Genomic DNA, 57,671 nt, shown 5'->3' on the forward strand with positions numbered 1-57,671 from the left:
GGCGACCGCATCACCCTGCGCCAGCTCGCCGGCATGCGCAGCGGGCTCTACAACTACAGCGAGGACCCGGACTTCGACAAGGACTTCGAGGCCGCTACTCCCGTACAAGATCTGTAGGCATGGTGGAACGCCCGTTCGTCGTCAGGCGGACGGGCTTCCGCGTTTCCTCCCCCTCAGGACCGTCACCCCCGAGGCCGCCTTGAAGGCACAGGACGTCATGCCCCTGCCCGTACACGCCTACCGACGCTGCCCCGGAAAGGGTCCGAAGAGGGATCACATGCCTTACCGGCAACTCAGCATTCGCAAAAGGTGCGAGAACATTCTCGGCCATCTGGATCTGACCCACCCGTTCTCCCTCGACGCGCTGTGCGAGCGGATAGCCGAGCGGCGCGGCCGCCCCATCCGCCTCCACCCCCTCCCCAAGGAAGCCGCCGAATCCGGGGTCTGCGGCCTGTGGGTGGGCACGGCCAGCGTCGACTACGTCTTCTACGAGGCGCAGACCACCCCGCTCCACCGGGAGCACATCGTCCTCCACGAGCTCGGCCACATCCTCTTCGGCCACCACTCCCTGGAGGGCGAGGACACCGGCACCGGCGCCCCCACCGTGCTCGGGCGCACCAACTACACCACCCGGCAGGAGCAGGAGGCGGAGATGCTCGCCAGCATGATCCGCATCCGCACCGCCCACGCCGCCCCCCGCACCCCCGCCCACGGCCGCGGCACCCTCGCCCGGCTGGAGTCCGCCATGGGCTACGAGCGGGGCTCCGATGGCAGCTGACCTCACCGCCTTCGGCGACTGGCTCGCCGTCCCCGCCGTCGTCTGCCTCTGGGCCGCCGTCCTGCTGCGCGCCCCGGGCGCCCTGCGCTCCCCGCAGCAGCGCGGCCTGTGGCTGGCCGTGGCCACCGCCGCCGCCGCGATGACCCTGAACCTCCCGGACCTGGTCGCCTACGCGATGGACCGCGGCGCCGGCTACGCCCACACCATCGGCCTCGTCCGCAACCTCATCGGCGTGTTCTCGGCCGGCGCCGTGCTCTACTTCGTCGCCGCCGCCACCCGCGGCCGCCGCCTCCGGATCGCCTCCTGCGCCGCCACGGTGCTCTGGCTCGCCGCCCTCACCGGCCTCGACACCGCCGCCCCCGGGCACGGCACGCACACCATGCCCCCGGCCGGCGAGCCCGTGCCCTCCCTCGCGTACTGGCTGGTGCTGATCTCCGCGCACGTCGTCGCCAACACCGTCTGCGTGGCCCTGTGCTGGCGCTACAGCCGCCGCACCGCCAGCCGCGGCCTCGCCGCCGGGCTGCGGCTCTTCGGCCTCGGCACCGCCCTCGCCGGGCTGTTCTGGCTGGCGTACCTGCTCAAGGCCCTCTTCGGCAGCACCTGGGCGATGCCCGCGCTGCCGCTGCTGATGAACCTGCACGGCCTGCTGCGCGCCGCCGCGATCCTCGTGCCCACCCTGTTCACCCTGCGCCGCACCCTCGACGACAGCGCCACCGCCTGGCGGCTCTGGCCGCTCTGGCGCGACCTGGTCGAAGCCGTGCCGCACGTCGCGCTCAACAAGCCGCGCTCCGGCCGGGTGGTGGAGCTGCTGTGGCCGCCCGTCCCGCGCAACCTGCTGGTCTACCGCAAGGTGATCGAGACGCGCGACGCGATCCTGATCCTGGGGGAGTACGTCCGCCCGGGCGCCCTGGAGCAGGCCCGCGGGCATGCGGCCGGACGCGGCATCCCCGAGCAGCGGCGCACCGCGGCCGCGCTGGCCCGCGTACTGAGGGAGGCCCGGCGGGCGAAGCTGGACGGGCTGCCCGGTCAGCCCGGCGGGGCCGCCGGCCTGGAACTGCCCGCCGTCATCCAGGGCTCGCGGGAGGGCGGGGACCTGGCGGACGAGGCCGGCTTCCTCGTCGACGTCGCCGAGGCGTACACCGCGCAGGCCGCACCCGAGGACGTGAGGACACCGTGAGCACCACCGTACTGATCACCGGGGCCAGCGCCGGACTGGGCGCCGCCTTCGCCCGCGCCTTCGCCGTCCGGGGCTGCCGCCTGGTGCTCGTCGCCCGCGACAAGGACCGGCTGGAGGCCGTCGCCGACGCCCTGGCACGCGAGTACGGGACGCCGTCCGAGGTGCTGCCCGCCGACCTGCTCGACCCGGCGGACCGCGCGGCCGTCGCGCAGCGGCTGGCGGACCGGGACCGGCCCGTGGACGTCCTGGTCAACAACGCGGGCTTCGGCCTGCCCGCGCCCTTCCCGCACAGCCCCGTCGAGGACGAGGAGCGCATGCTCGACCTGCTGGTCAAGGTGCCGCTCGTGCTCACCCACGCGCTGCTGCCCGGCCTGCGCGAGCGCCGCCACGGGGCCGTGCTCAACGTCTCCTCCGTGGCCGGACTGCTGCCCACCGGCACCTACGGGGCCGCCAAGGCGTGGATCACCGCGTTCAGCGAGTCCCTGCGGGTGGACATGCGGCCGTACGGGGTCCGCGTGCTGGCGGTGGTGCCCGGCTTCACCCGCACCGAGTTCCAGGAGCGGGCCGGGATGGACGTCAGCGCGCTGCGCGACGCGGTCTGGCTGGAGCCGGAGGCCGTGGTCGAGCGGGCCCTCAAGGACCTGGCCCTGCGCCGTCCCGTCAGCATCACCGGCCGCCGCTACCGCGCCTACGCCTTCGCCGTCCGCCACCTCCCGCGCGGCTTCGTCGCGGAGCGGCTGGCCCGCCGCCGCCGGGCCCCGGCCGCATCCGGTACGTGAGCCCGCGCGGGCCCACGTACCGCTGGGGCCTGATCCGCCGGACAGGCCCTACAGCTCGGTGACCCGGCCGCCCGCGACCTCCAGCCGGCGGGTCACGTGCACCGCGTCCAGCATCCGGCGGTCGTGCGTGACCAGCAGGAGGGTGCCCTCGTACGCCTCCAGCGCGGACTCCAGCTGCTCGATCGCCGGCAGGTCCAGGTGGTTGGTCGGCTCGTCCAGCACCAGCAGGTTCACCCCGCGGCCCTGGAGCAGCGCCAGCGCGGCACGCGTGCGCTCACCGGGGGAGAGGGTGGCCGCCGGGCGCATCACATGGGCCGCCTTGAGGCCGAACTTGGCCAGCAGCGTGCGCACCTCGGCCGGCTCGGTGTCGGGGACGGCCGCGCAGAACGCCTCCAGCAGCGGTTCGTCGCCCAGGAACAGCCCGCGGGCCTGGTCGACCTCGCCGACCAGCACACCGGAGCCGAGGGTGGCGGAGCCGGAGTCCGGGGCCAGCCGGCCGAGCAGGACGGCGAGCAGGGTGGACTTCCCGGCGCCGTTGGCCCCGGTGATCGCCACCCGGTCCGCCCAGTCGATCTGCAGGCTCGCCGGGCCGAAGGCGAAGTCCCCGCGCTTCACGGCCGCCTCGCGCAGGGTGGCCACCACGGAACCGGAGCGCGGGGCCGCCGCGATCTCCATCCGCAGCTCCCACTCCTTGCGGGGCTCCTCCACGACCTCCAGCCGCTCGATGGCGCGCTGCGTCTGGCGGGCCTTGGCGGCCTGCTTCTCGCTGGACTCGCCGCGCAGCGACTTGCCGATCTTGTCGTTGTCGGTGGCCTTGCGGCGGGCGTTGCGCACGCCCTTGTCCATCCAGTTGCGCTGCATCTGCGCCCGGCCTTCGAGGGCGGCCTTCTTGTCGGCGTACTCCTCGAACTCCTCGCGGGCGTGGCTGCGGGCCCGGGCGCGCTCCTCCAGGTAGGAGTCGTAGCCGCCGCCGTAGAGGTTGATCTGCTGCTGGGCCAGGTCCAGTTCGAGGACCTTGGTGACCGTCCGGGTCAGGAACTCGCGGTCGTGGCTGATCACGACCGTGCCCGCGCGCAGCCCCTTGACGAAGCGCTCCAGCCGCTCCAGACCGTCGAGGTCCAGGTCGTTGGTGGGCTCGTCCAGCAGGAAGACGTCGTAGCGGGAGAGCAGCAGCGAGGCCAGGCCCGCGCGGGCCGCCTGGCCGCCGGAGAGCGCCGTCATGGGCAGGTCGAGGCCGACCGCGAGACCGAGGTCGTCGGCCACCTCCTGGGCCCGCTCCTCCAGATCGGCGCCGCCGAGGTCCAGCCACCGGTCGAGGGCGGTGGCGTACGCGTCGTCCGCCCCCGGGGTGCCGTCCACCAGGCCCTGCGTGGCCGCGTCCAGCTCCGCCTGGGCGGTGGCCACGCCCGTACGCCGGGCCAGGAACTCCCGGACCGACTCCTCGGGCCGGCGCTCCGGCTCCTGCGGGAGGTGGCCGACGGCGGCGGTGGGCGGGGAGAGCCGCAGCTCCCCGGTCTCGGGGGTGTCCAGACCGGCGAGCAGACGCAGCAGGGTGGACTTCCCGGCGCCGTTCACGCCGACGAGACCGATGACGTCGCCGGGCGCGACGACGAGGTCGAGACCGGCGAACAGCGTGCGCTCGCCGTGCGCGGCGGTGAGCTTCTTGGCGACGAGGGTGGCAGTCATGATGGGCCGATCCTATCGGCGCCGGGCGGCTGCCCAGATGGCCGGATAGGTGGGAAGCCCGTCATTGCGGCCACCGCGCCGGCGCGCGCACGATGGAGCCATGCCCTCAGCGCCGCGCGGCCTCCTCGTCCTCCTCTACGACGGGGTGCAGAGCCTGGACGTGACAGGGCCGGTGGAGGTGTTCGCCGCGCTCACCCACTTCCCGGGCCGGTCCGGGTACACGATCCGTACGGTGTCCCCCGGCGGGCGGCCCGTGCGCAGCGGCAGCGGCCTGGCCCTGCTGCCCGACGGGGACCTGGCGGAGGCCCGGCCGGGCCCGGGGACCACGGTGCTGGTGCCCGGCGGCCGGCACACGACGGACTTCGAGCCCCGGCTCGTCGACTGGCTCCGGACCCACGGGGGTGGCGCGGAGCGGCTGGTGTCCGTCTGCACGGGCGGGCTGCTGCTGGCGGAGGCGGGCCTGCTGGACGGGCGGCGGGCGACCACGCACTGGAACGCCTGCGAGCGGATGGCGCGGGACTACCCGGCGGTCGCGGTCGACCCGGACCCGATCTACGTACGGGACGGATCCGTGCACACCTCGGCCGGGGTCACCGCGGGGATCGACCTCGCGCTGGCCCTGGTGGAGGAGGACCACGGGCGGGACGTCGCGCTGACCATCGCCCGCCATCTGGTGGTGTTCCTGCGCAGGCCCGGCAACCAGGCGCAGTTCAGCGCGCAGCTGGCGGCCCAGACGGCCCGGCGGGACCCGCTGCGGGACGTCCAGCAGTGGATCACCGAGCATCCGGGGGAGGAGCTGGGCGTGGAGCGGCTGGCCGCCCGCGCCCGGCTCTCGCCCCGGCATTTCGCGCGGGCCTTCCGGGCGGAGACCGGGGTCACGCCCGGCCGGTACGTCGAACGGGTGCGGGTGGAACACGCCCGGCGGCTGCTGGAGGAGGGCGGGGAAGGGATCGCCCAGATCGCCCGTGCCTGCGGTTACGGCACCCCGGAGGCCCTGCGCCGGGCCTTCGTCCGGACCCTCGGCCAGCCGCCCGCCGAGTACCGGCGCAGATTCGGCGGGCCGGGCGGCTGAGGGACGCCCCCCGCCGTCCGCCCGCGGTATGTCCCGTGTCCCGACCGACGACCGACGACCGACGCTCCGGAGGAGCCATGCAGATCGCCATCCTGCTCTACGACCGCTTCACCGCCCTCGACGCCATCGGCCCCTTCGACACCCTGGGCCGGCTGTCCGGCGCCGAGGTCGTCTTCGTCTCCGAGCGGCCGGGCCCCGTACGCACCGACGGCGGCGCCCTCGCGCTCGTCGCCGACAAGGGACTCGACGAGGTCACCCGGCCCGACATCGTGCTGGTGCCCGGCGGGCCGCACCCCGAGCGGGAGATGGCCAACCCCGCCGTCCTGGACTGGCTGCGCGCCGTCGACGCGGGCTCCGCCTGGACCACCTCGGTGTGCACCGGCTCGCTGCTGCTGGCCGCCGCCGGGCTGCTCGACGGCCGGCGGGCCACCAGTCACTGGATGTACCTGGACCGGCTGGCGGAGTTCGGGGCCGCGCCCACCGGCGAGCGGGTGGTGTACGACGGGAAGTACGTCACCGCCGCCGGGGTGTCCTCCGGCATCGACATGGGGCTCGGCCTGCTCGGCCGGATCGCCGGGGACGACTTCGCCCAGGCCGTCCAGCTGATGACCGAGTACGACCCGCAGCCGCCCTACGACGCCGGATCGCCGGAGAAGGCCCCGGCCCCGCTCGTGGCGATGCTGCGCGGGCACCACCTGCCCGGCGAAGGGGTCACGGGGTCCAGGTGAACCGGGGCGCCCGGCGCTCCAGGAAGGCGGCGACCCCCTCGGCGGTGTCCGCGCTCCCGGCCGCCTGCTCCTCCCAGTGGGCGTCCCGGTCGGTGCGGCCGTCGGCGAACTCCTTCGCCGCCGCCTGCGTCAGCTGGGAGCGGGAGGCGAGGATCCGGGTGAACTCGGCGACGCGCCCGTCCAGCGCGCCCGCGGGCAGCAGCTCGTTCAGGAACCCGGCGCGCAGGGCCTGCGGGGCATCGATCAGCTCCGCGGAGTAGAGGAGGTACTTGGCCCAGGACGGGCCGACCAGGGCCGCGAGCCGCCGGGTGGCGGAGGCCGGGTAGACCACGCCCAGCCGGGCCGGGGTCACCCCGAAGGAGGCACCCTCCTCGGCGAAGCGCAGATCGCAGGCGGCGGCCAGCTGGCTGCCGCCGCCCACGCAGAAGCCGCGGACGGCGGCCAGGGTGGGCTTGGGGAAGGCGGCCAGGGCCTCCTCGGCCGCCACGGCGAGGGCCCGCGGGTCGTCCTTGCCGGTCAGGGTGGAGATGTCGGCGCCCGCGCAGAAGGTCGGGCCGTCCCCGGTGAGTACGAGCACCCGTACGGCCGGGTCGTGGGCCAGCTCCGCCAGCAGCTCCGGGAGCGCCCGCCACATCGCCGCGGTCATGGCGTTGCGCTTGGCGGGGTGGGAGACGACGACGGTGGCGACCCCGTCGGCGACCGTGTGGCGGAGGGTGGCCTCCGGGGCTGCGTCCATGCGCCGGATGCTATCCCGGGGGCCCGAACCTATGATCAAGGGAGTCCGTGGGGGGTGCGAGGAGGTGGCATGTCCATGGGCACGGCTCCGGAGCCGCAGCGGGAGAAGAAGAAGCTCCACCGCAGTTTCGGGCTGCTGGCCGGGCTCGGGGTGCTGCTCGTGCTGGCCGGTCTGGTCGGCCTCGTCTACACCGGCCTGGCCACGCTCACCTCGATGTTCCTCTTCGGCTGGCTGCTGCTGATCGGCGGTGTGGTGGGCCTGCTCCAGGCCGTGCAGTCCCGGAGGAGCAACTACTTCTGGCTGGCCGTCATCGTCGCCGCGATCAATATCGCGGCGGGCTTCGTGATCCTGCGCCGCCCCGAGGCCAGCGCCGAGGCCCTGACCATGTTCGCCGCGCTGCTCTTCCTCACCGGCGGGCTGTTCCGGCTGGTGGGAGCCCTCGTCGTACGCGGGGCCCACTTCGGGCTGGCACTGGTCCAGGGCGCCTTCGGGGTGCTGCTGGGACTGCTGATCCTGTCCAACTGGCCCGGCAACAGCCTCTACGTGATCGGCGCCTTCTTCTCCCTCGCCCTGCTCTTCGACGGGCTGAGCCTGATCGTGACGGGCATGGGCGCGCGCCGCATCCTGGGCCTGGTCAGGGAAGACGGTGTGACGGGGGAGGCCGGTGAGGCGGGCGGGGCCGGTGAGACGGCCGGGAAGCGGCCGCGAGGAAATCAGGAACGGACCAACAACTGACTCCGTCATACGCCAACGGTCAGAAAGCGTCCGATTGACGCCGACTTCTGGTCAGCGGTCCGGGCCGGATGGCCCCGTTCCCCACTCTGGACGCGTGGAGACGATCGAGCGTGAAGACGGGGGCCGGAAGATGGACAGCAGCGGGAGCGTCCCGCAGGCCAGGGAAGGGGAGCCGCAGGCTCCGGCCGACCCCCTCGCGTACGAGGGGGTGTGGCGGTTCACCGCGCCCGCGGTTGAAGAATCCGTTCCGCAGGCCCGCCGGGCGGTCCGCGACCTGCTCGGGCGCCAGGGGGTGCCCGCCCCGCAGGACCTGGTGTACTCCCTGCTGCTGATCGTCTCCGAGCTGGTGACGAACTCGGTGCGGCACGCGGCCCTGCTCTCGCCCGAGGTGGCCGTGGAGGTGGCCGTCGGCCGCTCCTGGGTCCGGGTGGCTGTCGAGGACAACCACCCCTACCGGCCCAAGGCCCTGGAGGCCGACTTCGGCCAGACCGGCGGCCGGGGCCTGCTCCTCGTCCGGGAGATCACCCTGGAGTCCGGCGGGGTCTGCGACGTCGAGCACACCTCGACCGGCGGGAAGGTCATCTGGGCCGCCCTGCCGCTGCCCCGGCCGCCGGCCGCCGGCTGAGCGGCGGACGGCCGAGCGGTGGAGGGCCGGACGGCGGGGGACCGGCCGGGGGCTACCAGCCCGCCGCGTCGCCGGTCAGCTCGCGGATCGCGGGCCGGGCCGCGTCCAGTACGGTCATGAACCAGGCGGAGAACGGAAGCTCGGCGTGCCGCTTCGCCAGCTCCTCGGCGGTGACGAAGGCGGTGTCCTCCACCTCCTCCGGGTCCGGCCGCAGGGCGGCCTGCGCCAGTCCCACGAACAGGTGATTGAACTCCTGCTCCACCAGCCCCGAAGCCGGGTCCGGGTGGTTGTAGCGCACCGTCCCCGCCTCCGCGAGCAGCGAGGGCGACAGGCCCAGCTCCTCGTGGGTCCGCCGGGCGGCGGCCGCGAACGGGGACTCGCCCGGGTAGGGGTGGCCGCAGCAGGTGTTCGACCAGACGCCCGGGGAGTGGTACTTCCCGAGGGCCCGCTGCTGGAGCAGCAGACGCCCCTGCTCGTCGAAGAGGAATACGGAGAACGCCCGGTGCAACTGGCCGGGCGCCTGATGAGCGGAGAGCTTCTCCGCGGTGCCGATGGTGTTGCCGGACTCGTCGACCAGTTCGAGCATGATCGGTTCTTGAGTACCGGTGCCGTTGGACGCAGTGTGCGCGGCGGTGGCTGGTGTGGTCGGCATACCCATCCTTCGCTTCGGACTTCGGCCCTCAGTCTGCCGTACAAAAGAGGCTTGTCCGCACTTCGGCCATCCGCGCATGTCCGCCCCCCGCCACGTGCTAGCGGCGGGGGGCGGACCGTCGCGGAGCGCCGCGCACACCGCGTGGGCGTCAGACCCCGAAGGGCGCCGGATACGCGATCGTGCCTGCCGGGACCGGCACGGAATCGTCCAGGACCAGCGCCATCATGGCCTCGTCCGGCACCTCGAAGGGCGCCCGGATCCCGAAGGACGAGGCCGGAACGAAGCCGAAGCGCGGGTAGTAGGCCGGATGGCCCAGCACCAGGACCAGCGGCTCCCCGCGCTCCTTCGCCGCCGCCAGCACGGCCCGTACGACCGCGCTGCCCGCGCCCGAGCGCTGGTGTGCCGGGAGGGTGGCCACCGGGGCCAGTGCGAGCGCCGGGGCGCCGTCCACCGTGCACCTGGTCAGCAGGGCGTGCGCGGCCACCGACCCGTCCGGCGCCTGCGCCACGTACGAGAGCCCCGGCAGCCAGGCCGGGTCCGCGCGCAGGGCGTCCACGAGATCGGCCTCCGAGGGGGTCTCGAAGGCCGCCAGGTTGACCGCCCGTACGGCGGCGGCGTCGGCCGCCGTCTCCGGACGGGTCGGCCAGGCGTCGGTGGGGTGGGCGGCGGAGTCGCCGTCGGTGGTGTGGATGTGTTCGGTCAACGTGAACCCTTGTGACGGGGGCTCCGGCCGATCGGCTCCCCGGCGGCAGCCGGGAGGCAGGTGGATCAGGCTCGGCCGGACACCCGGGAGGAACGGGGGATGAACCGGAGCTCGCAGCGCACGGCCGCGACCACTGCGACGGTCATCGACCCACCTCTTTCCACTCGACGCCTCCGGGGGCGTCGCCACCGTAACATCCGGGCCGTTTGTGGTACCGCGCCGTGATCATCGATGATGATCACGACCCGGCCCGCAGCCCCGGATATCGGGCTTGTCAGGGCGTGAACGGGCGGTGAATGCCTGCTTCCCTTCATCCGATAGCCTCTGCCGACGTGCCGCCCCCACCAGGGCGTCCGTACGGAACCCGTTACAAGGAGTGAGTTCGTCTGCCGACCGTCATCCTCACCGGCCTGCCGGTCCCCGGATCACCGCTCGCTGACGAGCTGCGCTCCCTCGGCTTCGAGGTCCGCCCCGCCGCCGGCCCCCGGGACGCCGCCGCCGCACTGGCCGGCGTACCCGCCGACCAGCGGGTCGCCGTCGTGGACAGCGCCTTCGTCGGGCACGTGCACGCCCTGCGCCTGGCGCTGACCGACCCGCGCTTCGACGCCTGCGCCGTCACCGGCGCCCTCTCCGTCCAGCCGGGCGCCCGCGAGGCCCTGGACAAGGCCGTCGCCACCGAGACCGCCCACGGGCCCGGTGCCTACGCCGACCGGCTGGCCACCGCCGTCGAGGCCACCGGGACCACCGTCCAGCGGCCCGAGCTGGGCAGCCTCGTCGCCACCGTGCCCGCGGGCGCGGACGAGCGGGCCGCGGCCTCCGCCGCCGTCGCCGCCGTCGACGAGGAAGCGGTCCGGCTGCGCTCCGCCGTGAAGTCCCGCGACGGGTTCTTCACCACCTTCTGCATCAGCCCGTACTCGCGCTACCTCGCCCGCTGGTGCGCCCGCCGCGGCCTGACCCCCAACCAGGTCACCACCGCCTCGCTGATCACCGCGCTGATCGCGGCCGGCTGCGCCGCCACCGGCGAGCGCTGGGGCTATGTGGCCGCGGGCGTGCTCCTCATCCTCTCCTTCGTCCTGGACTGCACCGACGGGCAGCTCGCCCGCTACTCGCTCCAGTACTCGACGATGGGCGCCTGGCTCGACGCCACCTTCGACCGGGCCAAGGAGTACTCCTTCTACGCGGGCCTCGCGCTCGGCGCCGCCCGCAACGGGGACGACGTCTGGGGCCTGGCCCTCGGCGCCATGATCCTCATGACCTGCCGGCACGTCGTGGACTTCTCCTTCAACGAGGCCAACCACGACGCCACCGCCAACACCAGCCCCACCGCGGCCCTCTCCGACCGCCTGGACAGCGTCGGCTGGACGGTCTGGGTCCGGCGGATGATCATCCTGCCGATCGGTGAGCGCTGGGCGATGATCGCGGTCCTGACCGCCCTCACCACCCCCCGGATCGTCTTCTGGGCCCTGATCGCCGGCTGCGCCTTCGGCGCGCTCTACACCACCGCGGGCCGGGTGCTGCGCTCCCTGACCCGCCGGGCCCGCCGCACCGACCGCGCCGCGCAGGCGCTGGCCGACCTCGCGGACTCCGGCCCGCTCGCCGAGCTCCAGGCCCGGCTGCTGCGGGGCCGGGCCGGCACCTTCGGCTCCGTGTACGTGGCCGCCCTCGGCAGCGCGCTGCTGATCGCCGCCGCCCTGTACCTGCCCTTCGGGGACCCGCGGCTGGCCGCCGTCGCCGTGATCTACGCCATGGCCGCGGGCCTGGCCGTCGCCGCCCCGCTCAAGGGCGCCCTCGACTGGCTGATCCCGCCGCTGTTCCGGGCCGCCGAGTACGTCACCGTCCTGGTGCTCGCCGCCAAGGCGGACGTGCCCGGGGCCCTCCCGGCGGCATTCGGCCTGATCGCGGCGGTCGCCTACCATCACTACGACACGGTGTACCGCATCCGCGGCGGCACCGGCGCGCCCCCGCACTGGCTGGTGCGGGCGATCGGCGGCCACGAGGGCCGGGTCCTGCTGACCGCGGTCCTGGCCGCCGTCCTCGTGGACCGCGCATCGGACTTCCCCGCCGCGCTCACGGTCCTGGCCGTGTTCGTGGCACTGGTGGTGCTCGTGGAGAGCATCCGCTTCTGGGTCTCCTCCGGGGCACCCGCCGTACATGACGAAGGAGAACCAGCATGATCGGCCTTGTCCTCGCTGCCGGTGCGGGACGCCGCCTGCGCCCCTACACCGACACCCTGCCCAAGGCCCTCGTGCCCGTCGGCCCCGAGGGCGACGAGGAGAGCCTGACCGTCCTCGACCTCACCCTCGGCAACTTCGCCGCCGTCGGTCTCACCGAGGTCGCGATCGTCGTGGGCTACCGCAAGGAGGCCGTCTACGCGCGCCAGGCCGCGCTGGAGGCCACGTACGGGCTGAAGATCACGCTGATCGACAACGACAAGGCCGAGGAGTGGAACAACGCCTACTCCCTGTGGTGCGCGCGTGAGGTCCTCAAGCGCGGTGTGATCCTCGCCAACGGCGACACCGTCCACCCCGTGTCCGTCGAGGAGACCCTGCTCGCCGCCCGCGGCGACGGCCAGAAGATCATCCTCGCCCTGGACACGGTCAAGGCCCTGGCCGACGAGGAGATGAAGGTCGTCGTCGGTGACACCGGCGTCCAGAAGATCACCAAGCTGATGGACCCGGCCGACGCCACCGGCGAGTACATCGGCGTCACGCTGATCGAGGCCGAGGCCGGCGAGGCCCTGGCGGAGGCGCTGAAGACCACCTTCGAGCGCGACCCGGACCTGTACTACGAGGACGGCTACCAGCAGCTCGTCAACGACGGCTTCGTGATCGACGTGGCCCCCATCGGTGACGTCAAGTGGGTCGAGATCGACAACCACGACGACCTCGCCAAGGGCCGGACGATCGCATGCCAGTACTGACGAGGCTCATCCCCTCGCCCGTCGTCGTCGACATCGCCAGCGGCGCGATGGACGATCTGGCGGGCCTCCTGGCCGACCAGCGGATCTCCGCCTCGGGCAAGCTCGCCATCGCGATCAGCGGGGGCTCCGGCGTGGCGCTGCGCGCCAAGCTGGAGCCCGTCCTGCCGCACGCCGACTGGTACGCCGTCGTCGACGGCACCATCGACTCCGCGGTCAAGCTGGCGGACGACATAAAGGGCCGCCGCTACGACGCCGTCGTCGGCCTGGGCGGCGGCAAGATCATCGACGTGGCCAAGTACGCCGCGGCGCGGGTCGGGCTGCCCATGGTCGCGGTCGCCACCAACCTCTCGCACGACGGCATCTGCTCGCCGGTGTCCATCCTGGACAACGACAACGGCCGCGGCTCCTACGGTGTCCCCACGCCGATCGCCATGGTGATCGACCTGGAGGTCATCAAGGAGGCCCCGGTGCGGTTCATCCGGGCCGGCATCGGCGACGCGATCTCCAACATCTCCGCCATCGCCGACTGGGAGCTCTCGCACCGCGTCACCGGCGAGCCCGTCGACGGCCTGGCCGCCGCCATGGCCCGTACGGCCGGCGAGTCCGTGCTGCGCCACCCCGGCGGCTGCGGCGACGACGAATTCCTCACCGTGCTCTCCGAGGCCCTGGTCCTCTCCGGCATCGCCATGTCGATCAGCGGGGACTCCCGCCCCTCGTCCGGCGCCTGCCACGAGATCAGCCACGCCTTCGACCTGCTCTACCCGGGGCGCTCCGCGCTCCACGGCGAGCAGGTCGGCATCGGCGCCGCCTTCGCGATGCACCTGCGCGGGGCCGCGGACGCCGCCGGCCACTTCGTCGAGGTGCTGCGCCGCCACAGCCTGCCGGTCGCGCCCGAGGAGATCGGGTTCAGCATCGACGAGTTCGTCGCGGCCGTGGAGTACGCCCCCCAGACCCGCCCGGGACGCTTCACCGTCCTGGAGCACCTCAACCTGTCCGCAGCCGAGATCAGGGACGCTTACGCCGACTATGCCAAGACCATCCGTATCTGAGCTCCGGCCCGTCGTGCACCCGGCGGGCGTGAAGGACCGGGTCAGTGGCGAGCACTGGGGCGGACGCCTCTACATGCGCGAGATCTCCCTGCGCATCACCCGCGTCCTGGTCACCACGAAGGTCACGCCGAACCAGCTGACCTACCTGATGACCCTCGCCGGCGTCCTCGCCCTCCCGGCGCTGCTGATCCCGGGGATCTGGGGCGCCGTGCTCGGTGTGGTCGCGGTCCAGATGTACCTGCTGCTCGACTGCGTCGACGGCGAGGTCGCCCGCTGGAAGAAGCAGTACTCGCTCTCCGGTGTCTACCTGGACCGGGTCGGCGCCTACCTGTGCGACGCCGCCGTCCTGACGGGCTTCGGCCTGCGCGCCGCCGACCTGTGGGGCACCGGCCGGGTCGACTGGCTGTGGGCCTTCCTCGGCACGCTCGCCGCGCTCGGCGCGATCCTGATCAAGGCGGAGACGGACCTGGTCGGCGTCGCCCGCCACCAGGCCGGCAAGCCGGTGGTGAAGGACGCGGCCGCCGAGCCGCGCGCCAAGGGCATGGCCCTGGCCCGCCGGGCCGCCGCCGCCCTCAAGTTCCACCGGCTGATCCTCGGTATCGAGGCGTCGCTGCTGATCCTGTTCCTGGCCGTCCTGGACCAGCTGCGCGGGGACCTGTACTGGTCCCGGGTGGGCGTGGCGGTGCTCGCGGCCATCGCGATGCTCCAGACGGTGCTGCACCTGGTGTCCATCCTCGCGTCGAGCAGGCTCAAGTGAGCTCCCCGATGCGGCTGGGCGCCGTGATCATCACCATGGGCAACCGGCCCGACGAGCTCAAGGCGCTGCTGGACTCGGTGGCCCGCCAGGAGGGCGACCCGGTGGAGGTCGTCGTCGTGGGACAGGGCGTGCGGGTGGCCTCCGTGGCCGAGCTGCCGCCGGGCGTCCGCAGCGTGGACCTGCCCGAGAACCTGGGCATCCCCGGCGGCCGCAACGTCGGCATCGAGGCGTTCGGCCCCGGCGGCCGCGACGTGGACGTGCTGCTCTTCCTCGACGACGACGGCCTGCTGGAGCGGACCGACACCGCCGAGCTGTGCCGGCAGGCGTTCGCCGAGGACCCCGCGCTCGGGATCATCAGCTTCCGCATCGCGGATCCGGAGACCGGGCAGACCCAGCGCCGGCACGTACCCCGGTTGCGGGCCTCCGACCCGATGCGCTCCTCGCGCGTGACCACCTTCCTCGGCGGTGCCAACGCCGTCCGCACCACGGTGTTCGAGCAGGCCGGGGTCCTGCCGGGGGAGTTCTTCTACGCGCACGAGGAGACCGATCTGGCCTGGCGCGCGCTCGACGCGGGGTGGCTGATCGACTACCGGGCGGACATGGTCCTGCTGCATCCGACCACCGCCCCCTCCCGGCACGCGGTGTATCACCGTATGGTGGCCCGTAACCGGGTGTGGCTCGCCCGGCGCAACCTGCCCGCCCCTCTGGTCCCGGTCTACCTGGGCGTCTGGCTCCTGCTGACGCTCCTGCGCAAGCCCTCGGGACCCGCGCTCAAGGCATGGTTCGGCGGATTCCGGGAGGGATGGACCACCCCCTGCGGACCCCGCCGCCCGATGAGATGGCGTACGGTCTGGCGGTTGACCCGGCTGGGCCGACCACCTGTCATCTGACCAGCCCGCGTCTGGGAACATGGCGCGATCACGATCACGGGCTCCGTGCCACCGGCCTGATGCCCACCCGGCCGCATCTTGAGGACGAAAGTTTCAACTTGTGAGTGACACAACCCACAACGGCGCCCTCGCCACGAGCAGGCCGCCGTCCGCAGACGCGGGGCTGAGCCCTGCGGAGCTGGCCAGGAAGTACGGCCTCTCCGTCAGCGGCGCCCGGCCCGGTCTGGGCGAGTACGTGCGGCAGCTCTGGGGCCGGCGCCACTTCATCCTGGCGTTCTCCCGGGCCAAGCTGGTCGCCCAGTACAGCCAGGCGAAGCTGGGCCAGGTCTGGCAGGTGGCGACCCCCCTGCTGAACGCCCTCGTCTACTGGCTGATCTTCGGCCTGATCCTCCAGGCCGGCCGGGAGATGCCCAAGGACGTCTACATCCCCTTCCTGGTGGTGGGCATCTTCGTCTTCACCTTCACGCAGAGCTCGGTGATGGCGGGCGTCCGGGCGATCTCGGGCAACCTCGGCCTGGTGCGCGCGCTGCACTTCCCGCGCGCCTCCCTGCCGGTGTCCTTCTCGCTCCAGCAGCTCCAGCAGCTGCTGTACTCGATGATCGTCGTCTTCGTGATCGCCCTCTGCTTCGGCAACTACCCGCGGCTGTCCTGGCTGCTGGTGATCCCGACGCTGGCGCTCCAGTTCGTCTTCAACACCGGCCTCGCGATGATCTTCGCGCGGATGGGTTCCAAGACCCCCGACCTGGCGCAGCTGATGCCGTTCGTGATGCGTACGTGGATGTACGCCTCCGGCGTCATGTTCCCGATCGGGATCTACCTCAAGGACCACCCGCAGTGGATCAGCGACGTACTGCTGTGGAACCCGGTGGCGATCTACATGGACCTCATCCGGTTCGCGCTGATCGACGACTACGCCGCCAGCAACCTGCCCCCGCACGTGTGGCTCTTCGCGGTGGGCTGGGCCGTGCTGATCGGCCTCGGCGGCTTCGTGTACTTCTGGAAGTCTGAGGAGCGTTACGGCCGTGGCTGAGCACACCCAGGACCGCATCCCCACCGTGATCGCGGACGGCGTCCACATCGTCTACCGCGTCAACACCGGCAGCAGCGGCAAGGGCGCGGCCACCGCCGCGCTCAGCAAGATAGTCCGCCGGAAGAAGGGCGACGCCCCCGGCGTCCGCCGGGTCCACGCCGTGCGCGGGGTCTCCTTCACCGCCTACCGCGGCGAGGCCATCGGCCTCATCGGCTCCAACGGCTCCGGCAAGTCCACCCTGCTGCGTGCCATCGCCGGGCTGCTGCCCTGCGAGGAGGGCAAGGTCTACACCGACGGCCAGCCCTCGCTGCTGGGCGTGAACGCCGCGCTGATGAACGACCTCACGGGCGAGCGCAACATCGTCCTCGGCGGTCTCGCCATGGGCATGTCCCGGGAGCAGATCAAGCAGCGTTACCAGAGCATCGTCGACTTCTCGGGCATCAACGAGAAGGGCGATTTCGTCTCGCTGCCGATGCGCACCTACTCCTCCGGCATGGCGGCGCGACTGCGCTTCTCCATCGCGGCGGCCAAGGACCACGACGTCCTGATGATCGACGAGGCCCTGGCCACCGGTGACCGTTCCTTCCAGGTGCGTTCGGAGAACCGCATCAAGGAACTCCGCGAGAAGGCCGGTACGGTCTTCCTCGTCAGCCACAACAACAAGTCCATCCGCGACACCTGCGACCGGGTGCTGTGGCTGGAAAAGGGCGAGCTCCTGATGGACGGGCCCACGGAGGAAGTCGTCTCGGCCTACGAGAAAGCCACCAACGGCTGACCGCCGGTCCGCCTCCCTCGAAGGCCCCTGCCGCTCGGCGCGGCGGGGGCCTTGAGCGTGCACCCGCATTACTCGCGCGCGTGTTCTCGGATTGCGCGGCGACATTATGCGCCGGGGCGAATACCCGCGCGGTCCCCGCGACGTTGTACAGCGTAAGCTGAAGTGGGCCTGAATCACGGCAAGAGGGGACGATTCACCGCAGGTGAACAGCCCCGGAACACCCCCGGTAAACCCCCGGCGGCGTGTCCGAAATAGGATGCATTGGGTCGGCAGTGTAGAACGGGAGATGTGACGGCAATGGCTACGGGAATTCTCCGGCCCCCAGGAACTTCGGCCGTCCCCGCCGCGGGCGGCGGGCGGTGACCCCGGGGACCGGCATCCGGCCACCGTCCGACACGGTCCACGTGAGCGCCACCCTCGACAAGGCGGCGGCGGAGAACTTCCCCGTCGCCCCCGCCTTCCTGCCCCGCGCCTGGCGCGAGGGCCTGACGGCCGTCTACGGCTACGCCCGCCTCGTCGACGACATCGGCGACGGCGACCTCGCCCCCGGCGGGCGCGACGCCGTCCTCCTCGGCCTCGACCCGGCCGCCGTCGACGACCGGCTCGCCATGCTCGACGCCCTCGAAGCGGACCTCCTGCGCGTCTTCGGCTCCGCCGACGGCCCCCCGCGCCACCCCCTGCTGCTGGCGCTGCGGCCCGTCGTCCGCGCCCACGCGCTGACCCCCGAGCCCTTCCTCGGTCTGATCGAGGCCAACCGCCGGGACCAGCTCGTCACCCGCTACGCGACCTACGCGGACCTCGTCTCGTACTGCGAGCTGTCCGCGAACCCGGTCGGCCGCCTCGTACTGTCCCTCACCGGGACCAGCACCCCCGAGCGCGTCCGCCGCTCCGACGCCGTCTGCACCGCGCTGCAGATCGTCGAGCACATGCAGGACGTCGCCGAGGACCTCGGGCGCGACCGGATCTACCTGCCGGCCGAGGACATGCGGCGCTTCCACGTGTCCGAGGCCGATCTCGCGGCCCCGAGCGCGGGCGCGTCCGTACGCGCCCTCACCGCCTTCGAGGCCCAGCGCGCCCGCGAGCTGCTGGAGGAGGGCACCCCGCTCGTGGGCAGTGTGCACGGCAGGCTCCGGCTGCTGCTCGCGGGCTTCGTGGGAGGCGGGCGCGCCGCCCTGCGCGCCGTCACCGCCGCCGGCTTCGACGTCCTCCCCGGCCCGCCCAAGCCCACCAAGAGCGGCCTGCTCCGCGAGGTGGCCGCCGTCCTGCGCACAGCGCCGAGAAAGGGGTGAGCCCGAACGTGGAGGGGCCCACACACGCGTCCGCACCGGTCCAGGCGGCGTACAGCTACTGCGAGGCCGTCACCGGCACGCAGGCACGCAATTTCGCGTACGGGATCAGGCTGCTGCCCACCGACAAGCGCCAGGCGATGTCGGCGCTCTACGCCTTCTCCCGGCGGGTCGACGACATCGGCGACGGCACCCTGCCCGCCGAGGCCAAGTTCGTCCGGCTGGAGGAGACACGCGCCCTGCTCGGGCGGATCCGGGCGGGCGAGATCGAGGAGGACGACACCGACCCGGTGGCCGTCGCCCTCGCGCACGCCGCCCGGCGCTTCCCGATCCCGCTCGGCGGTCTCGACGAGCTCATCGACGGCGTCCTGATGGACGTCCGCGGCGAGACCTACGAGACCTGGGACGACCTGCGGACCTACTGCCGCTGCGTGGCCGGGGCCATCGGCCGGCTCTCCCTCGGGGTCTTCGGCACGCCGAACGCCACCGGTCCCGTCGCCGCCGACGCCGCGCGCGCACCCGAGTACGCCGACACCCTCGGCCTCGCCCTGCAACTCACCAACATCCTCCGCGACGTCCGCGAGGACGCCGCCAACGGCCGCACCTACCTGCCCGCCGAGGACCTGGCCAAATTCGGCTGCGGGGACGGCTTCCACGCCGACCGGGCCCCCGCCGGGGCGGACTTCGCCGGGCTCGTGCACCACGAAGTACGCCGCGCCCGCGCCCTGTTCGCCGAGGGCTACCGGCTGCTGCCGCTGCTCGACCGGCGCAGCGGCGCCTGCGTCGCCGCCATGGCCGGCATCTACCGGCGCCTGCTCGACCGCATCGAGCGGGAGCCGGAGGCCGTCCTGCGCGGCCGGGTGTCCCTGCCGCCCCACGAGAAGGCGTACGTCGCCGTGCGCGGGCTCTCTGGGCTCGACGCGCGGACCGTCACCCGCCAGGCCGTCCGGAGGCGCGTGTGACGGCCCCGGCGAAGGACGCCCGGCGCGGCGCAACCCCCGCGGCGGCGGCCGCGTCTCCCACGGCGGGCCGCGCCGCGGCGCACGGCACGGGGGAGGGCGTATGACCGGCACCGACCGGCACGCCGTCGTCGTCGGCGGCGGCCTCGCCGGGGTCACCGCCGCCCTCGAACTGGCGGACGCCGGGCTGCGCGTCACCCTCCTCGAAGGCCGCCCCCGGCTCGGCGGGCTCGCCTTCTCCTTCAAGCGCGGCGACCTCGTCGTCGACAACGGCCAGCACGTCTACCTCCGTTGCTGCACCGCCTACCGCTGGTTCCTCGACCGGGTCGGCGGCGCCGCCCTCGCCCCGCTCCAGGACCGGCTGGACGTACCCGTCCTCGACGTGGCCCACCCCGGCGGCCCCCGCCTCGGCCGGCTGCGCCGCGGCCCGCTGCCCGTGCCGCTGCACCTGGCCGGCGCCCTCGCCCGCTACCCGCACCTCTCCCTCGCCGAGCGCGCCGGCGTCGGCCGCGCCGCGCTCGCCCTGCGCCGGCTCGACCCCGAGGACCCGGCGCTGGACGGCCTGGACTTCGCCACCTGGCTGCGCCGCTACGGGCAGTCGGCCCGCACCGTCGAAGCGCTCTGGGACCTCGTCGGCATCGCCACGCTCAACGCCACCGCCGAGCAGTCCTCCCTCGGGCTCGCCGCCAAGGTGTTCAAGACCGGGCTGCTCTCCGAGAAGGGCGCCGCCGACATCGGCTGGGCCCGCGTACCGCTCGGTGAACTCCACGACACCCTCGCCCGCGCGCGGCTCGACGCCGCCGGGGTCCGCACCGCCCTGCGCACCCGCGTCACCGCCCTGACCCGCACCCCCGAGGGGAGCTGGCGCGTCGACACCGAGGAGGACACCCTCGAAGCGGGCACCGTCGTCCTCGCCGTCCCGCAGCGCGAGGCCCACGCACTGCTGCCGGACGGCGCCCTCGCCGACCCCGGCAAGCTCCTCGACATCGGCACCGCCCCCATCCTCAACGTCCACGTGGTCTACGACCGCAAGGTGCTCCGGCAGCCCTTCTTCGCCGCCCTCGGCTCGCCCGTGCAGTGGGTCTTCGACCGCACCGACTCCTCCGGCCTCCCCGACGGCGGCCAGTACCTCGCCCTGTCCCAGTCCGTCGCCCAGGACGACATCGACGAGCCCGTCTCCGCCCTGCGCGCCAAGTACCTCCCCGAGCTCGAAAAGCTGCTGCCCGCCGCGCGCGGCGCCAAGGTACGGGACTTCTTCGTCACCCGGGAGCGCACCGCGACCTTCGCCCCCACCCCCGGCGTCGGCCGGCTGCGCCCCGGGGCGCGCACCGACACGCCGGGGCTCTACCTCGCCGGTGCGTGGACTGCCACCGGTTGGCCCGCGACCATGGAGGGCGCCGTCCGGAGCGGACTGAACGCGGCCCACGCCGCGCTCGCCGTGCTCGGCCGCCACCGCGAACACCCGCTCCAGGAGGCGGTATGACGCCCAGCACCATCGGCACCACTAGCACAGCACGTACAGGAACAAGAGGAGAGCCAGTGAACCCGGGTAATCCGGCTGTCGAGAACACGGATGCCAGTGTGGCCGCAGCCGGCAGGGGCGTGGAGAAGGCGGACACGGTCGCCCTCCTGGAGCGCGGCCGTACGCTGTCCACCCCGGCGCTGCGCGCCGCCGTGGACCGGCTCGCGGCGCCCATGGACACCGTGGCCGCCTACCACTTCGGCTGGATCGACGCCCAGGGCAACGCCGCCGACGGCGACGGCGGCAAGGCCGTGCGCCCCGCCCTCGCGCTGCTCTCCGCCGAGGCCGCGGGCGCCCGCCCCGAGGTCGGCATCCCCGGCGCCGTCGCCGTCGAGCTCGTGCACAACTTCTCGCTGCTCCACGACGACCTGATGGACGGCGACGAGCAGCGCCGCCACCGCGACACCGTCTGGAAGGTGCACGGCCCGGCCCTCGCCATCCTCGTCGGCGACGCCCTCTTCGCCCTCGCCAACGAGGTGCTGCTGGAACTGGGCACCGTCGAGGCCGGCCGCGCCACCCGCCGCCTGACCACCGCCAGCCGCAAGCTCATCGACGGCCAGGCGCAGGACATCTCCTACGAGCACCGCGAGCGCGTCAGCGTCGAGGAGTGCCTGGAGATGGAGGGCAACAAGACCGGCGCCCTCCTCGCCTGCGCGGTCTCCATCGGCGCCGTGCTCGGCGGCGCGGACGACCGTACCGCCGACAAGCTGGAGGAGTACGGCTACCACCTCGGCCTCGCCTTCCAGGCCGTCGACGACCTCCTCGGCATCTGGGGCGACCCGGAGTCCACCGGCAAGCAGACCTGGAGCGACCTGCGCCAGCGCAAGAAGTCCCTGCCCGTGGTCGCCGCCCTCGCCGCCGGCGGACCGGCCTCCGAGAAGCTGGCCGAACTGCTCGCCGCCGACGCCAAGAGCAGCGACTTCGAGAACTTCTCCGAGGAGGAGTTCGCCGCCCGCGCCGCCCTCATCGAGGAGGCCGGCGGCCGCGCGTGGACCGCCGACGAGGCGCGCCGCCAGCACGCCGTCGCCATCCGCGCCCTCGACGACGTGGACATGCCCCAGCAGGTGCGGGAGCAGCTCGTCGCCCTCGCCGACTTCGTCGTCGTCCGCAAGAGGTGACCGCCACCCGTCAGCGGATATGACTCGCCAGTCGCCGGCCGGCGCCGCCACCTGAGAGAGGGTGGCGCGCACCGGCCGACGGCAGACCCCAGCACAGCAGAGGACACTGTTCTAAGGGGAAGCCATGACTGCGACGACCGACGGCAGCGCCGAAAGCGCTGGCGCAGGCAGCGAATCGACCCAGGGCGCACCGCCGCCCGACACCCGGCGGCCCGACCGGCCGGGACCCGGCGCACCCCGCGCCGGACAGACCGCCACCGTGGTGCTCCCGGAGCCGCCGCAGGACACACCGCCCGGCGTGTACGAGGCCACCGTCCGCGCGACCCGGCACCTCCTGGACCGCCAGGACCCCGAGGGCTGGTGGAAGGGCGACCTGGAGACCAACGTCACCATGGACGCCGAGGACCTGCTGCTGCGGCAGTTCCTCGGCATCCGCGACGAGGCCACCACCTACGCCGCAGCCCTCTTCATCCGCGGCGAGCAGCGCGAGGACGGCACCTGGGCCACCTTCCACGGCGGCCCCTCCGAACTCTCCGCCACCATCGAGGCGTACGTCGCCCTGCGCCTGGCCGGCGACCCGCCCGACGCCCCGCACATGAGCCGCGCCTCCGCCTGGATCCGGGCCCACGGCGGACTCGCCGCCGCCCGGGTCTTCACCCGGATCTGGCTCGCCCTCTTCGGCTGGTGGAGCTGGGACCAGCTGCCCGAACTCCCGCCCGAGCTGGTGTTCCTGCCGCCCTGGGTGCCGCTGAACATCTACGACTTCGGCTGCTGGGCCCGGCAGACCATCGTCCCGCTCACCGTGGTCTCCGGGCTGCGCCCCGTCCGCCCGGCCCCCTTCGCCCTGGACGAGCTGCACGCCGACGCGCGCGAGCCCTACCCGGCCCGCCGCATGGCCCCGCTGACCACCTGGGACGGGGCCTTCCAGCGCATGGACCGGGCCCTGCACCTCTACCGGCGGTTCGCCCCGCGCCGGCTGCGCGAGGTGGCCATGGACACCGCCGCCCGCTGGATCATCGAGCGGCAGGAGAAGGACGGCTGCTGGGGCGGGATCCAGCCACCCGCCGTCTACTCCGTGATCGCCCTGCACCTGCTCGGCTACGACCTCGGGCACCCGGTGATGCGCGCCGGACTGGACTCCCTGGACCGCTTCGCCGTCTGGCGCGAGGACGGCGCCCGGATGATCGAGGCGTGCCAGTCCCCGGTGTGGGACACCTGCCTGGCCGCGATCGCCCTCGCCGACGCGGGCGTCCGGCCCGACCATCCGGCGCTGGTCAAGGCCGCCGACTGGATGCTCGGCGAGGAGATCGTCCGCACCGGCGACTGGGCGGTGCGCCGGCCCGGACTGGCCCCTGGGGGCTGGGCGTTCGAGTTCCACAACGACACCTACCCGGACATCGACGACACCGCCGAGGTGGTCCTCGCGCTGCGCCGGATCCAGCACCCCGACCCGGCCCGGGTGGAGGGGGCCATCGCCCGCGGGGTGTCCTGGAACCTGGGCATGCAGTCCAAGGACGGGGCGTGGGGCGCCTTCGACGCCGACAACACCAGCCCCTACCCCAACCGGCTGCCCTTCTGCGACTTCGGCGAGGTCATCGACCCGCCCTCGGCCGACGTCACCGCCCACGTGGTGGAGATGCTGGCCTACGAGGGCCGGGCCGGCGACCCCCGCACCCGGCGCGGCATCGCCTGGCTGCTCGACGCGCAGGAGCCCGACGGCAGCTGGTTCGGCCGCTGGGGCACCAACTACGTCTACGGCACCGGGTCGGTGGTCCCCGCCCTCACCGCGGCCGGCCTCGCCACCGGGCATCCCGCCGTGCGGCGCGCCGTGCGCTGGCTGGAATCCGTACAGAACGAGGACGGCGGGTGGGGGGAGGACCAGCGCTCCTACAAGGACCGGGCGTGGGCCGGGAAGGGCGCCTCCACCGCCTCGCAGACCGCGTGGGCCCTGATGGCGCTGCTCGCGGCGGGCGAGCGGGAGGCGGAGGCCGTCGACCGGGGCATCGCCTACCTCGTCCGGACCCAGCGGGAGGACGGCTCCTGGGACGAGCCCTACTTCACCGGCACCGGCTTCCCCTGGGACTTCTCCATCAACTACCACCTGTACCGCCAGGTGTTCCCGCTGACCGCGCTCGGCCGCTACCTCTACGGGGAACCGGCCGCGCTGACCGGCTCCCACCCGGTCGCCGCCGGGGGGCTGTGATGTCCGCCCCCGGCGGGCCCGGCCCCGCCGGTCCGCTGCTCATCGCCTGCGCCCTGCGCATCGAGCAGGCGGCGCTGCGCAGCGGGGCGCGCGGGCCCGGCCGCGGGGCGCACACGCTGGTGCGCACCGGGATGGGGCCGCGCGCCGCCGAACGGGCCCTCGGCCGTGCCCTGGAGCGCCCGGGAGGGCGGCGGGCGGCCGTGCTCGCCACCGGCTTCTGCGCCGGGCTGCTGCCCGGCATGCACCCCGGCGACCTGGTCGTCGCCGAGGAGACCCGCGACCCGCGGGGCTCCGTCGCCTGCACCGGGACCGCTCTGCTCGCCGAGGCCCTGGCCCGCGCCGTCCCCGGCCGGACCGTGCACACCGGTGCGCTGACCGGCTCCGACCATGTCGTACGGGGGCAGGAGCGGGCCGCGCTGCGCGCCACCGGAGCCGTCGCCGTCGACATGGAATCCGCGGCCACGCTGTGGACGGCCGTACGGGGCGGCGGCCGTCCCGTTGCGGCCGTCCGGGTGATCGTGGACGCCCCGGACCATGAGCTCGTCCGCATCGGCACGGTCCGCGGGGGAATATCGGCCTTCCGTGTCCTGCGTGCCGTACTGCCCGCTTTTTATGAATGGCACCGTTCTTCGCTGCTCCCCAGGAGGTGAGCCAGATGGCCATGCCGCTGCGCCAGACCGTCAGGGTCGGGACCTATCTGCTCGAACAGAAGCTCCGCAAGCGGGAGAAGTTCCCGCTGATCGTCGAGCTGGAGCCGCTCTACGCCTGCAACCTGGCCTGCGAGGGCTGCGGGAAGATCCAGCACCCCGCCGGGGTGCTCAAGCAGCGCATGCCGGTGGCCCAGGCGGTCGGCGCGGTGCTGGAGTCCGGTGCCCCCATGGTGTCCATCGCGGGCGGCGAGCCCCTGATGCACCCGCAGATCCACGAGATCGTCCGGCAGTTGGTCGCCCGCCGGAAATACGTCTTCCTGTGCACCAACGCCATGCTGCTGCGCAAGAAGATCGAGAAGTTCACCCCCTCCCCGTATTTCGCCTTCGCCGTGCACATCGACGGACTGCGCGAACGCCACGACGAGTCCGTGGCCAAGGAAGGCGTCTTCGACGAGGCGGTCGCCGCCATCAAGGAGGCGAAGAAGCGCGGATTCCGGGTCACCACGAACTCCACCTTCTTCAACACCGACACCCCGCAGACCATCGTCGAGGTGCTGAACTACCTCAATGACGACCTCCAGGTCGACGAAATGATGATCTCGCCCGCCTACGCCTACGAAAAGGCCCCCGACCAGGAACACTTCCTGGGCGTCGAGCAGACCAGGGAACTCTTCCGCAAGGCATTCGCGGGCGGCAACCGGCGGCGCTGGCGGCTCAACCACTCCCCGCTCTTCCTGGACTTCCTGGAAGGAAAGGCCGATTTCCCCTGCACGGCCTGGGCCATTCCGAATTACTCCCTCTTCGGCTGGCAGCGCCCCTGCTACCTGATGAGCGACGGCTACGTCCCGACCTACCGCGAACTCGTCGAGGACACCGACTGGAGCAAATACGGCCGCGGAAAGGACCCCCGCTGCGCGAACTGCATGGCGCACTGCGGATACGAGCCCACCGCCGTCCTCGCCACCATGGGCTCCCTCAAGGAATCCCTGCGCGCCGCCCGTGAGACGGTCGGCGGCAAACGGGACCAGCGGTGACCGGCTTCGACCTCCGCGCCCTGCTCGACGAGCGCGGAGCCGAGCGGTACGAGCTGCACGCGCGCCACCTCAACCCGCAGCTGCCCCGGATGCTGCGCACCATCGGCTTCGACAAGGTCTACGAGCGGGCCGAGGGCGCCCACTTCTGGGACGCCGAGGGCAACGACCACCTCGACATGCTCGCCGGCTTCGGGGTGATGGGCCTGGGCCGCCACCACCCGGTGGTCCGCCAGGCGCTGCACGACGTCCTCGACGCCGGGCTGGCCGACCTCACCCGCTTCGACTGCCCGCCGCTGCCGGGGCTGCTCGCCGAGCGCCTGCTCTCGTACAGCCCCCACCTGGACCGGGTCTTCTTCGGCAACAGCGGCACCGAGGCGGTGGAGACCGCGCTCAAATTCGCCCGGTACGCCACCGGGCGGCCCCGGATCCTCTACTGCGACCACGCCTTCCACGGGCTCACCACCGGCTCCCTCTCGGTCAACGGCGAGAGCGGCTTCCGGGACGGCTTCGCGCCCCTGCTCCCCGACACCCGGATCGCCCTGGGCGATCTGGAGGCCCTGGAGCGGGAGCTGCGGCGCGGGGACGTGGCCGCCTTCGTCGTCGAGCCGATCCAGGGCAAGGGGGTGCTCGCCGCCCCGCCCGGCTTCCTGCGCGCGGCGCAGGAGCTGCTGCACCGGCACAAGGCCCTGCTGATCGCGGACGAGGTGCAGACCGGACTGGGACGGACCGGGGACTTCTACGCGTACCAGCATGAGCCGGGCGTGGAGCCGGACCTGGTCTGCGTGGCCAAGGCGCTCTCGGGCGGCTATGTGCCCGTCGGCGCGACCCTGGGCAAGGACTGGATCTTCAAGAAGGTCTACTCGTCCATGGACCGGGTCCTCGTGCACTCCGCGAGCTTCGGGTCCAACGCGCAGGCGATGGCGGCGGGGCTGGCGGTGCTGTCCGTCATGGACCAGGAGGGGCTGGTGGCCCGCGCCCGGACCACGGGCGACCTGCTGCGCGGGCGGCTGGCGGCGCTCGTGGACGAGTACGAGCTGCTGCACGAGGTGCGCGGCCGCGGGCTGATGATCGGCATCGAGTTCGGCCGGCCGTCCTCGCTGGGGCTGCGCGGCCGGTGGACCATGCTGCAGGCCGCCCGCAAGGGGCTGTTCGCGCAGATGGTGGTGGTGCCGCTGCTCCAGCGGCACCGGATCCTCACCCAGGTCTCCGGGGACCACCTGGAGGTGATCAAGCTGATCCCGCCGCTGGTCCTGGACGAGGCGGACGTGGACCGGTTCGTGGGCGCCTTCCGCGAGGTCATGGACGAGGCGCACGGCGGGTCGGGGCTGATGTGGGAGTTCGGCAGGACCCTGGTGAAGCAGGCCGTCGCGGCGCGCTGACGGCCTGCTCGCAGGGTCTTGGGGCGGGCGGCGGGGCCGTCAGTCGAGGAGGCGGTCCCGCAGCCGGTCCAGGGTTCCGGGGGTGAGCCCGAGGCCGTCCGCCAGGTACCGGTCCACCCCGCCCCAGAGCTCGTCGATGGTGTCGAAGGCGGCGAGCAGGTACGCGGCGCGGGCGTCGAAGAGCGGCGCGAGCAGTTCCATCACCTCGGCGGAGCGGGACTCGGCCGAGGCGGAGCTGCGGTGCACCCGGTAGCGGCGGTGCGGGGCGTTCGACTCCAGGTAGTCCGCGACGATCGCCTCGCGCTCGACCCGCAGGGCGAGGAGGACGACGGCGACGGACAGCCCGGCCCGGTCCTTGCCCGCCGCGCAGTGCAGGAGCGCGGGCACGCTGTCCTCGGCGAGGGCGTGCACCACCCGGCTGTGCTCGGCGGTGCGGTCGCGGACGATCCCCCGGTAGGACTCCGCCATCCGGGCCGCGGCCCGGCCCTCGCCGAGCAGCTCGCGCAGCTGGCCGAGGTCGCCGTCGCGGACGAGCCGCCAGAACTCGCGGCCGTCGGCGGGGTCGGAGAGCGGGATGTTGAGGTTGCGCACCCCGGGCAGGGCGATGTCCGGGCCTTCCAGCGCGTGGTCGGCGTCGTTGCGGAAGTCGAAGACGGTGTGCAGGCCGAGCGAGGACAGGAACTCCGCATCGGTTTCGGTGGCATGCGCCAGATGTCCGCTTCGGAAGAGTCGTCCCGGCGTGACCCTTCGGCCATCAGAAGTCGGCAATCCGCCTACATCGCGGAAATTGCGCACTCCGGTCAGTTCCGGTTCCTGTATCTGCTGGGTCACGGGAACTCCTCCGCATCGCCGTGGGGCGTCTGTCCGAATTGCGGTCTTTGGTGTCAACTTGCCATGTCCGGAGGCGAGATCGGGCCCGTCCCCGTGAGCCAGATCATACGGTGACGGTGCGTGCCTGATCGCCAAGGCCGAATGGCCCGGTCGGGGCGGCTGTTGACGGTACGGAATGGACGCAGGGTGACCGTGATTCCGACGGCCGTTCATTCCTGGTATTCCGTCAGCGAATTCGCGGCTTGTTCCCCGCCGCCGAAAGGGATTACCTTCGCGATCGATCCGGGCGGACCGCCGAATCCTGCCACCACCCGGAAACCGCAACCGAACCATTCGCGCGGCAGGAGCGGGGGAACCAGGTAGGCCGCCGTCCCGGAGATCCATTTCTCCGGTGCCGGCTCGGGGTGAAGCCGTCCATGTCCTCGTACAGGAACGGCCGGACATCTCCAGTCCGAACCCGACAGCTCACCTCGCAGGCGCCGGAGAGGAATCCGCCATGCCTGCAAAGGGCAAGCACCGCCGTCCCAAGTCCCTTTCGATCTCCCGCGGATTCGCGTTCGCCGGTACCGGCGGTGCGGCCCTCGCGCTGCCCCTGACGGTGACCGCGGGCGCCCACGCGGCGGTCGCCCCGGCGGTCGCTCCGGCCGTCGCCCCCGCCGCGGCCCCCGCCGCTCCGGTCAGCGCCGCTCCCGTCGCCGCCGCTCCCGTCCAGGCCGCCGCGCCGTCCTCCTACACCGTCGTGTCCGGCGACTGCCTCTCCGCGATCGCCGCCGAGCGCGGTCTGGCCGGCGGCTGGCAGCGGCTCTACGCCGACAACCGCGAGGCCGTCGGCTCCGACCCCTCCCTGATCCACCCGGGCCTGCGGCTGAACCTCGGCGGCCGGGCCGCTGCGGCTCCGGCCGAGGAGGCCCCGGCCCCGGCGCAGCGCAGCGCCCAGCGGAGCGCGCCGCAGGCGGCCCCGAAGGCGGCCCCGAAGGCCGCGCCGAAGAGCGCTCCCCAGGCCGCTCCGAAGGCCGCCGCCCCGAAGCGGGCCGCCGAGCAGGCCCCCGCCGCTCCGGCCGCCCCCGCCGCCGGTGGCTTCGTCGCCCCGGTCAGCGGTGGCGTCTCCACCGCCTACAAGACCGCGGGCGCCATGTGGTCCTCCGGCTACCACACCGGCGTGGACTTCATCGCGAGCTCCGGCACCACCGTCAAGGCCGTCGGCGCCGGCACCGTCGTCTCCGCCGGCTGGAGCGGTTCGTACGGCAACGAGGTCGTCATCCGGCACGCGGACGGCAAGTACTCCCAGTACGCCCACCTGTCCCAGCTGTCCGTCTCCTCCGGGCAGAGCGTCACCGCCGGCCAGAGCATCGGCCTCTCCGGCTCCACCGGCAACTCGACCGGCCCCCACCTGCACTTCGAGATCCGTACGAGCCCGTCCTACGGCTCCGACATGGACCCGATCGCCTACCTCCGCTCGAAGGGCGCCAGCCTCTGACGGCAGCCGCCGCCGGAGCACCGACACGCGTGGGGCCGGGACCCGAGGGGGGTCCCGGCCCCACGTGTACTTATTCCTTATACCTCGCGTGGTATAGATCACGGCCCGTCAACCCCTCATTACGTTGGCGTAGGTTGCTCACGGGAGTGAAGGATGGGTTCTCGTGGCAGCGACGACGACGAAACTCAAGACCATCGGCTCGTACGCGGCGATCGGGGACAGCTTCACCGAAGGCGTGGGGGACCCGGGACCCGGGGATTCCTTTCTCGGCTGGGCGGACCGGCTCGCCGTACTCCTGGCCGACCAGCGCGAGGAGCACGACTTCCGCTACGCGAATCTGGCCGTACGGGGCAAACTCCTCGACCAGATCGTGGCCGACCAGCTCCCGAGGGCCAAGGCCCTCGCCCCGGACCTGGTCACCTTCTGCGCGGGCGGCAACGACATCATCCGCCCCGGCAGCGACCCGGACCACGTGGCGGAGCGCTTCGAGGCGGCCGTGGCCGATCTCACCGGAGCCGTCGGCCACGTGATGATCACCACCGGTTTCGACACCCGGTACGTGCCCGTCCTCAAGCACCTCCGCGGCAAGGTCGCGACGTACAGCGCGCACGTGCGCGCCATCGCCGACCGCTACGACTGCCCGGTGCTCGACCTCTGGTCGCTGAGGTCCGTACAGGACCGGCGCGCCTGGGACACCGACCGGCTGCACCTCTCGCCCGAGGGACACACCAGGGTCGCTCTGCGCGCCGCGCAGGTGCTCGGGCTCGACGTGCCGGCCGACCCGGACCAGCCGTGGCCGCCGGAGCGGCCGCGCGGCTCGGTGGACGTGACCCGGGACAACATCCAGTGGGCCCGCGAGCACCTGGTGCCGTGGATCGGGCGGCGGCTGCGCGGGGAGTCCTCCGGTGACCACATCGCGGCGAAGCGGCCGGACCTGCTGCCGCTGTAGCGGACGGGTACGCGGGGTGACGGGGGAGGTGTACGGGGGCTGCGGGGGCCGGGGTGGAATCCTTCGGGGCCGGTGTGCGTTGGCATGGTCGTAGCGCTGTGTACAGCACCGACACCATCCTCCCTGGAGGCGCCTTGACCGGCTCCCGTCCCCTGCGTCCGCGGCTGCGCGCCCTGCGGCCCGAAGCCTTCGGCGCGGACCCCGCAGGCGCCCGGCTGGAGCGCATCCGCCGCTCGCCGAACTTCGCCGACGGCGTCTTCCAGAACCCGGTCGGTGCCCGCAGCAGGCCCACGGGGTCGATGACGGAGTTCGCGAAGATCTACTTCCACCGGGAGCAGCGGATCCGGCGCGGCCCGGCCGCGCCCATCCCCGTGCACCCGACCACCCTCGCCGACCTGGCCGGGCCGCCCGCGAGCGGGCTGCGGCTGACCTGGATGGGGCACTCCAGCGTCCTCGCCGAGATCGACGGCAGCCGGGTCCTGTTCGACCCGGTCTGGGGCGACCGCTGCTCTCCCTTCCCCTTCGCGGGGCCCAAGCGGCTGCACCCCGTACCGGTGCCGCTGGCCTCGCTGGGCGCCGTGGACGTGGTGGTCATCTCGCACGACCACTACGACCACCTCGACCTGCCGACGATCAAGCAGCTGGCCGGGACGGACACCGTCTTCGCCGTCCCGCTGGGCGTCGGCGCGCACCTGGAGCGCTGGGGCGTGCCCGCCCACCGGCTGCGCGAGCTCGACTGGAACGAGAGCACCGAGGTCGCCGGGCTCACCCTCACCGCGACCCCGGCCCGGCACTTCTGCGGCCGCGGCCTGCGCAACCAGCAGCACACCCTGTGGGCCTCCTGGGTGGTCGCGGGAGCCGAGCACCGGATCTACCACAGCGGCGACACCGGGTACTTCCCCGGCTTCAAGGAGATCGGCGCCGCGCACGGCCCCTTCGACGCCACGATGATCCAGATCGGGGCCTACTCGGAGTACTGGCCCGATATCCACATGACCCCCGAGGAGGGCATGCGCGCCCACCTCGACCTCCAGGGCGGCACCCCGCACGGCACGATGCTGCCGATCCACTGGGGCACCTTCAACCTCGCCCTGCACCCGTGGGACGAGCCGGGCGAGGGCACGCTCGCGGCGGCCGAGGGCGCCGGGGCGGGTGTCGCGCTGCCGATCCCGGGCCAGCCCTTCGAGCCCGGCGCGGCCGGGGCTCCGCGCGAGCCCTGGTGGCGGCCGTTCGTGGCGGGCGGCACCACGCCCGCGCTGCCCCCGGCGACCCGCCCGGGGGTTCCGGAGCGGCCCGCGGCGGTGGGGCGGGAGGAGACCGAGGCCGTCGGTTCGTAGCGGGCGCGGGGGTGTGACGGGCGTATTCGGGCGGGCGTACGAGCGCTCCACCGGGAGCGGGAAGCAGGCCCGCGAAGTTCACCAACTCGCGGTCCGGGGCGCTGAAATGGGGTCTAGCGTGGGTATCCGGTGATCAACACCGGGCCCCGGGAACGCTGGGGGCCGGGCCCCACGTACCGAGGACGCCCCCCATGTCCGGACTCCGCGCCGCCCGCCACACCCCGTCGAGACTCCCCGCCACCGGTCCCGCCCGGCAGACAAGGCCCCTGCTGGTACGCGCCGCCCTCCTGCCCACGCTCGCCGCCGGGCTCAGCGGCGCGGCCGCGGTGATCTTCACCCTCCAGCTCGGCGGGGGCGCGGGCGCGCGCGACCCCCGGCTCTGGCCGGTGCTCGGCGGCTGCGCCCTGCTCTTCGTCGCCGCCCTCGCCGCGGCCCTGCTCGGCGCCCAGCGCGCCGCCAAGGCCGTACGGGACCGCTGCGAGGCCCTGCGCCGCTCCAGCGTGCGCGGCCGCGAGGAGCTGAGCGCAGCCGCGGGCCGGCTGGAGCGCGGGGAGGCCCCCGCCCGGCCGATCCGGGGCGGCCCGAACACGCCGCTGCCCGGGGGAGATCCGGCCGGGGTGGACGAGTTCTGGCTGCTCGCGCAGGAACTGCGCGGCGCCCGCGAACAGGCCCACACCACCCTCGTACGGCTGGCCGCGCCGGCCCCGCCCGGCGACAGCGAACGCACGGTGGAGGTCTTCGTCAACCTCGCGCGCAGGCTCCAGTCCCTCGTGCACCGGGAGATCGCGCTGCTGGACGAGCTGGAGCACACGGTGGAGGACCCCGATCTGCTGCGGGAGCTCTTCCGGGTGGACCACCTCGCGACGCGGATCCGCCGCCACGCGGAGAACCTGGCGGTGCTCGGGGGCGCCGCCTCACGGCGGCAGTGGACGCGGCCGATCGAACTCGGCGAGGTGCTGCGCTCGGCGGTGGCCGAGGTGGAGCAGTACCCGCGCGTGAAGGTGGTGCCGCCTGCGGGTGGCAGCGTACGGGGCCACGCGGTGGCGGACGTGGTCCACCTGCTGGCCGAACTCGTGGAGAACGCGACGGTGTTCTCGGCGCCCGACACCGATGTGGTGCTGCGGGCGGAACGGGTCACGGCGGGGATCGCGGTGGAGGTGGAGGACCGGGGCCTGGGCATGCCGCCGGAGGAGCAGCACCGTATGAACGCCCTCCTGGCCGACCCGGACGGCTCGACCGCCCGAAGCCTGCTGACGGACGGCCGCATCGGCCTGTTCGTGGCCTCGGCCCTGGCACGGCGGCACGGCATCGCGGTGGAGCTCAAGTCGAACATCTACGGGGGTGTGGTGGCGGTCCTGGTGCTCCCGCGCGCCCTGCTGGGCGCGGAGCCGGGGCGCGCCGCGTCCGGCCCGGACCGGGTGGTGGCTCCGGCGGGGGCGCGGTGGGCATCGGCGGTGCCTGTTCCCGTTCCTGCGCCTGTGCCCGTTCCTGCGCCTGTGCCTGTGCCCGCGCCTGTGCCTGCGCCTGTGTCTGGGTCCGGTCCGAGGCCGACTCCGTACGCTGTGCCGGCGCCCCGTTCGGGAGCGGAGCCCGGGGCGGGGGGTGCGGTCGCTGACAGCGAGCCGCGGCTCAGCCTGTACCCCGCATTCGGCGCCCCGGCCGGGTCGGCGGGGTTCACCGAGCCGGAGGCTCCCGTGCATGAGGCCGGGCTCATGGCCGCCTTCCAGCGGGGGTTCGGGCAGGCGCAGGGGGAGGGGTCGGCATGAGCATGCACCCCGGTGGGGCCGCCGCGCAGAGCGATCTCGACTGGCTGCTCGGGGGGCTCGTGCAGCGGGTGCCGTTCACGCGGAGTGCCGTGCTGCTGAGCGCCGACGGGCTGGTGACCTGCGTACACGGCATGGAGGCGGGCGACGCCGACCATCTGGCCGCCCTCGCCGCCGGGCTGTTCTCGCTCGGGCGGAGCGCCGGGTCCCGGTTCGGGGCCGGTGCGGACGTGCGGCAGGTCGTGGTCGAGCTGGACACCGCGCTTGTTTTCGTTTCCGCGGCCGGCTCCGGCACCTGCCTGGCAGTTCTGGCCGACCGCGAGGCCGACGCCGGAGTGCTCGGGTACGAGATGGCGACGCTGGTCAGGAGCGTGCGGCCGTACCTCGCCGTCCCGCCCCGGCGGTCCGCCGCCGACGCGGAGCGATGAGGGCCGCCGCGCGGGACACCCCGTGGCTGGACGAGGCCGCGGGGCGGGTGACGCGCCCGTACACCGCCAGCGGCGGGCGTACCCGGCCCGGCGTCGCCCTCGACCCCGGCTGTGCCGTGGTGGTGACGGGTGTGCGCCCGGCCGCTCCGCTCGGCCCGGAGCACGCCCTCGTCCTGCGCGTGTGCGCCGGTGCGGCCACCGTCCCGGTGGCCGAGGTGGCCCGGCGGCTGCGGCTGCCCGGCGCCGTGGCGCAGGTGCTGATCTCCGACCTGGTGCAATCCGGGGCCCTGACGGCGGCGCGGACCCGGCCCCTGCCCGCCGACGATCACTCCCTGCTCCTCGCCGTGCTCGACGGTCTGCGCCGACGGCTGTGACACCGCTGCCGCCGTGTCCCGGCGGCGAGGCCCGGCGCGGGCTACCGTCGGCCCAGGAGTACGCACGCACCGCCCGCCGCGGCGAAGGGAGCCCGGGATGGCCACGACCGCGCAGGACGTCCGCCGGATCGCACTGTCACTGCCCGACAGCACCGAAAAACCGGCCTGGGGCATGCCGACCTTCCGCGTCGGGGGCAAGATCTTCGCCTCGCTGGCCGACGACGACACCTCGATCGGGGTGAAATGCCCCAAGGAGGAGCGGGCCGAGCTGATCGCGGCGGAGCCGGAGAAGTTCTTCGTACGGCCCGGCCACGACGACAACTACGCCTGGATCCGGGTCCGCCTGGCGGCCCTCCGCGACACGGCCGAGCTGCGGTCGATCCTGGCCGACTCCTGGCGCCAGGCCGCCCCGAAACGCCTGGCAGCGGCCCACCCGGAGCTCGCCGCCGAGCCCGGCTGACCGCCCCGGCCGCGCCTGGCGGGAAAGGTGCGCGCGACCACCCGCCGAAATGCGGTATCGTTCTCATGCACGTTCGCCCGGGGGAAACCCCAGGTCAGCGGGCATCGGGACGTGGCGCAGCTTGGTAGCGCACTTGACTGGGGGTCAAGGGGTCGCAGGTTCAAATCCTGTCGTCCCGACTCGTAAGAGTCGCAGTTCAGAGGCCGTATCGGAAACATCCGATACGGCCTCTGTCCGTTTTCCGGGGCCGGCATGCGGGACTCGCGGTGCGCCCCGGCCGCACGAGGCTCCAGGCGGGTGCGGCGTCGGATGGCGTCCCTGCCGGTCGACCCCTGCCTCGTGGTTGGTGATCGGTCGTTGATCCGGTGTAGAGGGCGGGGCTGGAGGATTCGGGTGAGGGGAGGACGGGGCCGGGGTTACCGCCAGGGTCTCGTTCTCGGTGGGGCCGTTCATGGGCGGTCGCCAGGCTCCCCGGTACTTGGCCAACCCACGGAAGGTGGACGAGGCATGGACGGTGTTCAGGTGCTGCATGCGACGGCGGGCTTCGGCGAGCTGCTCAGGATCCGGCGGGAGCGGGTCGGGCTGACCCAGCAGGTGCTCGCCGATCACGCGACCCTCAGCGTCCGCGCGATCCGGGACATGGAGAGCGGGCGGGTGCAGCGGCCCCGGCAGGAGACCGTGCGGCTGCTGGCCGACGCGCTGCGGCTGGAGGGGCGCAGCCGGGCGGACTTCGAGGCCGCCGCCCGCCGGCAGGTGCTCGTGGAGGAGCCGCGCGAGGACGGGCCGACCGCGCCGCCCGTCGCCCGGGGCGCCATCGTCGGCCGGGACCTGGAGAGCGAGGTGCTGGCCGACGCCCTCGCCGTGCACGGGGACCGGCTGATCACCGTGGCCGGGCTGGGCGGGGTCGGCAAGACCCGCCTGGTCCTGGAGGTGGCCCGGCGGCTGCACCTCGGGTTCCGGTGGTCGGTGCGGTGGATCGACTGCGCCCGGCAGCCGCCCGCCGCACCCGACCGCCGCGCCGACCTCGCCCGCAGCATCGGAGAGCGGCCCACGCTGCTGGTCCTGGACGGGGCCGACGCCGGGGTGGACACCGCCCTGCTGGACGAGCTGTTCCACCGCTGCCCCGGCCTGCGCGTCCTGGTCACCGCTCGCGTGCCGCAGCCGCTGCCCGGCGGGCAGTTGATCCCGCTCGCGCCGTTGCCCGTGCCGGGGGCGGAGCTCGACCATGATCCGGTGGCGCTGGCCGAGGTGGGTGCCGTACGGCTGCTGCTCGCGCACCTGCGCCGGCTGCGGCCGGGGTTCCGGCTGGGGCCCGAGGAGGCGCCCGCCGTCGCCGCGCTCTGCCGCCAACTGGACGGATTGCCGAGTGCGTTGGAGCTGGTCGCGGGCTGGTCCACCGTACTGTCCCCGCGCCAGCTGGTGGCGCGGCTGGCCGACGGCCCGTTCCCCCTGACGCCCCCGCCCGCCGGCTACGGCGGCCGGGCCGACGTGGGCGCCGCGCTGCGGGCCGCCCTGGAGCGGCTGACGCTCGGGCAGCGCGATCTGCTGGAACGGCTCGCCGCGAGACCGGGGGACTGGTCGGGCGAGGACGCCGTCGAGCTGAGCGGGCGGCCGCCGCAGGAGTGCCTGGCGGCGGTGCACGAACTGCTCGCGAGCGGGCTGATCCGCAGTGTCCCGGCCCGCGACGGGGTCCGGTTCACCGTGCTGAACCTCTGCCGGCGGCTGTGCGGGAACGGCGTGTACGTGCGGCTGGCGGCGGCTAGCTGAACCCCGGCGCTCCGGAGGCGCCGCGCCGGACTGCCCGCATCCTGCCGGGCGACCTGCCGGTCCGGTGCGCGGATCGTTCCTAGCGTTCTGTCCACGTCCCACCACCTACCGACACAGAGGGTTAGCGCCGTGGAGCAGCATGCCGTGGAGCAGCACGGAAAGGCCGAGCCGGCCGGTCTGGACGTCGTCGTGACGACCATGGCCTCGGACTCGCACACCTGGAACCTGGTCTTCCTCCAGCTGCTGCTGGAGGAGCTGGGCCACCGGGTCACCAACCTGGGCGCCTGCGTGCCGGACGAGCTGCTGGTCGCCGAATGCCGCCGGATCGCCCCGGACCTGATCGTGCTGAGCAGCGTCAACGGGCACGGCTTCCACGACGGGCTGCGCGTGATCGCGGAACTGCGCGCCTGCCCCGAGCTGGCCCGGACCCCGGCCGTGATCGGCGGGAAGCTGGGCATCGCCGGTACGGGCACCCCGGCGCGGCAGCACCGGCTGCTGAGCGCGGGCTTCGACGGGGTGTTCGAGGAGGGCGGATCCGTGCTGGAGTTCCAGTCCTTCCTCGGATCCCTGCCCGCCGGGACCGGCGCCCGGGCGCTGCCCGCCGGATCGAAGGTGCTGCTGTGAGCGGCCTCGCGGGCGCCGCCGCGTACGCCGCCCCCGCCCTCCCCGACGCCGGCTTCGGGGCCTTCGTCGCCCGCGCCCGCGCCGCCGGAACGCTCGTGGTCCAGCCCCGGATGGGCATGGCCGACCCGCTGCGGATGCGCGAGGGCCTGCTCGCCACCCGGGAGGCGGACGCCGTCACCGTCGGCACCCTCACCCTCGACAGCTACACCCGTACGAACGACCTCGCGGCCGCCCGCACCGCCCTCGCCGAAGGGGTCGGCCTCAACGGCTACCCGATCGCCACCCACCCCGCCGAGGTCACCCGGGCCGTGCTGCACGGGGTCGCGGGCGTGGGCTTCCCCGTCCAGGTCCGGCACGGGTCCGCGATGCCCGAGCACATCATCCGCGCCCTGCTCGCCGTCGGGCTGGACGCCACCGAGGGCGGCCCGGTCTCGTACTGCCTGCCCTACAGCCGGACCCCGCTGCGCGAGGCCGTCGAGCACTGGCGGCGCAGCTGTGAACTACTGGCCGCCACAGCCGAGTTCGGGGCGGCGCCGCATCTGGAGACCTTCGGCGGCTGTCTGATGGGCCAGCTCTGCCCGCCCAGCCTGCTGATCGCGGTCAGTGTGCTGGAGGCGCTGTTCTTCCGCCAGCACGGGCTGCGCTCCCTCTCCCTCAGCTACGCCCAGCAGGCCGACCCGCGCCAGGACGAGGAGGCCCTGACCGTCCTCGGGCGGCTGGCCGCCGAGCTGCTGGGCGACGTCGACCACCACATCGTGCTCTACGCCTACATGGGCGTCTTCCCGCGCTCCCCGGGCGGGGCCCGGCTGCTGCTGGAGGACGCGGCCCGGCTCGCGGTCCGCGCCGGGGCCGCCCGGCTGATCGTGAAGACCACCGCCGAGGCCCACCGGATCCCGACCGTCGGGGAGAACGTACGGGCCCTGGAGACGGCCGCCGCTGCCGCCGGAGCCGAGCGCTCCCGTACGGCGCCGGGCGCGCTGCCCGCCGTACCGGACACCGGGATCGAGGCGGAGGCGCGGGCGCTGATCGGCGCCGTGCTGGAGCTGGACCCGGACGTCGGCCGGGCGCTGGTCCGGGCCTTCGCCGCGGGCTACCTGGACGTCCCCTACTGCCTGCACCCCGACAACGCCGGGCGGACCCGCACCTCGCTCGCGCCCGACGGGCGGCTGCTCTGGTCGAGCGTCGGGTCCATGCCGATCGCGGGTCTCGCCGACGACGGCCCGCGCTCGCGCCCGCCCATCCTCGGCTCGGCCGGGCTGCTCTCCGCGCTCTCCCACGTCCAGCGCACCTACGACACCCGCGCCGCCGGACTCCCGGCCGTCGCCGCCGGCACCGCCCCGCTCCTGGAACCCCGTACGAAGCCCACGCCATCACGAGAGTTGGGACTGACCACACCATGACCACCGACGGCCCCACCGCCCCCGCGACCCTGCCGGACCCCGGTCGCCACCTGACCGCCCCGAGCACGCGCAGCGCCCTGCGGATCCAGCACCAACTGCTGTTCGCCGCGCGCGAGTTCCTGCGCGGCAAGGGCTTCACGGAGCTGCTGCCGCCGATCATCGGGCCCGTCACCGATCCCGGCTCGCGCGGCTCCAAGCAGGTCGACATCGACTTCTACGGGCACCGCTACAAGCTGATGACGAGCGCCATCCTCTACAAGCAGGCTTCGCTGCTCGCCTTCGACAAGATCTTCTGCATCGCCCCCAACGTCCGCCTGGAGCCGCTGGAGACCGCTGGGACCAGCCGCCACCTCGCGGAGTTCCACCAGCTGGACGTGGAGGTCGCGGGCGCCTCCCGGGACGACGCCGTCCGGCTGGTGGAGGAGCTGGTGGTGCACATGGTGGAGAGCGCGGTCCGCGAGCTGCCCAAGGAGTTCGCCGAACTCGGCCGCGACGTCGACGCGTTCACGGAACTGCTCAAGGGCTCCTTCGGCCGGATGCGGCACGCGGAGGCCGTCACCGAGCTCCAGGGCATCGGCCACCCGCAGAGCCCGGACGCCGAACTCGACTGGGCAGGCGAGGCGTTGCTCTCCGGACGCCGCGACCGGCCGTTCTTCGTCACCGACTACCCGAAGGGCTCGCGCGGCTTCTACGACCGCGAGAACCCCGGACACCTCGGCCTGCTCATGAACTTCGACCTGATCGCGGCCGAGGGCTACGGCGAGCTGTGCAGCGGCAGCCAGCGCACCAACGACTACGCGGAGATCGTCACCCGGATGCGGGAGACCGGCGAGAACCCGCAGAAGTACCGCTGGTACCTGGACCTCGTCCGCGAGGGCGTGCCCGGCAGCGCCGGCTTCGGCATCGGCGTCGAGCGGCTGACCCGCTACGTCACCGGGCTCGACGCCGTCTGGCAGGCGAGCGCCTTCCCCAAGCTGGCCGGGGTGGTGTCCCCGTGAGCGACCTGTCCGCGCCCGGCTTCCCCGAGGAGGAGGTCCGCCACCGCGCCCGCGCCGGGACCGCCGCCGCCTTCCCCCCGCCGGGGGACTACGGCCGGGTCCTGTACGGTGCCGACGGCCGTCCGGCCGGGGTGCGGGAGGGGCTGGACGCGCTCGATGCGCTGGACGCGCTGCGGATCGTCCCGCCCGTGCTGATGCCGCAGCGGCTCGCCCGGCTGATCGACCTCGGCCGCGAGCCGGACTACCGCGATGTCGAACTGGCCACCGCGATCGGCGGGTTCACCTCCTCGCTGCCCGTGTACGTATCGGCGCTCGGTTCCACCCGGGCGGCCGGCGGGGACCTCGGCCTGGCGCTCAGCCGCCAGGCGGGCGCGCTCGGCCTGCCGATGGTGATCGGGGAGAACGTCGTCCCGGTCAACGGCTACGGCCGGCTCGGCGAGGACGCCGACCGGGCCCTCCTCGGCCGGCTGCGCGCCTACACCGCCGAGCTGCCGGACGGGCGCGGCGGGGTCGCCGTACAGCAGTCCACCGAGGACGCCGACGCCGAGGTGTGGAACCTCGTCTACAGCGACCCGGCGGCGCTGCCGCTGCTGGAGTCCGGACGGCTGGCCTTCGAGCTGAAACTCGGCCAGGGGGCCAAGCCGGGCCTCGGCGGGATGACCGTACTGGACGCGGAGGCCGCGGCCCGGCTCGGTGACCGCTACGGGCTGGACGAGGTCTTCGGGGACGGGCGGGTGCTGCGCTCCAGTACGCCCGGCACGTTCACGGCGGAGATCCTGCGCCAGCAGATCCGGCTGATGCGCAACAACTTCCCCCGGGCCCGGGTCTGGGTGAAGCTCCACCCCGGCCGGGATGTCGCGGAAGCCGCCCGGGTGGCCGCCGAGGCGGGCGCGGACGCCGTCACCGTGGACGGGGCCGAGGGCGGTACGGGCTGGGCGCCCGGGGCCTTCCCGGCCCAGGTGGGCCTGCCGCTGGCCGAGTGCCTGCGCCGGCTGGCCGCGGCGGGGCCGCCGCCCTGCCTGCTGGTCTCCGGGCGGATGTGGGAGGGCGGCCGGGCGGTGAAGAGCCTGGCGCTCGGCGCCCGTGCGGTGGGCCTGGGCCGTGCGGCCCTGCTGGCCGTGGCCGAGGACCCGGGGGAGGGGCTGACCCGGTTCACGGAATGCCTCGCGCTGGAAATGCGGCTGCTGATCAGCGCCCTCGGGAAATACGCGCCCGCTGCTCTGGACGCGGATGACGTCTGGTCCCCGGAATTCCCCGGGGCCGTTCCGGAGCGGTGAGCGGGAGGACTTTCCGTATTCCTGCCGGCAGCCCGCCGGGATGCCTTCTCGCGTCCTGGCGGGCTGCTTTGTCGTTCCCCCGGTGAGCGCGGACGATGCTGGTGGGAGCGGCAGTTGAAACTGCCGATCGGCTTCCGGGACTTCTGCCGATCGGGCCGGGAATTCCGCCCTATCGTCGAAATCGACCACCCGCAGCGTCGTTAATTCATCGGGGTTGGATGATGGAATCTCGCGATGTCCCCTTCATATCCGTCGCACGCCGGTTCCCGGACCGCCCGGCCCTCAGGCTCGGCGGCCGGACCGTCGACTACCGGGAGCTGGACGAGCTGAGCGGCGCCCTCGCCGCCCGGATCGCCCCCGGCCGGACCCTGGCCGTCACCGGCCGGGACCGGCTCGACCACGTGGTCGGCCTGCTGGCCGCCCTCCGCGCCGGCGCCACCTATCTGCCGCTGGACCGGGAGGCGCCCGAGGAGCGCAACCACTGGATCCGGACGGATGCCGGGGCCACCCTCGACTACACCGACGGGGTGCTGCACGGGGCCGACGGATCCGGGGCGGAGGGGGCCGACAGTCCGGGGGCCGAGGGCGCCGACGCCCTCGCCGGAGCAGCGCGCGAGTCGGCCGCGGGATACCTCATCTACACCTCGGGCACCACCGGCCGCCCCAAGGGCGTGCACGTCCCCCTGACCGCGCTGGCCGGTCATCTGGCCGCCGCCGTCGACTGCTTCGGCCTCACCGAGGACGACGTGGTCCTGCACTTCGCCCGCCCGACGGTGGACGTGGCCGTGGAGCAGGTGCTCACCGCCCTCTCCGCCGGTGCCTGTGTCCTCGTAGCGGAAGAGCAACTGCTCAGCCCTGTGGCCCTGTTGGGGCTGATGGACGCCGAGGGTGTCACCGTGGCCAATCTGGCCGCCGGGTACTTCCAGGAGGTCGTGGCCGCGCTGCGCGAGGACGTCGGACCGCCGCGTGCCCTGCGCCTGATGATCTCCGGCAGTGACCGGCTCTACCCGGACGCCGCCGCCGGCTGGTGGGCCGCCACCGGCGTGCCCCTGCTCAACGCCTACGGGCCCACCGAGACCGTCATCACCGCCACCGTCCACGAGCTGGCCGGACCGGTCGCCGGGGACGGGGACAGCGTGCCCATTGGCCGCCCGCTCGGTGACCGGCGCGTCTACGTCCTGGACGAGCGGCTGCGGCCGGTGGCGCCCGGCGAGCCCGGCGAGCTCTACCTCGGCGGGCCGCTGCTGGCCTCCGGCTACCACGGCCGCCCGGCCCTGACCGCCGGACGCTTCCTCGCGGACCCCTTCGCCGCCGAGCCCGGCGCGCGGATGTACCGCACCGGGGACGTGGTCCGGCGCGCGGGGACCTACGCCGCGCTGGAGTTCGTCGGCCGCGCCGACCACCAGGTGAAGATCCGCGGCTTCCGGGTCGAGCCCGGCGAGATCGAGCAGGTGCTCACCGGCCACCCCGGCGTCACCGCCGCGGTGGTCGTGGCCCGCGAGGGGCGGCTCGCCGCCTATGTGACCGGCGAGGCCCCCGACTGCGCCGCCCTGCGCGCCCACCTGGCCGGGAAGCTGCCCGAGCACATGGTCCCGGCGACCGTCACCGCGCTCGACGCCTTCCCGCTGACCGCCGGGGGCAAGGTCGACCGGGCCGCGCTGCCCGAGCCGCAGGCCGCGCCCGCGCCCGCCGCCCGGCGCCGTCCGCCGCGCACCCCCGCCGAGCAGCTGATCGCCGCCGTATGGGCCGACGTACTCGGGGTGCCCGAGGTGAGCGCCGACGACAACTTCTTCCACCTGGGCGGGGATTCCCTCACCGCCGTGCGCGTGGTCGGCCGCGTCTTCGACGTCTTCGGGATGATCTCGCCCTACACCATCTTCGACGCGCCGACCCTCGCCGAGTTCGCCGCCGCCGTCACCGCCGCCTCCGACAGTGGGGAACGCCCCGCGCTGGAGCCCACCGGAGCCACCGCGGCCCCGCTCGCGCACTTCCAGCGCGGCCTGTGGTTCCTGGACCAGTGGAATCCGGGCGCGCCGACCTACATCGTGCCCTGGGTGTTCCGCTTCGCCGGGCCCGTGGACCCGGAGCTCCTGCGTCGCGCCCTGGCCGGGGTGGTCGACCGGCACGGGGCCCTGCGTACCACCTTCGAACTGGGCGAGGACGGGCCCCGGCAGGTGGTCCACCCCGCCGTGGAGCTGCCGTTCACCGTGCTGGAGACCTCGCCCGAGGCCGTGGACGGGCTGCTCGCCGAGGCCGCGCTGGTCCCCTTCGACCTGGAGGACGGCCCGCTGGTCCGCGCCCACCTCTACCGGACCGGCGCCACCTCCACCCTGTTGCTGCTCTGCCACCACATCGTCTGGGACGAGGGCTCGCTGCCCGTCCTGGAGGGCGAACTGGCCGCCCTGTACGAGGCGCTGGCCGCCGGCCGCCCGGCCGTCCTGCCCGAACTGCCCGTCCAGTACGCCGACTACAGCGCCTGGCAGCACCGCGACGACACCGCCGAACGGCAGCTCGGCCACTGGCGCGAGCACCTGCGTGACGCGCCCACCGAGCCCGTCCTGCCCACCGACCGCCCCCGCCCCGAACTCCAGGCGTTCCGCGGGGCCTTCCACCGCTTCGCGATGCCCCGCCCGGTGGCCGAGGCCGTCCGGGAGCTGGCCCGCAGCGAGGACGCCACCCCGTTCATGGTGCTGCTCGCCGGGCTCGCGCTCACCCTGCACCGGCGCACCGGCCGCCGTGACATGGTGCTCGGCTCCCCGGTGAGCGTCCGGGGCCGCGCCGAACTCGACGCGCTGATCGGCTACTTCGTCAATCTGCTGCCGCTGCGGGTCCGTATCGAGGAGGGCATGGACTTCCGTGAACTGGTGCGGCACGTACGGGAGGTGGCGATCAGCGGCTACCGGCACCAGGAGGCGCCCTTCGACGCCATCGCGGGCGCCGTCATGGAGGAGCGGCCCGACGACCGCACCGACGACCGCAACCCCCTGTGCCAGGTGCTGCTGGAACTGCACCCGCTGGACAGCCGGCCGCTGAGCATCGGCGGCACCGAGGTCACCCGGGAGCTGCACTCCAACCCGGTCTCCCGCTTCGACCTGTCGATCTCCGTGGACGACCGGGGCACCGACTTCACCGGCCGCTTCGAATACGACTCCGACCTCTTCGACCCCGCCACCATGGCCGGGCTGTGCGAGGCGTGGCTCGGCACGCTCGCCGCCGCCGTCGACGCCCCCGTGCACACCCTCTTCGAGGACCGGGCCGCCCGCGATCCCCGCGCCCCGGCCCTGGTCAGCGGCGAGGACCGGCTCGACTACGGCACGCTGAACGAGCGCGCCAACCGCCTCGCCCACCACCTCGGCGCCCTCGGTATCGGCGGCGGGGACACCGTCGCCGTCCTCGTCGCCCGCGGACCGGACCTGGTGACCGCCTTGCTCGCCGCCCTCAAGGCAGGCGCCGCCTACACCCTGCTCGACCCGGACTTCCCGGCCGCACGCCTGGCCGGCGCGGCCGCCGACAGCGGGGCCGCCCTGCTGATCACCCACCGCGACAGCGGCCCGCCGTTCCCCGTGAGCCGGCACCTCGACCTGGACACCGAGGCCGCGGCCATCGCCGCCCGGCCCGGCCACGACCCGGGCCTGCCGGTCCGCGGCACCGACCTCGCCTGCGTGATGTTCACCTCCGGCTCCACCGGCCGCCCCAAGGGGGTCGCCGTCCCGCACCGCGCCCTCACCAGCACCTACCTCGGCCAGGACTACGCCCGCTTCGGGCCCGACGAGGTCTGGCTGCAGTGCTCCCCGGTCTCCTGGGACGCCTTCGCCCTGGAGCTGTACGGGGCCCTCGCCTTCGGCGGGGTGTGCGTGCTCCAGCCCGGCCAGCGGCCCGACCCGCAGGCCATCACGGAACTCACCCGCCGCCACGGCGTCACCCAACTCCAGCTCTCCGCAAGCCTGTTCAACTTCCTGCTGGAGGAGTTCCCGGAGACCTACGACGACCTCCGCGTGGCCTTCACCGCCGGGGAGCGGGCCTCCGTCACCCATGTCGGCGCCGCGCTCGGACAGTACCCGGAGCTGGTCGTCGCCAACGGCTACGGCCCCGTCGAAAGCCTCGGCCTCACCACCTGCCACCGCGCCACCCGCGAGGACGCCGCCGGCGGCTCCATCCCGATCGGGCGGCCGCTGCACGGCAAGGCCGTCCACGTCCTGGACGAGGAGCTGCGGCCCGTCCCGGACGGCACCACCGGTGAGCTGTACGCGGCCGGAAGCGGGCTCGCCCTCGGCTACCTCGGCCGGCCCGCGCTGACCGCCGAACGCTTCGTCGCCTCCCCGTTCGGCCCGCCCGGGGAGCGGCTGTACCGCACCGGGGACCTCGGCCACCGCACGGAGGCGGGGGTACTGGAGATCACCGGGCGGATCGACGACCAGATCAAGGTCCGCGGCTTCCGGGTGGAGCCCGGGGAGATCGAGGACGCGCTCACCCGCCACCCGTCGGTGGGGGAGGCCGCCGTCACCGTGTACGAGCCCGCCCCGGGCGATCGCCGGCTCGCCGCCTACGTCACCGCGAAGGCCGGGGCGCCCGCGCCCGATCCGGACGCGCTGCTCGACCACCTGGCCGGGGAGCTGCCCGAGCACATGGTGCCCGCCACCCTGGACGTCCTGGCCGCGCTGCCGCTCAACCCCAACGGCAAGGCCGACCGCCGGGCCCTGCCCGCTCCGGCCGAGCGCCCCGAGGCCGCCGCGGCCGATCCGCTCACCCCGGACCAGCGGCTGGTGGCCGACGCCGTCCGGGCCGTGCTCAGCCTGGCCGACGACCTCGGACCCGATACCAACTTCTTCCGGATCGGCGGCAATTCGCTGGCCGCCGTACGGGTCGCCATGCGGCTCTCCCAGCAGACCGGCACCCGGGTCCCGCCGCAGGTGGTCTTCCGCGGCCGGACCGTCGGCGCCATCGCCGAACGGCTGGTCTCCCGATGACCCGGATCCCGGCCCGCAGGCCCGCCAGTCCACCCGCCGCCCGACCGAAGGGAACGAGGCCGTGAGCCCGTCCGCCGCCGACCTGCCCGCCGCCCCGGCCCGTACGACCGCCGAACGCTCCGCCCCGGACCGTACGATCGCCGGGCCCGGCGCCCCGGACCGTACGACTGCCGAGCCCGCGGGGGCCGACCGTACGGCCGCCGAGCCCGGCGCCGGCGTCCGTACGGCCGCCGAGCCCGGCGTCGGCGTCCGTACCGCGCCGGTCTCCGGGCTCCAGCGCGGGCTGTGGTTCCTCGACCGCTGGAACCCGCAGGCCGCCACCTACACCACCCCCTGGACCTACGAGGTCACCGGCCCGCTCGACCTCGCCCTGCTCCAGCGGGCCCTGGACGGGGTCACCGCCCGGCACGAGGCCCTGCGTACCACCTTCGCCCTGCACCCCGACGGCCCCCGCCAGCACATCCACCCCGGCCTCACCGTGCCGCTCGCCGTCACCGACCTCCGCGCACTGCCCGAGGAGCACCGGGCCGACCGCGCCGAACAGCTCCTCGCGGAACGCGCCGCCGTCCCCTTCGACCTGGCCGCCGGCCCGCTGCTGCGCGCCGAGGCGTTCCGGTTCGCGGAGGACCGTACGACCCTCCTCCTCGTGGTCCACCACATCATCTGGGACGGCTGGTCGGCCGAGCTCTTCGAGCGCGAACTCACCGAGCACTACCGGGCGTCGGCCGAGGGGCGGGCCCCCGTGCTGCCGGAGCTCACCCTCCAGTACGCCGAGTGGGCCGAGGAGGAGCGCCACACCTCCTACGAGGAGCACCTCACCCACTGGAAGCAGGCCCTCGACGGGGCCCCCGCCCTGCTGGAACTGCCCGGCGACCGGCCCCGGCCCGCCGAGAGCAGCCAGCGCGGCGCCACCGAGCCCTTCGGCCTCGCCCCCGGTACGGCGGCCCGGGTGCGGGCCCTCGCGGAGGAGGAGGGCGTCACCCCGTTCACCGTGCAACTCGCCGCCTTCGCGCTGCTGATGGGCCGCTGGACCGGGGCGGACGACCTGCTCGTCGGCACCCCCGTCACCACCCGCAACCGGCCCGAACTGGGCGACCTGCTCGGCTACTTCGTCAATCTGCTGCCCCTGCGCGTCCGGCTCGCCCCGGCCGCCACTTTCCGTGCGCTGCTCGGCGAGATCCAGGACGGCGCCTTCGACGCCTTCGGCTACCTCGACCTGCCCTTCGACCAGCTCATCGACGCCCTCGGCACCCCCCGCACCCCGCAGCATCCGCCCCTGGTGCAGGTCGTCTTCGGCGCCCACACCGAGGACCGCGCGCCGCTCGAACTCGGTCCCGCCACCCGCGCGGAGCGCACCGTACGCGCCAACGGCACCAGCAAGTTCGACCTCACCTGGTCCGTCTTCGAGGACGTCGACGGCGGCGAACTGCGCGGCGAGGCCGAATACAGCGGGGACCTCTTCGACGCGGGCACCGTGCGCCGGCTCGCCGCCGACTACGCCGGTCTGCTGGACGCGGCCCTCACCGACCCCGACGCCACCGTCCTGCGGCTCACCGCCGCCGGACCGCCGCACCGGCCCGCCCGGCTCGACCCCGGACACCGCCTGCACCAGCTCTTCGAACGGGCCGCCGACACCTACGGCGACCGGCCCGCCGTGAGCGACGGCGGCGGCACGATCGGCTACGCCGAACTCGACCGCCGCGCCAACCGGCTGGCCCACACCCTCATCGCCCGCGGGGTGCGCCCCGGCGACCGGGTCGGGCTGCTGCTGGAGCGCACCGCCGCCGTGCCCGCCGCGATCCTGGCCGTGCTCAAGACCGGCGCCGCCTACGTGCCCGTCGACCTGGCCGCCCCGGCCGACCGGGCCGCCCTGGTCTTCGGGGACACCGCCGTGAGCGTGGTCCTGACCGACCGGCCCGACCGCGCCCCGGACGGGCCCTGGCAGACCCTCGACCTCGCCGCCCGCGCGGAGGAGATCGCCGCGCGGCCGGACACCCGGCCCGCCGTCGCCGGTGAGGCAGGAGATCTCGCCTACCTCATCTTCACCTCCGGCTCCACCGGCCGCCCCAAGGGCGTCGCCGTCGCCCACGAGCACGTCAGCCGTCTCCTGGACTCCGGGCGGGAACACTTCGGCTTTGGCCCGGACACCGTCTGGACCCTCTTCCACAGCTACGCCTTCGACTGGACGGTCTGGGAGCTGTGGGGCGCCCTGCTGCACGGCGGCCGGCTCGTCGTCGTCCCGCACCTCACCAGCCGCTCGCCCGAGGAGTTCGCCGGACTGCTCGACGCGGAGGCCGTCACCCACCTCTGCCTGACCCCCTCGGCCCTGCGCCAGCTCGAACCGGCCCTGCGCCGCCGCCCGCGGGCCCTGCCCGCACTGCGGTGGATCATGCTCGGCGGGGAGGCGCTGGACCCGGGGGTGGTGCAGCGCTGGCACGAGCTGGACCCGCTGCCGCCGGCCCGGCTCTGCAACCTGTACGGCATCACCGAGACCACCGTCCACGTCACCCTGCACGATGTCGCCGCAGGCGGTGCGGGCTTCGCGCGCAGCCTCGTCGGCGAACCGATGCCGCACCTCACCGCGCTGGTCCTGGACGACTGGCTGCGGCCCTGCCCGCCCGGGGTCCCCGGCGAGCTGTACATCGGCGGCGGGAGTCTCGCGTACGGCTACTGGGGGCGCCCCGGGCTCACCGCGGGCCGCTTCGTCGCGGACCCGTACGGGCCGCCCGGCGCCCGGCTGTACCGGACCGGGGACGTCGCCAAGCGGCTGCCCGGCGGCGGGATGGAGTACGTCGGGCGCGCGGACTTCCAGGTCAAGCTGCGCGGCTTCCGGATCGAGCTCGGGGAGATCGAGAACGCCGTCGCCGCGCACCCGGAGGTGGACGCCTGCGTGGTCACCGTCCACGACGACCGGCTCGCCGCGTACGTCACCGGGCGGGCCCCGGCCGGGCCGGAGGACCTGCGGGCCTTCCTCGGCCGCACCCTGCCCGAGTACATGATCCCCGCGAGCGTGACCGTACTGGAGGCCCTGCCGCTCACCGTCAACGGCAAGGTCGACCGGGCCGCGCTGCCCGACCCCGACCGGACGGCGCCCGCGGCGGTGGGCCGGCATGTGGAACCGCGGACCCCGGAGGAGGAGCTGTTCGCCGCGGTGTGGACGGACGTGCTCGGGGTGGACGGGATCGGGGTGCACGAGGACTTCTTCCACCTCGGCGGGGACTCCATCCGCGCCGTACAGCTCGCGGGCGCCCTGCACGACCGCGGCTGGGAGGTCAGCCTCCGCGACGTCTTCAACGCGCCCACCGTCGCCGAACTGCTGCCGCTGGCCCGGCCGGTGGCCGCCGACCCGGGCGCGGAACGGCCGTTCGCGCTGATCGCGGAGGAGGACCGGGCGGAGCTGCCGCCGGGGATCACCGACGCCTATCCGATGGTGTCGATGCAGCTCTCCATGGTCTTCCACATGGAGGTCGCGGGCGGCACCGACAGCTACCACAACGTCAACTCCTACCGGATCACCGGGGACTTCGACGAAACGGCCTTCCGGCGCTCGGTGGCGGAGGCCATGGCCCGGCACGCGGTACTGCGCACCGGCCTGGACCTCTCCGGCTACGGCGAACCGCTCCAGCTCGTCCACGGCACGCTGCCCGCGCCGGTGGAGTGCGCGGATCTGCGGGGCGCGGGCGGGGAGGAGCAGGACGCGGCGGTCCGGGCGGTGTTCGCGCACCACCGGGACCGGCCCTTCGACCTGGCCGAGCCGCCGCTGTTCCGGATCACCGTGCAGCGGCTGGCCGACGACGCCTTCCAGCTGACCGTCTCCGAGCACCACGCCATCCTCGACGGCTGGAGCTTCACCTCCCTGCTCACCGAGATCCTGGAACGGCACAGCGCGCTGGCCGCCGACCCGGCCTCGGCGCCGGTGCCGCCGCCGCGCACCGCGTTCCGCGACTTCGTCGCCGTGGAGCGGGCGGCGGCCGCCGATCCGGACTCCCTGGCCTACTGGCAGCGGCGGCTGGAGGGGGCCACCTGGCAGCTGTGGCCCGGCAGCGAGGAGGTCCACGAGCTGCCGCGCACGGTGGAACGGGTGCTGCCGGACGCGCCCGGACAGCTGCGGGCGGTGGCGGACGCGCTCGGCGTACCGGTGAAGTCGGTGGCGCTCGCCGCGCACCTGCACGCGCTCGCCCGGATCACCGGGCGCCGGCGGGTCACGACCGGGCTGGCGATGAACGGGCGGCTGGAGCGGCTGGGCGGCACGGAGGTGTACGGGCTGTTCCTCAACACGGTGCCGATGGTGGCGGAGCCGGACGCGGGGGATCTGGCGGCGCTGGTACGGCATGTGCACCGCGAGGAGCTGGACATGATGCCGCACCGGCGGGTGCCGTTCGCGCGGCTGGCGCGGATGATGGCCGACACGGCGCTGGACAGCCAGTTCGGCTACCTGCGCTTCCACGCGCTGGGCCGGCTGAGCGCGGCCCGCATCGAGGACGGCCGCATCGGCTCGGAGCCGACGCTGCGCCACGAGCCGAACAGCTTCACCTTCGGCGCCTCCCTGATCCAGGACCCGGTCACGCAGCGCGTCCTGCTGGCGGTGGACCACCAGCGGGCCCTGGTGGACGACGCGACGGCGGAAGCCTTCATGGACGCGTACGAGCAGGCACTGACCAGCCTGGCGTCGACACTTTGAGCCGCGCCGACGCGGGCGGGGCCGGGCCCTCTGGCCTCCGGCTGCGGGGGCCCGCCCCGCCGCCCCGGCCTCGGGGCCGGTACGGTCCCGGCCCGGCGGCCGACGCCCGGCCTCGGGCGCGCGCGTCCCGGCCGCCTGGCCTCCCGGCCGGGGTGGGCCCGGCCTTCCGGCCCAGGCTCCGGGGCGGCGGCCTACGGCCTGCGGCGGTGCCCGGCCCGGTGGTACGGCCTCGCGGCCGGTGCCCGGCCTGGGGCGGGCGGCGCGGCCGACTGGCCTTCCGGCCAGTGCGGTCCGGCCTGGCGGCCCGGTGGCAGGTGCGGCTCGGCCTGGCCGGTACCGCCTGGCGGTGGGCGGCCCGGACCTCTGGCGCACCGGCCAGCACGGGCACGGGCCTCCGGCCTTGCGGGCGGTGCCCGGCCTGCGGCGGGTGGCTGGCGGCCCCCCGGGCCGGTACCGGCTCGGCCCTCCGGGCCCGGTGGCCCGTGCGGCGGCCTGTGGCGGGGGGCCGGCCCAGCCGGAACGGCCGTCCGGTCGGTGCGGGGACCGGGCCCCGCGAACCCGATCGGGTCTGCGGCGGCCGCCGGGCCGGTTGGTCCTGCCGGCACGGCCGTGCGGTCCGCGGGCCGGCGCTGGCGTTCGGTTTGCGCCGGGTGGCGGGGGGCTGCGGTAGTGGGCCGGATTTCGTGGCCCGGGCGGCGTTCGTAGCACCTGATCTGTCTGATTCGGCTTATTCATCGAGGAGATTTCCGTGACCATCACCATCGCTCAGACCACCACCGACCTCCTGTCCCGGCTGGCCGAGGCCGTCGCCGCGCACCCGCGGCGGGATGCCGTGCGGGACGGTGGCGGGAAGCTGGACTTCGCCGCGTTCGAGGCTCGTACCGCCGCCCTCGCCGGGGCGCTGGTCGAGGCCGGGGTGCGGCGGGGGGATCGGGTGGGGGTGCATCTGGGGCGGAGTGTGGAGCTGCCCGTGGCGCTCGTTGCCGTGTGGCGGGCCGGGGCGGCGTACGTGCCGCTCGACCCTGCCTACCCCGCCGAGCGGATCCGGTTCATGGCCGCCGATGCCCGGCTCGCCGCCGTGGTGAGCCGGGATGCCGAGCCGCCCGTACCGGCCGGGGTTCCCGTGGTGCGGCCCGACGCGCGGAGCGGGCGGGGTCCTGCGGCGCCGTTCCTGCCGCATCCGCTTGATTCCGCCTACGTCATCTACACCTCCGGCTCCACCGGCCGCCCCAAGGGGGTCGAGGTGCCGCACGGCGCCGTCGCCGGGCTGGCCGCCGCGCTGGAGGCCAGTGGCGCGTACCGGCCCGAGCCGGGGGTCGTCGCCTGGAATGCCAGCGTCTCCTTCGACGCCTCCGTGCAGCAGTGGATCCGTATCTGCCGGGGCGACACCCTCCTCGTGATCGACGACGCCCAGCGCGCCGAACCGGCCCGGCTCGCCCGGCTGCTCGCCGAGCACGGCGTCACCGACCTCGACCTGACCCCCTCGCACTGGCAGCTGCTCCGCGAACCCCTCGCCGGGGCCCGCGTCCCGAGGCTGTTCATGGGCGGCGAGCCCGTCCCCGCCCGGACCTGGCGCGAGCTGGCCGACGGCGGTGTCGACGCGCTCAACCTGTACGGGCCCACCGAATGCACCGTCGACGCGATCACCACGCCGGTCACCGGCCCCGCCCCGCACCTGGGCGAGCCGCTGCCCGGGGTCCGCGCCTACCTCCTGGACGCCCGGCTCGCGCCGGTGACGGCCGCCGGAGCCGTCGGGGAGCTGTACCTCGCCGGGCCCGGCCTCGCGCACGGCTACCCGGGACACCCGGGCCTGACGGCCGGCCGGTTCCTCGCGGACCCCTTCGCGGACGAGCCCGGCGCCCGGATGTACCGCACCGGCGACCAGGCCCGCCGCACCGCCGACGGCCTGCTGGAGTACGTCGGCCGGGTGGACCGCCAGGTCAAGGTGCGCGGCTTCCGCGTCGAGCTGGGCGAGGTCGAGCACACGCTCGGCGCCCTCGCCGGGGTGCGCGGAGCCGCCGTCACCCTGCACGAGCCCGCGCCCGGGGACCACCGGCTGGCCGGGTACGTCACCGGTGCGGACCTGCGCCCCGCCGACCTGCTGGCCGAGCTGCGCCGAACCGTCCCCGCCCACCTGGTGCCGTCCACCGTGACCGTACTGGACGCCCTCCCGCTCACCCCGAACGGCAAGACCGACCACAGCGCGCTGCCCGCCCCGGCGGCGGAGACCACCACAGCCCACGAGGCGGGCGGACTGGACGAGCAGGTGGCCGAGGTCTGGCGGACCGTGCTCGGCGTGCCCGGCGTGGAACCGGCCGACGACTTCCTCTCCCTCGGCGGGCACTCCCTCGCCGCCCTGCGCGTCGTCCACCTGCTGCGCCGCAAGCTGAACGTGGAACTCCAGCTGCGCCACCTGCTCGACGCCGCCGACCTGGCCGAGTTCACCGCCACCGTCCGCCGCGCCGCCGCCTCCGGCCCCGCCGCCGCCCGCCCCGCCCTCACCGCCCGACGGGCGGCCGTCCGATGACCCCGACGACCACCACCACCTCCCCCCTCGCGGGGCCCGCCGCCCGGATCAGCCGCCCCCGCGTCGAAGGGGACTGGCTGCTCGTCCCCGCGCCCCAACCGCACCGGCCCGTAAGGCTGTTCTGCTTCCCGCACGCGGGCGGCGACGCCACCGCCTACGTCCCGCTGGCCCGCGCCCTCGCCCCCGCGGCCGAGGTGTGGGCGCTGCGCCCGCCCGCGCGCGGCGGCCGCAGCCGGCACCCGATGCCGGCCGATTTCGACGCCCTGGTGGCCGCCGTCACCGCGGCCCTGGACCCGCACCTGACCGGCGGTGCGGGCGGCCGGTTCGCCTTCTACGGGCAGAGCCTCGGCGCGCTCCTCGCCTACGAGGTGGCCCGCGCGCTCCCCGCGGAGCGGCGGCCCGAACTCCTGGTGGCCGTCGGCGCGCCGAGCCCCGCCGAGTGGAGCGAGCGCGAGAGCCGGGACCTGGACGCGGCCGCTCTGCTCCGGCTGACCGGCCTGGACGAGTCGGTCCGGGCCGAACCGCAGCTGGCCGAGCTGGCCCTCGGCACCCTCCGCACCGACCTCGCCGTCAGCGCCACCTACCGCCACCGCCCGCACGCGCCCCTCGGTACGGCGATCCACGCCCTGGCCGGCGCCGAGGACCCGATGCTCGCCACCACCGGCCTCGGCGGCTGGGCCGCGCACACCCGCGCCGCCTTCGAGCAGCGCGTGGTCCCCGGCGGGCATCTGCTCGCCACCGTCGACCGGCCCGGCCCGGTGGCCCTGCTGGCCTCGCTCCTGGCAGACGGCCAGGCGGCGTCCACCCCGTTCCGCACCGTCCCCAGGGAGTCCTGATGCCGATCACCGCCACGGCCACCGCGACCGCCACCGCCACCGCCGCGCCCACCACCGCCGTCGACCTCACCGACCCCGCCCTGTGGTCCCGCCCCGACACCCCCGGCCTGATCGCGGAACTGCGCCGCGAGGCACCCGTACACCTCACCGAGACCGTCGACGACGGCCCCGTCTGGTCGGTGCTCACCTACCGGGAATCGGCCGAGGTCCTGCGCAACGCGGCCGTCTACAGCTCCGAGTCCGGATCGCTGCTCGGCGCGGGCGAGGGCAACGTACCGGTCGGCTCGGGCCGGATGATGGCCCTCACCGACCCGCCCCGGCACCGCGAACTGCGCGCCCCCGCGAACCCGTTCTTCTCCAAGGGCGGGGTACGCGGCGCCGCCCGCTCCATCGCCGAGCGGGCGGGGGAGCTCTTCGACCAGGCCGTCACCCAGGGCGAGGTGGACCTCGTCGACGTGGTCTCCGCGCTCCCGCTCGCCGTCATGTGCGATCTGCTGGACGTGCCCGAGAAGGACCGCGACATGGTGGTCCGGGTCTGCGACGTCGCCTTCCTCGGGCGTACCCCGGAGGAACGCCGCGCCGGGCACCAGCAGTTGATCCCGTACCTGATGCACCAGGTGATGCTGCGCCGCACCGACCCGCGCGACGACCTGATCTCCATGATGGCCACCTACAAGGTCGGCGGGCGGCTGCTGCCGATCGAGGACGTGGTGCTCAACCTGGACAACATCGTCGTCGGCGGGGTCCAGACGGTCCGCCACACCGCCGCCATGGGCCTGCACACCCTCGTGCAGCGGCCGGACCTGTGGCGGCAGCTCCAGCGCGGCGAGGTCTCCATGGACTCCGCCGTGGACGAGCTGCTGCGCTGGACCTCGGTGGGCCTGCACACGCTGCGCACCGCCAGCCGGGACGTGGAGCTCGGCGGGCGGCAGATCCGGCGCGGCGACCGGGTCGCCGTGTGGGTGTGGTCCGCCGACCGGGACCCGGACGCCTTCGAGCGGCCCGAGGAGATCCGGCTCGACCGCTCGCCCAACAAGCACCTGGCGCTGGGTCTGGGCGCGCACTACTGCATCGGCGCGCCGCTGGCCAAGGCGGAGCTGAGCGCCCTGTACACGGCCGCCCTGGAGAAGGCCGCGGTCATCGAGCCGGCCGGGCCGGTCACCTACAACCGGTCGATCATCAACTTCGGCCTGGACCACTTCCCGGTCCGCCTCGCCCCGCGCTGACCGGTCCGCCTCGCCCCGCGCTGACCGGTCCGCCTCGCCCCGCGCTGACCGTCCCGCCTCACCCGCGCTGCCCCGTCCCGCCTCGCCCCGCGCTGACCCGGCCCGCCGGTCCGGCCGTCGGCAGCCCCGCCGACGCGCCCGCCCGTGAGGCCCCCGGCAGCACCGCAACTGCCCCTCTCCTGCCGGAGCTTGTGCCGCTCGGGCTCCTCCCGCGCGCCTACTTTCGACATCGCACCCCAGCACACCCCCGCACACCCCACCCACCACGCACCCACGGAGAGACCACCATGAGCAACCCCTTCGAGGACGACAACTCCGGCTACCTGGTCCTCGTCAACGACGAGAACCAGCACTCGCTCTGGCCGGTCTGGATCGACGTGCCGGCCGGCTGGACCACCGTCCACGGCGAGGCCACCCGCCAGGAGTGCCTGGACTGGATCGAGGCCAACTGGACCGACATCCGCCCCGCGAGCCTGCTCGCCGCCCTCGGCCAGCGGTGAGCGCCGCCATGCCGCACTGGGAACTGAACCCCGGCCGCCCGGCCCTCGCCCACGTCCCGGCCGTCGGCGGTCTCGACGAGGCGTGCGCGTGGCTCCGCGAGAACGAGGCCGCGCTGACGGCCGCCCTGCACGAGCACGGCACGATCTTCCTGCGCGGCCTGCCGGTGACGGGCACCGCGGACGTGGCCGCCGTACGCGATGTGCTCATCCCCGAGCCCACCCCGTACCGGGAGAAGGCCACCCCGCGCAGCGACTTCGGGGACGGCGTCTTCTCCTCCACCGACCTGCCGCCCGCCCAGTCGATCCGGATGCACAACGAGAACAGCTACACGCTGACCTTCCCCGGCCGGCTGCTCTTCGCCTGCCTGACCGCCCCCGAGGCGGGCGGCGCCACCCCGACCGCCGATGTCCGCAAGGTGCTCGCCGGGCTGCCCGCCCACCTCGCGGAGCGCGGCCGCTCCTCCGGCTGGACGCTGAACCGCAGCTACTCCGACTACGTCTCGCTCGGCTGGCGCACCGCCTTCGGTACGGAGGACCGCGCGGACGTGGAGCGGTACTGCCGGGAGAACGGCATCACCTGGGAGTGGCTGGCGGACGGCAACCTGCGGACCAGTCAGCTGCGTTCGGCCACGATCCACCACCCGGAGACCGGCGAGGAGGCGTGGTTCAACCACCTGGCCTTCTGGAACGAATGGTCCCTGGAGCCCGACATCCGGGAGGCCATGGTGGAGGAGTTCGGCCCCGACGGGCTGCCCTTTAACACCGGTTTCGGCGACGGCGAACCGCTCACCCGGGAGGACGTCGACGCCCTCAACGCCGCCTACGAGGCCGCGACCGTCCGCGAGACCTGGCAGGCGGGCGACGTGATGCTCGTCGACAACGTGCTCTGCGCGCACGGCCGCGACCCCTTCCGCGGCGACCGGAAGATCGCCGTCGCGATGGGCCGCCCGGTGGACCTCATGGACTGCCGCCCCACCGTGCGCCCCACGCTGCACCCCGCAGCGCACCCCGCACCCGCCGTCCCCGCCTAGGCCGTCTCTTCCGGACAGCCCCGGACAGCCCCCGGACCCGTCCCGGCCAGGGCGGCCCGCACACCATCCACGCCGTGACGTGAGCAGAGGAAGCACCGTGATCCCGGTTTCGTACGCACAACAGCGTCTCTGGCTGATCGACCAGATCGAGGGGCCGACCGCGCTCTACAACCTGCCGGTCGCCGTCCGCCTGCGCGGCACGCTCGACACCGCCGCGCTGCGCGCCGCGACGGCGGACGTGGCCGGCCGGCACGAGGCCCTGCGCACGGTGTTCCCGGTGGCCGGGGGAGTCCCGGTGCAGAAGGTGCTGCCGTCGGCGGAGGCGGGGACCGCCTTCGAGACGGTGGACTGCGCACCGGGGGAGTACCCGGCCCTGCGGGACCGGGCCGCCGCCCACACCTTCGACCTGAGTGCCGAAGCCCCCCTCCGGGTCACGGTGTTCACGCTCGACCCCACCACCCACGTCCTGCTCGTCGTGCTCCACCACATCGCCGGCGACGGCTGGTCCCTCGGCCCCCTGCTGCGCGACCTCGCCACCGCCTACGCCGCCCGCCTCGCCGGAACCGCGCCCGACTGGGAGCCGCTGCCGGTGCAGTACACCGACTACGCGCTCTGGCAGCGCGAACTGCTCGGCGAGGAGAGCGACCCCACCAGCCTGATGAGCCGTCAGTTCGCCTACTGGCGCGAGGTGCTGGCCGGTCTGCCCGAGGAGCTGGAACTCCCCGTGGACCGCCCCCGGCCGCCCGCCCCGACCGGCGCCGCGGACGCCGTCCCCTTCGCCTACGACGCCGCGCTCCACACCGCGCTCACCGCCCTGGCCCGCCGGCACCGCGCCACCCTCTTCTCCGTCCTCCAGGCCGGACTCGCCGCGCTGTTCACCCGGCTCGGCGCCGGCACCGACATCCCGCTCGGCACCGGCGTGGCCGGCCGGGACGACGAGGCCCTGAACGACCTCGTCGGCTTCTTCGTCCACAC

Annotated in this window: 48 protein-coding genes, 1 tRNA gene and 1 riboswitch (1 of these 50 running past the window's edge); of the genes, 43 read left to right on the top strand and 6 right to left on the bottom strand. The window is 74.1% G+C overall.

What is annotated here, in order from left to right; translation table 11 throughout:
* The first annotated feature begins 277 nt into the window (after nucleotides 1-277).
* From ABZ873_RS10570 to ABZ873_RS10580, 3 genes are read left to right on the top strand one after another with little or no spacing between them, the layout of a single operon-like run.
* Nucleotides 278-778 (top strand): hypothetical protein, encoded by a 501-nt coding sequence (locus tag ABZ873_RS10570; RefSeq protein WP_360868267.1) that lies wholly within the window; start codon nucleotides 278-280, stop codon nucleotides 776-778.
* Nucleotides 768-1,955, top strand: a complete 1,188-nt coding sequence (locus ABZ873_RS10575; RefSeq protein WP_360868270.1) for an MAB_1171c family putative transporter — start codon at nucleotides 768-770, stop codon at nucleotides 1,953-1,955. The genes ABZ873_RS10570 and ABZ873_RS10575 overlap by 11 nt, the downstream gene beginning before the upstream one ends.
* Complete coding sequence (locus tag ABZ873_RS10580; RefSeq protein WP_360868273.1) at nucleotides 1,952-2,734, top strand: SDR family oxidoreductase; 783 nt, start codon at nucleotides 1,952-1,954, stop codon at nucleotides 2,732-2,734. Before ABZ873_RS10575 ends, ABZ873_RS10580 begins: the two co-directional genes overlap by 4 nt.
* Before the next feature lie 48 nt (nucleotides 2,735-2,782).
* On the opposite strand, the gene ABZ873_RS10585 is transcribed toward ABZ873_RS10580, so the two are convergent.
* Entirely contained in the window at nucleotides 2,783-4,420 is a 1,638-nt protein-coding gene (locus tag ABZ873_RS10585) for an ABC-F family ATP-binding cassette domain-containing protein (protein WP_360868275.1), read from the bottom strand.
* A 100-nt stretch (nucleotides 4,421-4,520) separates the two neighbouring features.
* Between ABZ873_RS10585 and ABZ873_RS10590 the strand changes: the two genes are divergently transcribed.
* Both ABZ873_RS10590 and ABZ873_RS10595 read left to right on the top strand, forming a co-directional pair.
* Complete coding sequence (locus ABZ873_RS10590) at nucleotides 4,521-5,492, top strand: GlxA family transcriptional regulator (RefSeq protein WP_360868278.1); 972 nt, start codon at nucleotides 4,521-4,523, stop codon at nucleotides 5,490-5,492.
* A 77-nt stretch (nucleotides 5,493-5,569) separates the two neighbouring features.
* On the top strand, nucleotides 5,570-6,220 hold the full coding sequence (locus ABZ873_RS10595; protein WP_360868280.1) for a DJ-1/PfpI family protein: 651 nt from the start codon (nucleotides 5,570-5,572) through the stop codon (nucleotides 6,218-6,220).
* Here ABZ873_RS10595 and ABZ873_RS10600 read toward each other — a convergent pair.
* Nucleotides 6,204-6,956, bottom strand: a complete 753-nt coding sequence (locus ABZ873_RS10600; RefSeq protein WP_360868283.1) for an enoyl-CoA hydratase-related protein — start codon at nucleotides 6,954-6,956, stop codon at nucleotides 6,204-6,206. The genes ABZ873_RS10595 and ABZ873_RS10600 overlap by 17 nt on opposite strands.
* A gap of 75 nt (nucleotides 6,957-7,031) precedes the next feature.
* Between ABZ873_RS10600 and ABZ873_RS10605 the strand changes: the two genes are divergently transcribed.
* Together ABZ873_RS10605 and ABZ873_RS10610 are read left to right on the top strand one after the other, a co-directional pair.
* Entirely contained in the window at nucleotides 7,032-7,691 is a 660-nt protein-coding gene (locus ABZ873_RS10605) for a DUF308 domain-containing protein (RefSeq protein WP_360868545.1), read from the top strand.
* Between the two features lie 94 nt (nucleotides 7,692-7,785).
* The gene (locus tag ABZ873_RS10610; protein WP_360868286.1) at nucleotides 7,786-8,316 is read left to right on the top strand and encodes an ATP-binding protein; all 531 of its coding nucleotides are present in this window, start codon (nucleotides 7,786-7,788) and stop codon (nucleotides 8,314-8,316) included.
* 52 nt (nucleotides 8,317-8,368) lie between these two features.
* Here the strand turns inward: ABZ873_RS10610 and idi are convergent, their stop codons facing one another.
* The 3 genes from idi to ABZ873_RS10625 form a co-directional block, all read right to left on the bottom strand.
* A complete protein-coding gene (gene idi / locus ABZ873_RS10615) occupies nucleotides 8,369-8,968 on the bottom strand; it encodes an isopentenyl-diphosphate Delta-isomerase (protein ID WP_360868289.1) in 600 nt (199 codons plus the stop codon).
* A gap of 148 nt (nucleotides 8,969-9,116) precedes the next feature.
* Nucleotides 9,117-9,671, bottom strand: a complete 555-nt coding sequence (locus ABZ873_RS10620) for an N-acetyltransferase (protein WP_360868292.1) — start codon at nucleotides 9,669-9,671, stop codon at nucleotides 9,117-9,119.
* Nucleotides 9,672-10,096: 425 nt separating this feature from the next.
* Nucleotides 10,097-10,234, bottom strand: a complete 138-nt coding sequence (locus ABZ873_RS10625) for a hypothetical protein (protein WP_360868295.1) — start codon at nucleotides 10,232-10,234, stop codon at nucleotides 10,097-10,099.
* Here ABZ873_RS10625 and ABZ873_RS10630 point away from each other — a divergent pair, their 5' ends adjacent.
* The 15 genes from ABZ873_RS10630 to ABZ873_RS10700 all read left to right on the top strand — a co-directional run bounded on the left by ABZ873_RS10630 (nucleotide 10,235) and on the right by ABZ873_RS10700 (nucleotide 27,243).
* Nucleotides 10,235-11,845, top strand: coding sequence for a DUF5941 domain-containing protein (locus tag ABZ873_RS10630; protein WP_360868298.1), 1,611 nt, complete (start codon nucleotides 10,235-10,237; stop codon nucleotides 11,843-11,845).
* A complete protein-coding gene (locus tag ABZ873_RS10635) occupies nucleotides 11,842-12,591 on the top strand; it encodes a phosphocholine cytidylyltransferase family protein (protein WP_360868300.1) in 750 nt (249 codons plus the stop codon). Before ABZ873_RS10630 ends, ABZ873_RS10635 begins: the two co-directional genes overlap by 4 nt.
* On the top strand, nucleotides 12,579-13,640 hold the full coding sequence (locus ABZ873_RS10640) for an iron-containing alcohol dehydrogenase family protein (protein ID WP_360868303.1): 1,062 nt from the start codon (nucleotides 12,579-12,581) through the stop codon (nucleotides 13,638-13,640). The genes ABZ873_RS10635 and ABZ873_RS10640 overlap by 13 nt, the downstream gene beginning before the upstream one ends.
* Entirely contained in the window at nucleotides 13,618-14,397 is a 780-nt protein-coding gene (locus ABZ873_RS10645) for a CDP-alcohol phosphatidyltransferase family protein (protein WP_360868306.1), read from the top strand. The genes ABZ873_RS10640 and ABZ873_RS10645 overlap by 23 nt, the downstream gene beginning before the upstream one ends.
* Nucleotides 14,394-15,287 carry a glycosyltransferase gene (locus tag ABZ873_RS10650; RefSeq protein ID WP_360868309.1) on the top strand — a complete coding sequence of 298 codons (894 nt, stop codon included), beginning with the start codon at nucleotides 14,394-14,396 and terminating at the stop codon, nucleotides 15,285-15,287. The genes ABZ873_RS10645 and ABZ873_RS10650 overlap by 4 nt, the downstream gene beginning before the upstream one ends.
* A 100-nt stretch (nucleotides 15,288-15,387) precedes the next feature.
* Nucleotides 15,388-16,317, top strand: coding sequence for an ABC transporter permease (locus ABZ873_RS10655; RefSeq protein ID WP_360868311.1), 930 nt, complete (start codon nucleotides 15,388-15,390; stop codon nucleotides 16,315-16,317).
* Entirely contained in the window at nucleotides 16,310-17,092 is a 783-nt protein-coding gene (locus ABZ873_RS10660) for an ABC transporter ATP-binding protein (protein ID WP_360868314.1), read from the top strand. Before ABZ873_RS10655 ends, ABZ873_RS10660 begins: the two co-directional genes overlap by 8 nt.
* A 404-nt stretch (nucleotides 17,093-17,496) precedes the next feature.
* Nucleotides 17,497-18,381, top strand: a complete 885-nt coding sequence (gene hpnC, locus ABZ873_RS10665; RefSeq protein WP_360868317.1) for a squalene synthase HpnC — start codon at nucleotides 17,497-17,499, stop codon at nucleotides 18,379-18,381.
* Nucleotides 18,378-19,340: a presqualene diphosphate synthase HpnD gene (gene hpnD / locus ABZ873_RS10670; RefSeq protein WP_360868320.1), complete on the top strand. Its 963-nt coding sequence runs from the start codon at nucleotides 18,378-18,380 to the stop codon at nucleotides 19,338-19,340. Before hpnC ends, hpnD begins: the two co-directional genes overlap by 4 nt.
* 100 nt (nucleotides 19,341-19,440) lie before the next feature.
* Entirely contained in the window at nucleotides 19,441-20,820 is a 1,380-nt protein-coding gene (hpnE, locus tag ABZ873_RS10675) for a hydroxysqualene dehydroxylase HpnE (RefSeq protein WP_360868323.1), read from the top strand.
* Complete coding sequence (locus tag ABZ873_RS10680; protein WP_360868326.1) at nucleotides 20,817-21,977, top strand: polyprenyl synthetase family protein; 1,161 nt, start codon at nucleotides 20,817-20,819, stop codon at nucleotides 21,975-21,977. Before hpnE ends, ABZ873_RS10680 begins: the two co-directional genes overlap by 4 nt.
* Before the next feature lie 124 nt (nucleotides 21,978-22,101).
* Nucleotides 22,102-24,180 (top strand): squalene--hopene cyclase, encoded by a 2,079-nt coding sequence (gene shc, locus ABZ873_RS10685; RefSeq protein WP_360868329.1) that lies wholly within the window; start codon nucleotides 22,102-22,104, stop codon nucleotides 24,178-24,180.
* Nucleotides 24,180-24,830, top strand: coding sequence for a 1-hydroxy-2-methyl-2-butenyl 4-diphosphate reductase (locus ABZ873_RS10690; RefSeq protein WP_360868332.1), 651 nt, complete (start codon nucleotides 24,180-24,182; stop codon nucleotides 24,828-24,830). The genes shc and ABZ873_RS10690 overlap by 1 nt, the downstream gene beginning before the upstream one ends.
* Before the next feature lie 5 nt (nucleotides 24,831-24,835).
* Complete coding sequence (gene hpnH, locus ABZ873_RS10695; protein WP_360868335.1) at nucleotides 24,836-25,864, top strand: adenosyl-hopene transferase HpnH; 1,029 nt, start codon at nucleotides 24,836-24,838, stop codon at nucleotides 25,862-25,864.
* Nucleotides 25,861-27,243 carry an aspartate aminotransferase family protein gene (locus tag ABZ873_RS10700; protein WP_360868338.1) on the top strand — a complete coding sequence of 461 codons (1,383 nt, stop codon included), beginning with the start codon at nucleotides 25,861-25,863 and terminating at the stop codon, nucleotides 27,241-27,243. Before hpnH ends, ABZ873_RS10700 begins: the two co-directional genes overlap by 4 nt.
* A 39-nt stretch (nucleotides 27,244-27,282) precedes the next feature.
* On the opposite strand, the gene ABZ873_RS10705 is transcribed toward ABZ873_RS10700, so the two are convergent.
* On the bottom strand, nucleotides 27,283-28,074 hold the full coding sequence (locus ABZ873_RS10705; RefSeq protein WP_360868341.1) for a tyrosine-protein phosphatase: 792 nt from the start codon (nucleotides 28,072-28,074) through the stop codon (nucleotides 27,283-27,285).
* Nucleotides 28,075-28,356: 282 nt separating this feature from the next.
* A riboswitch (cyclic di-AMP (ydaO/yuaA leader) is annotated at nucleotides 28,357-28,566 on the top strand.
* Nucleotides 28,567-28,570: 4 nt separating this feature from the next.
* Between ABZ873_RS10705 and ABZ873_RS10710 the strand changes: the two genes are divergently transcribed.
* The 21 genes from ABZ873_RS10710 to ABZ873_RS10810 all read left to right on the top strand — a co-directional run.
* Nucleotides 28,571-29,551, top strand: coding sequence for a LysM peptidoglycan-binding domain-containing M23 family metallopeptidase (locus tag ABZ873_RS10710; RefSeq protein WP_360868343.1), 981 nt, complete (start codon nucleotides 28,571-28,573; stop codon nucleotides 29,549-29,551).
* Between the two features lie 163 nt (nucleotides 29,552-29,714).
* Entirely contained in the window at nucleotides 29,715-30,500 is a 786-nt protein-coding gene (locus ABZ873_RS10715; protein ID WP_360868346.1) for an SGNH/GDSL hydrolase family protein, read from the top strand.
* Nucleotides 30,501-30,634: 134 nt separating this feature from the next.
* Nucleotides 30,635-31,837 carry an MBL fold metallo-hydrolase gene (locus tag ABZ873_RS10720; RefSeq protein ID WP_360868348.1) on the top strand — a complete coding sequence of 401 codons (1,203 nt, stop codon included), beginning with the start codon at nucleotides 30,635-30,637 and terminating at the stop codon, nucleotides 31,835-31,837.
* 191 nt (nucleotides 31,838-32,028) lie between these two features.
* Nucleotides 32,029-33,603 carry an ATP-binding protein gene (locus ABZ873_RS10725; protein WP_360868350.1) on the top strand — a complete coding sequence of 525 codons (1,575 nt, stop codon included), beginning with the start codon at nucleotides 32,029-32,031 and terminating at the stop codon, nucleotides 33,601-33,603.
* Nucleotides 33,604-33,605: 2 nt separating this feature from the next.
* Nucleotides 33,606-34,028: a roadblock/LC7 domain-containing protein gene (locus ABZ873_RS10730; protein WP_360868547.1), complete on the top strand. Its 423-nt coding sequence runs from the start codon at nucleotides 33,606-33,608 to the stop codon at nucleotides 34,026-34,028.
* The gene (locus ABZ873_RS10735) at nucleotides 34,025-34,402 is read left to right on the top strand and encodes a DUF742 domain-containing protein (RefSeq protein ID WP_360868353.1); all 378 of its coding nucleotides are present in this window, start codon (nucleotides 34,025-34,027) and stop codon (nucleotides 34,400-34,402) included. The genes ABZ873_RS10730 and ABZ873_RS10735 overlap by 4 nt, the downstream gene beginning before the upstream one ends.
* A 97-nt stretch (nucleotides 34,403-34,499) precedes the next feature.
* On the top strand, nucleotides 34,500-34,862 hold the full coding sequence (locus ABZ873_RS10740) for an MmcQ/YjbR family DNA-binding protein (protein ID WP_360868356.1): 363 nt from the start codon (nucleotides 34,500-34,502) through the stop codon (nucleotides 34,860-34,862).
* 105 nt (nucleotides 34,863-34,967) lie between these two features.
* Nucleotides 34,968-35,041, top strand: a tRNA-Pro gene (locus ABZ873_RS10745).
* A 328-nt stretch (nucleotides 35,042-35,369) separates the two neighbouring features.
* Nucleotides 35,370-36,629, top strand: coding sequence for a helix-turn-helix domain-containing protein (locus ABZ873_RS10750; RefSeq protein ID WP_360868359.1), 1,260 nt, complete (start codon nucleotides 35,370-35,372; stop codon nucleotides 36,627-36,629).
* 129 nt (nucleotides 36,630-36,758) lie between these two features.
* On the top strand, nucleotides 36,759-37,253 hold the full coding sequence (locus tag ABZ873_RS10755) for a cobalamin B12-binding domain-containing protein (RefSeq protein WP_360868362.1): 495 nt from the start codon (nucleotides 36,759-36,761) through the stop codon (nucleotides 37,251-37,253).
* A complete protein-coding gene (locus ABZ873_RS10760) occupies nucleotides 37,250-38,653 on the top strand; it encodes a methylaspartate mutase (RefSeq protein WP_360868365.1) in 1,404 nt (467 codons plus the stop codon). The genes ABZ873_RS10755 and ABZ873_RS10760 overlap by 4 nt, the downstream gene beginning before the upstream one ends.
* Entirely contained in the window at nucleotides 38,650-39,651 is a 1,002-nt protein-coding gene (locus ABZ873_RS10765; protein WP_360868368.1) for an asparagine synthetase A, read from the top strand. The genes ABZ873_RS10760 and ABZ873_RS10765 overlap by 4 nt, the downstream gene beginning before the upstream one ends.
* Nucleotides 39,648-40,928 (top strand): glutamate synthase-related protein, encoded by a 1,281-nt coding sequence (locus ABZ873_RS10770; RefSeq protein WP_360868371.1) that lies wholly within the window; start codon nucleotides 39,648-39,650, stop codon nucleotides 40,926-40,928. The genes ABZ873_RS10765 and ABZ873_RS10770 overlap by 4 nt, the downstream gene beginning before the upstream one ends.
* A 218-nt stretch (nucleotides 40,929-41,146) precedes the next feature.
* Nucleotides 41,147-45,895 carry an amino acid adenylation domain-containing protein gene (locus tag ABZ873_RS10775; RefSeq protein ID WP_360868374.1) on the top strand — a complete coding sequence of 1,583 codons (4,749 nt, stop codon included), beginning with the start codon at nucleotides 41,147-41,149 and terminating at the stop codon, nucleotides 45,893-45,895.
* A 61-nt stretch (nucleotides 45,896-45,956) separates the two neighbouring features.
* On the top strand, nucleotides 45,957-50,576 hold the full coding sequence (locus ABZ873_RS10780) for an amino acid adenylation domain-containing protein (protein ID WP_360868377.1): 4,620 nt from the start codon (nucleotides 45,957-45,959) through the stop codon (nucleotides 50,574-50,576).
* 748 nt (nucleotides 50,577-51,324) lie between these two features.
* On the top strand, nucleotides 51,325-53,103 hold the full coding sequence (locus tag ABZ873_RS10785; RefSeq protein WP_360868380.1) for a non-ribosomal peptide synthetase: 1,779 nt from the start codon (nucleotides 51,325-51,327) through the stop codon (nucleotides 53,101-53,103).
* Nucleotides 53,100-53,939 (top strand): thioesterase domain-containing protein, encoded by an 840-nt coding sequence (locus ABZ873_RS10790; protein WP_360868383.1) that lies wholly within the window; start codon nucleotides 53,100-53,102, stop codon nucleotides 53,937-53,939. Before ABZ873_RS10785 ends, ABZ873_RS10790 begins: the two co-directional genes overlap by 4 nt.
* Nucleotides 53,939-55,165, top strand: a complete 1,227-nt coding sequence (locus ABZ873_RS10795; protein ID WP_360868386.1) for a cytochrome P450 — start codon at nucleotides 53,939-53,941, stop codon at nucleotides 55,163-55,165. The genes ABZ873_RS10790 and ABZ873_RS10795 overlap by 1 nt, the downstream gene beginning before the upstream one ends.
* Nucleotides 55,166-55,452: 287 nt before the next feature.
* Entirely contained in the window at nucleotides 55,453-55,665 is a 213-nt protein-coding gene (locus ABZ873_RS10800; RefSeq protein WP_360868389.1) for an MbtH family protein, read from the top strand.
* A gap of 8 nt (nucleotides 55,666-55,673) precedes the next feature.
* Nucleotides 55,674-56,696 (top strand): TauD/TfdA family dioxygenase, encoded by a 1,023-nt coding sequence (locus ABZ873_RS10805; protein WP_360868391.1) that lies wholly within the window; start codon nucleotides 55,674-55,676, stop codon nucleotides 56,694-56,696.
* A gap of 97 nt (nucleotides 56,697-56,793) precedes the next feature.
* On the top strand, nucleotides 56,794-57,671 hold the beginning of the coding sequence (locus tag ABZ873_RS10810; RefSeq protein WP_360868393.1) for an amino acid adenylation domain-containing protein. It continues 12,526 nt past the right edge of the window; 878 of the gene's 13,404 nt are visible here — the first part of the coding sequence; it begins with the start codon at nucleotides 56,794-56,796; the stop codon falls past the right edge of the window.

The organism is Streptomyces sp. NPDC047014 (assembly GCF_040644195.1).
GTDB lineage: Bacteria > Actinomycetota > Actinomycetes > Streptomycetales > Streptomycetaceae > Streptomyces.

Excerpts from the sequence above, each read along its gene's own strand:
- hpnH (WP_360868335.1), top strand. The coding sequence starts at position 24,836 with ATGGCCATGCCGCTGCGCCAGACCGTCAGGGTCGGGACCTATCTGCTC.
- ABZ873_RS10690 (WP_360868332.1), top strand. The coding sequence starts at position 24,180 with ATGTCCGCCCCCGGCGGGCCCGGCCCCGCCGGTCCGCTGCTCATCGCC.
- ABZ873_RS10750 (WP_360868359.1), top strand. The coding sequence starts at position 35,370 with ATGGACGGTGTTCAGGTGCTGCATGCGACGGCGGGCTTCGGCGAGCTG.
- ABZ873_RS10600 (WP_360868283.1), bottom strand. The coding sequence starts at position 6,956 with ATGGACGCAGCCCCGGAGGCCACCCTCCGCCACACGGTCGCCGACGGG.
- ABZ873_RS10590 (WP_360868278.1), top strand. The coding sequence starts at position 4,521 with ATGCCCTCAGCGCCGCGCGGCCTCCTCGTCCTCCTCTACGACGGGGTG.
- ABZ873_RS10800 (WP_360868389.1), top strand. The coding sequence starts at position 55,453 with ATGAGCAACCCCTTCGAGGACGACAACTCCGGCTACCTGGTCCTCGTC.
- ABZ873_RS10680 (WP_360868326.1), top strand. The coding sequence starts at position 20,817 with ATGACGCCCAGCACCATCGGCACCACTAGCACAGCACGTACAGGAACA.
- ABZ873_RS10640 (WP_360868303.1), top strand. The coding sequence starts at position 12,579 with ATGCCAGTACTGACGAGGCTCATCCCCTCGCCCGTCGTCGTCGACATC.
- ABZ873_RS10805 (WP_360868391.1), top strand. The coding sequence starts at position 55,674 with ATGCCGCACTGGGAACTGAACCCCGGCCGCCCGGCCCTCGCCCACGTC.
- ABZ873_RS10795 (WP_360868386.1), top strand. The coding sequence starts at position 53,939 with ATGCCGATCACCGCCACGGCCACCGCGACCGCCACCGCCACCGCCGCG.
- ABZ873_RS10710 (WP_360868343.1), top strand. The coding sequence starts at position 28,571 with ATGCCTGCAAAGGGCAAGCACCGCCGTCCCAAGTCCCTTTCGATCTCC.
- ABZ873_RS10595 (WP_360868280.1), top strand. The coding sequence starts at position 5,570 with ATGCAGATCGCCATCCTGCTCTACGACCGCTTCACCGCCCTCGACGCC.
- ABZ873_RS10575 (WP_360868270.1), top strand. The coding sequence starts at position 768 with ATGGCAGCTGACCTCACCGCCTTCGGCGACTGGCTCGCCGTCCCCGCC.
- idi (WP_360868289.1), bottom strand. The coding sequence starts at position 8,968 with ATGCCGACCACACCAGCCACCGCCGCGCACACTGCGTCCAACGGCACC.
- ABZ873_RS10645 (WP_360868306.1), top strand. The coding sequence starts at position 13,618 with ATGCCAAGACCATCCGTATCTGAGCTCCGGCCCGTCGTGCACCCGGCG.
- ABZ873_RS10605 (WP_360868545.1), top strand. The coding sequence starts at position 7,032 with ATGGGCACGGCTCCGGAGCCGCAGCGGGAGAAGAAGAAGCTCCACCGC.
- ABZ873_RS10790 (WP_360868383.1), top strand. The coding sequence starts at position 53,100 with ATGACCCCGACGACCACCACCACCTCCCCCCTCGCGGGGCCCGCCGCC.
- ABZ873_RS10730 (WP_360868547.1), top strand. The coding sequence starts at position 33,606 with ATGCACCCCGGTGGGGCCGCCGCGCAGAGCGATCTCGACTGGCTGCTC.
- ABZ873_RS10735 (WP_360868353.1), top strand. The coding sequence starts at position 34,025 with ATGAGGGCCGCCGCGCGGGACACCCCGTGGCTGGACGAGGCCGCGGGG.
- ABZ873_RS10570 (WP_360868267.1), top strand. The coding sequence starts at position 278 with ATGCCTTACCGGCAACTCAGCATTCGCAAAAGGTGCGAGAACATTCTC.
- ABZ873_RS10765 (WP_360868368.1), top strand. The coding sequence starts at position 38,650 with ATGACCACCGACGGCCCCACCGCCCCCGCGACCCTGCCGGACCCCGGT.
- hpnE (WP_360868323.1), top strand. The coding sequence starts at position 19,441 with ATGACCGGCACCGACCGGCACGCCGTCGTCGTCGGCGGCGGCCTCGCC.
- ABZ873_RS10740 (WP_360868356.1), top strand. The coding sequence starts at position 34,500 with ATGGCCACGACCGCGCAGGACGTCCGCCGGATCGCACTGTCACTGCCC.
- ABZ873_RS10725 (WP_360868350.1), top strand. The coding sequence starts at position 32,029 with ATGTCCGGACTCCGCGCCGCCCGCCACACCCCGTCGAGACTCCCCGCC.
- shc (WP_360868329.1), top strand. The coding sequence starts at position 22,102 with ATGACTGCGACGACCGACGGCAGCGCCGAAAGCGCTGGCGCAGGCAGC.
- ABZ873_RS10585 (WP_360868275.1), bottom strand. The coding sequence starts at position 4,420 with ATGACTGCCACCCTCGTCGCCAAGAAGCTCACCGCCGCGCACGGCGAG.
- ABZ873_RS10635 (WP_360868300.1), top strand. The coding sequence starts at position 11,842 with ATGATCGGCCTTGTCCTCGCTGCCGGTGCGGGACGCCGCCTGCGCCCC.
- ABZ873_RS10775 (WP_360868374.1), top strand. The coding sequence starts at position 41,147 with ATGATGGAATCTCGCGATGTCCCCTTCATATCCGTCGCACGCCGGTTC.